This is a genomic window from uncultured Cellulomonas sp., assembly GCF_963527515.1.
GTDB lineage: Bacteria > Actinomycetota > Actinomycetes > Actinomycetales > Cellulomonadaceae > Cellulomonas.
This window is the reverse complement of sequence record NZ_CAURTV010000018.1, coordinates 1-50,043: the sequence shown is the minus strand read 5'-3', so window position 1 is coordinate 50,043 and position 50,043 is coordinate 1. Positions and strand designations below refer to the sequence as shown.

51 protein-coding genes are annotated in these 50,043 nt (G+C 72.0%); 20 read left to right on the top strand and 31 right to left on the bottom strand.

Annotation, left to right across the window (positions count from 1 at the left end; all coding sequences use genetic code 11):
• From rsgA to RYN42_RS07340, 4 genes are all read left to right on the top strand, one after another.
• The coding region (gene rsgA, locus RYN42_RS07355; RefSeq protein WP_315095033.1) for a GTPase RsgA at positions 1-445 on the top strand (445 nt) is incomplete at its 5' end.
• 31 nt (positions 446-476) lie between these two features.
• The gene (gene hisN, locus RYN42_RS07350; protein WP_315095031.1) at positions 477-1,280 is read left to right on the top strand and encodes a histidinol-phosphatase; all 804 of its coding nucleotides are present in this window, start codon (positions 477-479) and stop codon (positions 1,278-1,280) included.
• 28 nt (positions 1,281-1,308) lie between these two features.
• Complete coding sequence (locus RYN42_RS07345; protein WP_315095030.1) at positions 1,309-2,049, top strand: class I SAM-dependent methyltransferase; 741 nt, start codon at positions 1,309-1,311, stop codon at positions 2,047-2,049.
• Between the two features lie 14 nt (positions 2,050-2,063).
• The gene (locus tag RYN42_RS07340) at positions 2,064-2,537 is read left to right on the top strand and encodes a hypothetical protein (RefSeq protein WP_315095029.1); all 474 of its coding nucleotides are present in this window, start codon (positions 2,064-2,066) and stop codon (positions 2,535-2,537) included.
• Here RYN42_RS07340 and RYN42_RS07335 read toward each other — a convergent pair.
• From RYN42_RS07335 to RYN42_RS07320, 4 genes are read right to left on the bottom strand one after another with little or no spacing between them, the layout of a single operon-like run.
• A complete protein-coding gene (locus RYN42_RS07335) occupies positions 2,534-3,271 on the bottom strand; it encodes an HAD family hydrolase (protein WP_315095028.1) in 738 nt (245 codons plus the stop codon). The two genes, RYN42_RS07340 and RYN42_RS07335, sit on opposite strands and share 4 nt — an antisense overlap.
• Positions 3,271-4,767 carry a glutamate--tRNA ligase gene (gene gltX, locus RYN42_RS07330; protein ID WP_315095026.1) on the bottom strand — a complete coding sequence of 499 codons (1,497 nt, stop codon included), beginning with the start codon at positions 4,765-4,767 and terminating at the stop codon, positions 3,271-3,273. The genes RYN42_RS07335 and gltX overlap by 1 nt, the downstream gene beginning before the upstream one ends.
• Positions 4,768-4,777: 10 nt before the next feature.
• A complete protein-coding gene (locus tag RYN42_RS07325; RefSeq protein WP_315095024.1) occupies positions 4,778-5,563 on the bottom strand; it encodes a fumarylacetoacetate hydrolase family protein in 786 nt (261 codons plus the stop codon).
• 14 nt (positions 5,564-5,577) lie between these two features.
• The gene (locus RYN42_RS07320; protein ID WP_315095022.1) at positions 5,578-6,399 is read right to left on the bottom strand and encodes a methyltransferase domain-containing protein; all 822 of its coding nucleotides are present in this window, start codon (positions 6,397-6,399) and stop codon (positions 5,578-5,580) included.
• A 101-nt stretch (positions 6,400-6,500) separates the two neighbouring features.
• Between RYN42_RS07320 and RYN42_RS07315 the strand changes: the two genes are divergently transcribed.
• A complete protein-coding gene (locus RYN42_RS07315; RefSeq protein ID WP_315095021.1) occupies positions 6,501-7,532 on the top strand; it encodes a heparan-alpha-glucosaminide N-acetyltransferase domain-containing protein in 1,032 nt (343 codons plus the stop codon).
• On the opposite strand, the gene RYN42_RS07310 is transcribed toward RYN42_RS07315, so the two are convergent.
• From RYN42_RS07310 to RYN42_RS07300, 3 genes are all read right to left on the bottom strand, one after another.
• Entirely contained in the window at positions 7,533-8,930 is a 1,398-nt protein-coding gene (locus RYN42_RS07310; RefSeq protein ID WP_315095019.1) for a hypothetical protein, read from the bottom strand.
• The gene (locus RYN42_RS07305; protein WP_315095018.1) at positions 8,920-9,474 is read right to left on the bottom strand and encodes a sigma-70 family RNA polymerase sigma factor; all 555 of its coding nucleotides are present in this window, start codon (positions 9,472-9,474) and stop codon (positions 8,920-8,922) included. Before RYN42_RS07305 ends, RYN42_RS07310 begins: the two co-directional genes overlap by 11 nt.
• Positions 9,475-9,538: 64 nt before the next feature.
• The gene (locus RYN42_RS07300) at positions 9,539-9,925 is read right to left on the bottom strand and encodes a DUF1304 domain-containing protein (protein ID WP_315095015.1); all 387 of its coding nucleotides are present in this window, start codon (positions 9,923-9,925) and stop codon (positions 9,539-9,541) included.
• Positions 9,926-9,960: 35 nt separating this feature from the next.
• Between RYN42_RS07300 and RYN42_RS07295 the strand changes: the two genes are divergently transcribed.
• The 3 genes from RYN42_RS07295 to RYN42_RS07285 all read left to right on the top strand — a co-directional run bounded on the left by RYN42_RS07295 (position 9,961) and on the right by RYN42_RS07285 (position 12,205).
• Positions 9,961-10,830, top strand: a complete 870-nt coding sequence (locus tag RYN42_RS07295) for a 3-methyladenine DNA glycosylase (RefSeq protein ID WP_315095013.1) — start codon at positions 9,961-9,963, stop codon at positions 10,828-10,830.
• Positions 10,831-11,499: 669 nt separating this feature from the next.
• Positions 11,500-11,724 (top strand): hypothetical protein, encoded by a 225-nt coding sequence (locus RYN42_RS07290; protein WP_315095011.1) that lies wholly within the window; start codon positions 11,500-11,502, stop codon positions 11,722-11,724.
• Between the two features lie 22 nt (positions 11,725-11,746).
• Positions 11,747-12,205 (top strand): hypothetical protein, encoded by a 459-nt coding sequence (locus tag RYN42_RS07285; protein WP_315095008.1) that lies wholly within the window; start codon positions 11,747-11,749, stop codon positions 12,203-12,205.
• A gap of 122 nt (positions 12,206-12,327) precedes the next feature.
• On the opposite strand, the gene RYN42_RS07280 is transcribed toward RYN42_RS07285, so the two are convergent.
• The 7 genes from RYN42_RS07280 to RYN42_RS07250 form a co-directional block, all read right to left on the bottom strand.
• Entirely contained in the window at positions 12,328-12,963 is a 636-nt protein-coding gene (locus RYN42_RS07280) for a hypothetical protein (protein ID WP_315095007.1), read from the bottom strand.
• A 91-nt stretch (positions 12,964-13,054) separates the two neighbouring features.
• Positions 13,055-13,774, bottom strand: coding sequence for an FAD:protein FMN transferase (locus tag RYN42_RS07275; protein ID WP_315095006.1), 720 nt, complete (start codon positions 13,772-13,774; stop codon positions 13,055-13,057).
• A gap of 4 nt (positions 13,775-13,778) precedes the next feature.
• On the bottom strand, positions 13,779-14,249 hold the full coding sequence (locus RYN42_RS07270; RefSeq protein WP_315095004.1) for an FMN-binding protein: 471 nt from the start codon (positions 14,247-14,249) through the stop codon (positions 13,779-13,781).
• Positions 14,246-15,607, bottom strand: coding sequence for a ferredoxin reductase family protein (locus RYN42_RS07265; RefSeq protein ID WP_315095003.1), 1,362 nt, complete (start codon positions 15,605-15,607; stop codon positions 14,246-14,248). Before RYN42_RS07265 ends, RYN42_RS07270 begins: the two co-directional genes overlap by 4 nt.
• A 105-nt stretch (positions 15,608-15,712) precedes the next feature.
• A complete protein-coding gene (locus RYN42_RS07260; RefSeq protein ID WP_315095002.1) occupies positions 15,713-17,131 on the bottom strand; it encodes an RICIN domain-containing protein in 1,419 nt (472 codons plus the stop codon).
• 206 nt (positions 17,132-17,337) lie between these two features.
• On the bottom strand, positions 17,338-18,072 hold the full coding sequence (locus RYN42_RS07255) for a glutamine amidotransferase (RefSeq protein WP_315095000.1): 735 nt from the start codon (positions 18,070-18,072) through the stop codon (positions 17,338-17,340).
• Positions 18,069-18,941 carry an oxygenase MpaB family protein gene (locus RYN42_RS07250; RefSeq protein WP_315094998.1) on the bottom strand — a complete coding sequence of 291 codons (873 nt, stop codon included), beginning with the start codon at positions 18,939-18,941 and terminating at the stop codon, positions 18,069-18,071. The genes RYN42_RS07255 and RYN42_RS07250 overlap by 4 nt, the downstream gene beginning before the upstream one ends.
• Before the next feature lie 154 nt (positions 18,942-19,095).
• Here RYN42_RS07250 and RYN42_RS07245 point away from each other — a divergent pair, with 154 nt between their 5' ends.
• Entirely contained in the window at positions 19,096-19,653 is a 558-nt protein-coding gene (locus RYN42_RS07245) for a hypothetical protein (RefSeq protein WP_315094996.1), read from the top strand.
• 2 nt (positions 19,654-19,655) lie between these two features.
• On the opposite strand, the gene rnhA is transcribed toward RYN42_RS07245, so the two are convergent.
• Positions 19,656-20,144 carry a ribonuclease HI gene (rnhA, locus tag RYN42_RS07240; protein ID WP_399552422.1) on the bottom strand — a complete coding sequence of 163 codons (489 nt, stop codon included), beginning with the start codon at positions 20,142-20,144 and terminating at the stop codon, positions 19,656-19,658.
• A gap of 9 nt (positions 20,145-20,153) precedes the next feature.
• On the opposite strand from rnhA, the gene RYN42_RS07235 reads away from it, so the two are divergent.
• Together RYN42_RS07235 and RYN42_RS07230 are read left to right on the top strand one after the other, a co-directional pair.
• A complete protein-coding gene (locus RYN42_RS07235; protein WP_315094993.1) occupies positions 20,154-22,721 on the top strand; it encodes a DUF3516 domain-containing protein in 2,568 nt (855 codons plus the stop codon).
• A gap of 105 nt (positions 22,722-22,826) precedes the next feature.
• The gene (locus RYN42_RS07230) at positions 22,827-23,087 is read left to right on the top strand and encodes a hypothetical protein (protein ID WP_315094991.1); all 261 of its coding nucleotides are present in this window, start codon (positions 22,827-22,829) and stop codon (positions 23,085-23,087) included.
• Here RYN42_RS07230 and RYN42_RS07225 read toward each other — a convergent pair whose 3' ends face one another.
• Positions 23,088-23,486 carry a YccF domain-containing protein gene (locus tag RYN42_RS07225; protein ID WP_315094989.1) on the bottom strand — a complete coding sequence of 133 codons (399 nt, stop codon included), beginning with the start codon at positions 23,484-23,486 and terminating at the stop codon, positions 23,088-23,090. It lies immediately after the preceding gene.
• Between the two features lie 126 nt (positions 23,487-23,612).
• Between RYN42_RS07225 and ybaK the strand changes: the two genes are divergently transcribed.
• The 4 genes from ybaK to RYN42_RS07205 all read left to right on the top strand — a co-directional run bounded on the left by ybaK (position 23,613) and on the right by RYN42_RS07205 (position 25,642).
• The gene (ybaK, locus tag RYN42_RS07220; protein WP_399552421.1) at positions 23,613-24,074 is read left to right on the top strand and encodes a Cys-tRNA(Pro) deacylase; all 462 of its coding nucleotides are present in this window, start codon (positions 23,613-23,615) and stop codon (positions 24,072-24,074) included.
• Positions 24,071-24,775, top strand: a complete 705-nt coding sequence (locus RYN42_RS07215) for a YggS family pyridoxal phosphate-dependent enzyme (RefSeq protein ID WP_315094984.1) — start codon at positions 24,071-24,073, stop codon at positions 24,773-24,775. Before ybaK ends, RYN42_RS07215 begins: the two co-directional genes overlap by 4 nt.
• 196 nt (positions 24,776-24,971) lie before the next feature.
• On the top strand, positions 24,972-25,337 hold the full coding sequence (locus tag RYN42_RS07210) for a DUF202 domain-containing protein (protein ID WP_315094982.1): 366 nt from the start codon (positions 24,972-24,974) through the stop codon (positions 25,335-25,337).
• Positions 25,334-25,642: a DUF202 domain-containing protein gene (locus RYN42_RS07205; RefSeq protein WP_315094980.1), complete on the top strand. Its 309-nt coding sequence runs from the start codon at positions 25,334-25,336 to the stop codon at positions 25,640-25,642. The genes RYN42_RS07210 and RYN42_RS07205 overlap by 4 nt, the downstream gene beginning before the upstream one ends.
• Here RYN42_RS07205 and RYN42_RS07200 read toward each other — a convergent pair whose 3' ends face one another.
• The 13 genes from RYN42_RS07200 to RYN42_RS07140 form a co-directional block, all read right to left on the bottom strand.
• Positions 25,643-26,701: a biotin/lipoate A/B protein ligase family protein gene (locus RYN42_RS07200; protein WP_315094978.1), complete on the bottom strand. Its 1,059-nt coding sequence runs from the start codon at positions 26,699-26,701 to the stop codon at positions 25,643-25,645.
• 21 nt (positions 26,702-26,722) lie between these two features.
• Positions 26,723-27,589 carry a hypothetical protein gene (locus RYN42_RS07195; protein ID WP_315094976.1) on the bottom strand — a complete coding sequence of 289 codons (867 nt, stop codon included), beginning with the start codon at positions 27,587-27,589 and terminating at the stop codon, positions 26,723-26,725.
• A gap of 88 nt (positions 27,590-27,677) precedes the next feature.
• A complete protein-coding gene (cimA, locus tag RYN42_RS07190; protein WP_315094974.1) occupies positions 27,678-29,300 on the bottom strand; it encodes a citramalate synthase in 1,623 nt (540 codons plus the stop codon).
• Positions 29,301-29,564: 264 nt separating this feature from the next.
• Positions 29,565-30,584: a serine hydrolase domain-containing protein gene (locus RYN42_RS07185; RefSeq protein WP_315094973.1), complete on the bottom strand. Its 1,020-nt coding sequence runs from the start codon at positions 30,582-30,584 to the stop codon at positions 29,565-29,567.
• Positions 30,584-31,693: a branched-chain amino acid aminotransferase gene (locus tag RYN42_RS07180; RefSeq protein ID WP_315094972.1), complete on the bottom strand. Its 1,110-nt coding sequence runs from the start codon at positions 31,691-31,693 to the stop codon at positions 30,584-30,586. Before RYN42_RS07180 ends, RYN42_RS07185 begins: the two co-directional genes overlap by 1 nt.
• Before the next feature lie 70 nt (positions 31,694-31,763).
• On the bottom strand, positions 31,764-32,828 hold the full coding sequence (locus RYN42_RS07175; RefSeq protein ID WP_315094971.1) for a 3-isopropylmalate dehydrogenase: 1,065 nt from the start codon (positions 32,826-32,828) through the stop codon (positions 31,764-31,766).
• A gap of 63 nt (positions 32,829-32,891) precedes the next feature.
• Positions 32,892-33,446 carry an ASCH domain-containing protein gene (locus RYN42_RS07170; protein WP_315094969.1) on the bottom strand — a complete coding sequence of 185 codons (555 nt, stop codon included), beginning with the start codon at positions 33,444-33,446 and terminating at the stop codon, positions 32,892-32,894.
• Between the two features lie 230 nt (positions 33,447-33,676).
• Positions 33,677-34,705, bottom strand: coding sequence for a ketol-acid reductoisomerase (gene ilvC, locus RYN42_RS07165; protein WP_315094967.1), 1,029 nt, complete (start codon positions 34,703-34,705; stop codon positions 33,677-33,679).
• Between the two features lie 43 nt (positions 34,706-34,748).
• On the bottom strand, positions 34,749-35,273 hold the full coding sequence (gene ilvN / locus RYN42_RS07160; RefSeq protein WP_315094965.1) for an acetolactate synthase small subunit: 525 nt from the start codon (positions 35,271-35,273) through the stop codon (positions 34,749-34,751).
• A gap of 3 nt (positions 35,274-35,276) precedes the next feature.
• On the bottom strand, positions 35,277-37,112 hold the full coding sequence (locus RYN42_RS07155) for an acetolactate synthase large subunit (RefSeq protein ID WP_315094963.1): 1,836 nt from the start codon (positions 37,110-37,112) through the stop codon (positions 35,277-35,279).
• Between the two features lie 244 nt (positions 37,113-37,356).
• A complete protein-coding gene (locus RYN42_RS07150; protein ID WP_315094961.1) occupies positions 37,357-37,935 on the bottom strand; it encodes a pyridoxamine 5'-phosphate oxidase family protein in 579 nt (192 codons plus the stop codon).
• Positions 37,936-37,956: 21 nt separating this feature from the next.
• Positions 37,957-39,693: an alpha-glucosidase gene (locus RYN42_RS07145; RefSeq protein WP_315094960.1), complete on the bottom strand. Its 1,737-nt coding sequence runs from the start codon at positions 39,691-39,693 to the stop codon at positions 37,957-37,959.
• Positions 39,690-40,859, bottom strand: coding sequence for an ROK family transcriptional regulator (locus RYN42_RS07140; RefSeq protein ID WP_315094959.1), 1,170 nt, complete (start codon positions 40,857-40,859; stop codon positions 39,690-39,692). The genes RYN42_RS07145 and RYN42_RS07140 overlap by 4 nt, the downstream gene beginning before the upstream one ends.
• Before the next feature lie 112 nt (positions 40,860-40,971).
• On the opposite strand from RYN42_RS07140, the gene RYN42_RS07135 reads away from it, so the two are divergent.
• The 4 genes from RYN42_RS07135 to RYN42_RS07120 are packed head-to-tail and all read left to right on the top strand — an operon-like array spanning position 40,972 to position 46,292.
• Complete coding sequence (locus tag RYN42_RS07135) at positions 40,972-43,116, top strand: alpha-galactosidase (protein WP_315094958.1); 2,145 nt, start codon at positions 40,972-40,974, stop codon at positions 43,114-43,116.
• 31 nt (positions 43,117-43,147) lie between these two features.
• Positions 43,148-44,437, top strand: a complete 1,290-nt coding sequence (locus RYN42_RS07130) for an extracellular solute-binding protein (RefSeq protein WP_315094957.1) — start codon at positions 43,148-43,150, stop codon at positions 44,435-44,437.
• A 2-nt stretch (positions 44,438-44,439) separates the two neighbouring features.
• Positions 44,440-45,384, top strand: a complete 945-nt coding sequence (locus RYN42_RS07125; protein WP_315094955.1) for a sugar ABC transporter permease — start codon at positions 44,440-44,442, stop codon at positions 45,382-45,384.
• On the top strand, positions 45,384-46,292 hold the full coding sequence (locus RYN42_RS07120; protein WP_315094953.1) for a carbohydrate ABC transporter permease: 909 nt from the start codon (positions 45,384-45,386) through the stop codon (positions 46,290-46,292). The genes RYN42_RS07125 and RYN42_RS07120 overlap by 1 nt, the downstream gene beginning before the upstream one ends.
• Before the next feature lie 59 nt (positions 46,293-46,351).
• Here the strand turns inward: RYN42_RS07120 and ilvD are convergent, their stop codons facing one another.
• Positions 46,352-48,082 (bottom strand): dihydroxy-acid dehydratase, encoded by a 1,731-nt coding sequence (gene ilvD, locus RYN42_RS07115; RefSeq protein WP_315094951.1) that lies wholly within the window; start codon positions 48,080-48,082, stop codon positions 46,352-46,354.
• Between the two features lie 193 nt (positions 48,083-48,275).
• Here ilvD and RYN42_RS07110 point away from each other — a divergent pair, with 193 nt between their 5' ends.
• Positions 48,276-48,488, top strand: a complete 213-nt coding sequence (locus RYN42_RS07110; RefSeq protein ID WP_315094950.1) for a hypothetical protein — start codon at positions 48,276-48,278, stop codon at positions 48,486-48,488.
• Between the two features lie 37 nt (positions 48,489-48,525).
• Here the strand turns inward: RYN42_RS07110 and RYN42_RS07105 are convergent, their stop codons facing one another.
• The gene (locus RYN42_RS07105; protein ID WP_315094949.1) at positions 48,526-49,872 is read right to left on the bottom strand and encodes an extracellular solute-binding protein; all 1,347 of its coding nucleotides are present in this window, start codon (positions 49,870-49,872) and stop codon (positions 48,526-48,528) included.
• Between the last annotated feature and the right edge of the window lie 171 nt (positions 49,873-50,043).

Below are 50,043 nucleotides of genomic sequence, written 5' to 3'. Positions count from 1 at the left end.
GCTGGTCGGACACTCCGGCGTGGGCAAGTCGACGCTGGTGAACGCGCTGGTGCCGGGCACGTACCGCGCGGTGGGCGTGGTCAACGACGTCACCGGCCGCGGCCGGCACACGTCGAGCTCCGCCGTGGCGCTCCGCGTGCCGGGGACCAGCCGGCCGACGTGGGTCATCGACACGCCCGGCGTCCGGTCGTTCGGCCTCGCGCACGTGGACCCCCAGCACCTGCTCGGCGCGTTCGCAGACCTGGCGGCCGTCGCCGAGGAGTGCCCGCGCGGCTGCACCCACGCGGACGACGCCCCCGACTGCGCGCTCGACGACTGGGTGGCCGCGTCTCCGGACGAGCCGACCCGGGACGCCCGCGCCGCCCGGGTGGAGTCCTTCCGCCGGCTCCTGGCCAGCCGGCTGGGCAGCGGCGAACCGGACAACCGGGAGCCCGCACGTCCCTGACGTGCGAACTCGACCCACTACCGTGTCGGGCATGAGTCTGCGCCCCGGGTACGACGACGACCTGCGCCTCGCCCACGTGATCGCGGACCAGGTCGACTCGATCACCATGGGGCGGTTCAAGTCGCAGGACCTGCGGGTGGAGACCAAGCCGGACCTGACGCCGGTCACCGACGCCGACAAGTCCGCCGAGGAGATCGTGCGCGGCCAGCTGTCCCGGGCGCGGCCGCGGGACGCGGTGCACGGCGAGGAGATGGGCGACACGGGCCACGGACCGCGGCGCTGGGTCATCGACCCGATCGACGGGACCAAGAACTTCGTGCGCGGGGTGCCCGTGTGGGCCACGCTCATCGGGCTGCTGGACGGGGACCAGGTCGTGCTGGGCGTCGTCAGCGCGCCGGCGCTGGGCCGGCGCTGGTGGGCCGCCCAGGGGTCCGGCGCCTGGACCGGCAAGTCGCTGGCCGCGGCCAGCCAGCTGCACGTGTCCGAGGTCGACCGGCTGGAGGACGCCTCGCTGTCCTACTCGTCGCTGAGCGGGTGGGAGGAGCGCGGGCAGCTGGACGCGTTCCTCGACCTGACCCGGCGCACCTGGCGCACCCGCGCGTACGGCGACTTCTGGTCGCACGTGCTCGTCGCGGAGGGCGCGGTGGACCTGTCCGCCGAGCCGGAGCTGTCCCTGCACGACATGGCGGCGCTCGTGCCCATCGTCACCGAGGCCGGCGGGATGTTCACCTCGATCCGCGGGGTGCCCGGACCGTTCGGCGGGTCCGCGCTGGTGTCCAACGGGCGGCTGCACCAGGCCGCGCTGGAGTACCTGGACCCGCTGCCGGAGGCGTGACCCGGCGGCTCGCGGCACGATCGGAGCCATGAGCACCGACGACCGCGACGACCGGGCCGCCTCGTTCGACCGGGCGGCGGCCGTCTACCAGGCCACCCGCCCCGGCTACCCCGACGACGCCGTCCGGTGGGCGGTGCCGGCGGGCGCCCGGGACGTCCTCGACCTGGCCGCCGGCACGGGCAAGCTCACCGAGCGGCTGGTGGCGCTCGGCTGGCACGTGGTCGCCGTCGAGCCGTCGGACGCGATGCGCGCGGAGCTGACGGCTGCGCTCCCCGACGTCGAGGCGTTGCCCGGGACCGCCGAGCGCCTCGGCCTGCCGGACGCGTCCGTGGACGCGGTGACCATCGCGCAGGCGTGGCACTGGGTGGATCCCCCGGCGGCCGCCGCGGAGATCGCCCGCGTGCTGCGCCCCGGCGGCCAGGTGGCGCCGATCTGGAACGTGCGGGACGAGGCCACCGACTGGGTGGCGCGCTGGACGGAGATCGTGCACCGCGGCGACACGCTGCAGACCAGCTACCGGAACCCCGAGCTGGGCGCCGCGTTCACCGAGCCGGAGCACGCGACGTTCTCCTGGACGCAGCGCCTGCGTGCGGCCGACCTGCGCACGCTGGCCGCCAGCCGCAGCCACCTGATCCTGCTGCCGGCCGACCAGCGGGACGCGCTCCTCGACGAGGTCGACCGGCTCGTCGCCACGCATCCCGACCTGAGCGGACGCGAGTGGATCGAGGTGCCGTACCGCACGGAGTGCTACCGGGCGCGGTTGCGGTAGGCCATGATCTGCGCGTGCCCCTCTTCGAACGCCGCCCCGGCATCGAGCTCCCCGACGACCAGGTGACCGCACTGGTCGGCGCCCTGTGCACCGACCTGGCGTCGCGGCTCTCGGGCGTCGCCGAGGTCGAGCTCATCCTGGACGAGGCCCCCAAGCCGCCGAGCGGAGCGTGGATCACGCCCCACGCGGTCGGCGCGGTCGCCGTGACCTGGGAGCAGTTCGACGACTGCCTCGTCGCCGGCATCGACGGGTGCGAGCAGTGGGAGCTTCCCCGGACGGCGGCGGGCGTCGCGACGGTGAAAGCAGTGGTCGAGGCTGCGGTCACCGGTGCCGTCGAGGTGGGTACCGGCCGCGGCCAGACCCACTACCGCGTGCGCCTGCCCGATGGTTCGGTGCTCGAGGCCGCACTCTCGAGCTTCAAGGGATGGCTCCTGACCATGCCGGGAAAGCCGCGCCTGGCGTGGAGCACGACCGCGCCCTACTCCTAGATCCCGAGCACACGCGGGAGCTCGGCGAGCGACGCGATGACCCGCACGCCGGCCTGTCGCGCGACCGCGAGATCCTCCGGCGAGACCGGGAGCCGCCTCTCGCCCGGACGGTCCAGCCAGACGCCCACCAGACCGGCCGCGACCGCCGCCCGGGCGTCAACGTCGAGCTCGTCACCGACGTACACCGTCCGCTCCGGGGCGGTGCCCAGCAGGCGGCACGCCTCGAGGAACACCCGCGGGTCGGGCTTGCCGACGCCGAGCGTGTCGACGCCGACGAGCATCGGCACGCGGTCGAGCAGGGACACCCGCTCGAGCTTGGCGCTCTGCAGCTCCACCGACGCGTTGGACAGCGCGCCCACCGCGATACCGGCCCCGAGGAGCTTGTCGACCACCACCTCGACGTCGGGGTGCGCGGTCCAGGCATCCTCGAACGCGGCGAGGAACAGCTCGTCCCAGGCCGCGAAGCCCTCGTCGTCCAGCACGGGGCCGCCGAAGCTCGCGTGCAGCTCGTCGGTCCGCGCCCTGCGCTGCTCCACGTAGCCCACCTCGCCCCGCGTGTACGCCGCGTAGTGACCGCCGGCGTCCGCCCGCCAGACGGACACCAGCTCGGGGTAGCGCCCCGTCGGCAGGTCAGGGAGGTAGCGCCGCGCGACGGCGGCCAGGGAGTGACCGAACGCGCCCCGGGTGTCGACGAGCGTGTCGTCGATGTCGAACAGGACCCCGTCGACGCGCATCAGAGCGTCGCGCGCAGGGCGGCGATCCGCGCCAGGGTGGACTCCTTGCCCAGGATCTCCATGGACTCGAACAGCGGAGGCGACACCCGACGCCCGCTCAGGGCGACGCGCAGCGGGGTGAACGCGAACCGAGGCTTGATGCCGAGGCCGTCGACCAGAGCGGCCTGCAGCGCCTCCTGGGTGGTCGCGGTGGTGAACTCGGCCAGCCCGACGAGCGCGGCCGCGGCGGCGTCGAGCACGGCTGGCGACTCCTCGCGCAGGGCGCCGCGGGCGTCGTCGGCGATCTGCAGGGCGCCGTCCTCGGCGAACAGGAACCCGAGCATGCCCTCCGCCTCGCCCAGCAGCGTGATCCGCTCCTGGATCAGGGGCGCGCCCGCGTCGAGCAGCGCGCGGTGGGCAGGCTCCAGGTCCGCGTACGAGTCGGTGGGCACCAGGCCCGCGCGATGCAGGTACGGCACCAGCCGGTCGCGGAAGTCGTCGGGTGCCAGCATCCGCACGTGCGCGGAGTTGATCGCCTCGGCCTTCTTGACGTCGAAGCGTGCCGGGTTGGGGTTGACGTCCGCGGCGTCGAACGCGGCGGTCATCTCCTCCATCGTGAAGATGTCGCGGTCCGGGCCGATCGACCAGCCGAGGAGCGCGAGGTAGTTGAGCAGCCCCTCGGGCGTGAAGCCACGGTCCCGGTGCAGGAACAGGTTGGACTCGGGGTCGCGCTTGGAGAGCTTCTTGTTGCCCTCGCCCAGCACCGACGGCAGGTGCCCGAACACCGGCTCGCCCGTGCCGACGCCGATGGCCTCCAGGGCCCGGTAGAGCGCGATCTGCCGGGGCGTGGAGGACAGCAGGTCCTCGCCGCGCAGCACGTGGGTGATGCCCATGAGGGCGTCGTCCACCGGGTTCACCAGCGTGTACAGCGGCTGGCCGTTGGCGCGAACGATGACGAAGTCCGGCACCGAGCCGGCCTTGAAGGTCACCTCGCCGCGCACCAGGTCCGCGAACGTGAGGTCCTCGTCGGGCATCCGCAGGCGCAGCACCGGCTCGCGGCCGTCCGCGCGGAACGCCGCCACCTGCTCGTCGGTCAGGTCCCGGTCCGAGCCGTCGTAGCCGAGCTTGGGGTCGCGACCAGCGGCCTTGTGACGCCCCTCGATCTCCTCCGGCGTGGAGAACGACTCGTACGCGTGACCGGCCCCGACCAGGCGCCTGGCCACGTCGGCGTACAGGTCCATCCGCTGCGACTGACGGTACGGCTCGTGCGGGCCGCCCACCTCGACGCCCTCGTCCCAGTCCAGGCCCAGCCAGCGCAGCGCGTCCAGGAGCTGCAGGTATGACTCCTGCGAGTCGCGCGCCGCGTCGGTGTCCTCGATCCGGAACACGAACGTGCCGCCCGTGTGGCGCGCGTACGCCCAGTTGAACAGCGCGGTGCGGATGAGGCCGACGTGCGGCGTCCCGGTGGGCGAGGGGCAGAAGCGGACGCGCACAGCAGAGCCGGTGGGAGAAGTCACGGCCTCAAGGTTAGTGGCGGCGCAGCACGGGGTTGCGCAACGTACCGATGTCCTCGACCTCGACCTCGACGATGTCCCGGTCCACGATCGGGCTCACTCCCGCCGGCGTCCCGGTGAGGATGAGGTCGCCGGGAAGGAGCGTGAACACCTCGGACACGTAGGAGACGAGGTAGGCCGCGTCGAAGATCATCTGCGACGTGCGGCCGTCCTGCTTGGTCTCGCCGTTGACGCGCGCGCGGACGTAGAGGTCGTCGACGTCGAGGCCGGCCACGATCCACGGGCCGATCGGGCAGGAGCCGTCGAACCCCTTGGCGCGGGCCCACTGGGAGTCGGCCTTCTGGACGTCGCGCGCGGTGACGTCGTTGGCCACCGTGTAGCCGAAGACGTGCTCCAGAGCGCGGTCCGGCGGCACGTCCTTGGTGACCTTGCCGATGACGATCGCCAGCTCGGCCTCATGCTCGACGTGCTCGGTCCAGTCCGGCAGGACGATCGGGTCGTCGGGGCCGATGATCGACGTGTTCGGCTTGAGGAACAGCAGCGGCGCGGGCGGGAGCTCGTTGCCCATCTCGGCGGCGTGCTCGGCGTAGTTGCGGCCGACGCCGACGATCTTGGACCGCGGGATGACCGGCGCCAGCAGGCGGACGCTGTCGTCGTCGAGCCGGATCTGCTCGCCGGTGGGCTGCACCGGCGTGTACAGCGGGTCGCCCGTGATGACCACGAGCTCCTCGGAGCCAGGGGCTCCGTCGATCAGGGCGTAGCGGGGGTCTCCCCCGGTGGTGAACCTCGCGATGCGCACGTCGTCACCCTAGTTCAGGCGCGCGCGAGCACCTCTCCGTGCAGCACGGCGAACCAGCCGTCGGGCTGGCTGCCCCACTCGCGCCAGGCGTCGGCCAGCAGCTCGAGCCCGACCTCGTCCGCCAGCCCGTGGGCGACGGCCTGCGCGGCGAAGTTGGACGCGACCGACCGGTCGGCCCACAGCCCCGCCCACCACGCGCGGTCCTCGGGGGTGGCGTAGCACCAGACGCCCGCGCCGGGCACGATGCCGTCCGGGTCGAACCCGGCCTCCCGGACCCAGGCGAGGAGCTTGCGTCCGGCGTCCGCGTCGGCGCTGTTGGCCTGCGTGACCTCGTGGTAGAGCGCGAGCCAGTCGTCGAGGCCGTCGGACTGGGGGAACCACGTCATGCCGGAGTAGTCGGCGTCGCGCACCGCCACGATGCCGCCGGGCCTGGTGACGCGGCGCATCTCCCGCAGCGCGGCGATGGGGTCGGTGAGGTGCTGGAGCACCTGGTGGGCGTGCACGACGTCGAATGCGTCGTCGGCGAACGGCAGCACGTAGGCGTCGGCCACCTGGAACGTCACGTTGTCCGCGCCGGCCTCGGCGGCGGCCTTCTGCGCGATCTCGACGACGACCGCGGAGGAGTCGACGCCCACCACCTCGCCGGGCTCGATCCGGGCTGCCAGGTCGATGGTGACCGAGCCCGGTCCGCAGCCCACGTCGAGCAGCCGGGTCCCGGGCACGAGGGCCGGCAGCAGGTAGGCCGCGGAGTTCTCGGCGGTGCGCCACCGGTGCGAACGCAGCACGGACTCGTGGTGTCCGTGGGTGTACACGTCGGGGTGCGTCGGGGAGTTCACATCGAACTGTAATCATCCGCACGGGTGTCAGTTCAACTAACGGGACGAACCGTTTCGACATGCGAGATTGCGCGCTCAGCCGGCGTCGCTAGCATCCGTGCATGCGCCGCATCGTGGGGATCGACGTCGCCCGGGGCCTCGCCGTCCTCGGGATGATGACCGCGCACGTGGGTCCCGACGACGACGGCCCGATCCCCCCGGGCGGCTTCGCACAGCTGGCGGACGGACGGCCGGCGGCTCTGTTCGTCGTCCTGGCCGGGCTGTCGCTGGCCCTGCTCTCCGGCAGCGCCGTGCCCGTGACGGGCACGCGGCTGGTCCAGGCGCGGCTGCGCATCCTCGTCCGCGCGGTCCTGCTGTTCGCCCTCGGGGCGCTGCTCGTCATGCTCGGGACGCCCGTCGTGGTGATCCTGCCGACCTACGGCCTGCTGTTCGCCCTCGGGTGCGTGGCGCTGCGCTGGTCACGGGCCGCGCTGCTCACCACCGCAGGCGTCGTCGCGGTCGTCGGCCCGCCGGTCGGCCAGGGTCTCGCCGCAGCGCTCGAGGACGTGCGGCCGACGATCCTCACCGAGATCACCGTCGGGCACTACTACCCCGCGATCGTGTGGATGGCGTACCTGCTGGTCGGGCTCGCGATCGGACGCACCGACCTGCGTTCCCCGCGATGGCGGGCCGTCGGCGCGCTGGCGGGCGTCGGGCTGGTCGTCCTGGGCCACGGCGGCTCGTGGGTGGCGCTGCACGTGCTGGGCTGGCCTGAGGCGCTGGCCACCGCCGAGCCGCACTCGTCGACCACCTTCGAGGTGGTGGGCAACGTCGGCGTGGCGCTCCTGGTCATCGCCGTGTGCCTCGCGGTGGCGGACCGATGGCCGCGGGTGCTCGCCCCGCTGGCCGCCGTCGGGGCGCTGGCCCTGTCCGCGTACTCCGTGCACATCGTCGTCATCGCCCTCCTGGGCAGGACCGTCGTCTACGACGCCACCGTCGGGGTCTGGCTCGCGTTCGTGCTCACCACGACCGTCCTGTGCTGGCTGTGGGCCGTGGCGGCGGGCCGAGGGCCGCTCGAGTGGGTGCTGCACCGCGTGTCCACCCGGGCGGCCGACACGTCACCGGACGAGCTGCCCGTGCCGACCTCCCCCTGACTACGCGCACTCGTAGACGACGTTGATCGCGTCGGACCGCATCCCGAGCAGCCACTCACCCGTCGGCCCCTGCAGGGCGAACAGGGCGATCGCCTCGAGGAACGCGGCGTCGGTCGTGAAGGGGTAGCCGGCTGCGGCGCCGTGCACCGCACCGAACTCGTCACCCTGCACTCCCTCGGGCGCGATCGTGTACGAGTTCTCCTCGTGCCACGCCCGCACCGCTCGGGACAGCGGGGTGCCGCCCGCGGCCGGCACGTACACCCGGTGACCTCCCGGCGTGGTCCCGGCCGGGCGCCACTCGCCGGGCACGTGGGCGTCCTGGACCGAGTACGTCGTCGCGACGCAGTTCTCACCGCCCGGGGCCACGCTCACAGCGGGTTCGGCGTACTCGTCGGCCGGGTCCGGCGCCCCGCGTGCGACGCCGTCGTCCCAGCGGATCAAGGTGAAGTCGCCGGCGGGGACGTCGCCCGGATCGAGCCGCACGAACGTGCCCATCGGGGTGGTGATCCCGTAGGTGAGGTTGGTCAGCCCCGGCAGCGACGACTCCCGCTCCTGCGCGACGAGGGCAGCCGGCCCGAGGTCCAGCAGGACCCGCTGCGCGAAGGAGTCGTCCATGAGCGGTCCTGCCTCGCCGTAGAGCGTGTACCAGTACGACGGCGACCCTCTGGTGCTCGTGGTGGTCACCGTGAAGCCGTTGCCCAGCTCGATCGACGCCGGCAGAGTGAGGGTGTCGTAGAAGGTCTCCACGTCGCGCGCCACACCCGCGGGCGTCGGGTTGTTCGGCTCGTCGGCGCACGGGTCGGACGCCCGTGCGCTCGGGCACGCGATCAGGCGCGCGCCCTGCGCGTCCACCTCGAACAGCCCGCTGACCACCCACGAGCCCAGCAGCTCGTACGTCGTGAGGTAGATCGAGGCCCCACCTCGCTTGCCGACGAGGAACACCGTCTCGGTCGAGTCGTCGCCCAGCAGGACCGGGCGGATCTCCGGCGCCCGGACGGGGGTCTGCCAGCTCTCCCCCGTCCGTGGGGCGCTGAGCCGCGCGATGACTGTGGCGTCGTCGATCTCCTCGGCGCGGGTCGGCGGCCCGGTGGGGGTCTGCGTGGGCGTCGGGGTCGGCGACGGGGTCGGGGTCGGGGTGACGCTCGGGGTCGGGCTCACGGTCGGGGTCTCGATCGGCACCACGGGCTCCGGAGGCTGCTGGCCGAGCCCCAACCACAGGCCCGCACCCACCACCCCGACCGCACCGACGCCCGCGAACGACTCAGCCGTCCGCCGCACGATCCGGCGGCGACGCGCGGCCGCGTGGACCAGGCCAAGGCGACCGCCGTCCAGCGCCGGTGCCGCACCCTCGATCTCGGTCGACGCCCGCGCGAGCAGGGCGTGCAGGTCATCGCTCATGGCGCACCTCCGTGGGGTTCAGCGCTCGTACCGCGATCCGCTCGGTGGCGTCCGCCGTGCTGCCCAGCTGCGCGTTCAGTCGTGCCAGGCCGTCGGACGTGTACCGCTTGACCGCCCCCTCGGACAGCCCGAGCACCGACGCCGTCTCGACGACGGACAGGTCCTCCATCTGGCGCAGGACGACGCAGGCGCGCTCCCGCGGGCTCAGGGCACCCAGCGCACGGACGACGTCCGCGCCGGGCAGCCGGTCCTCGGTGGGCACGACCGCGGGAGCCTGCGCCGCGGCCCGCGCCAGCAGCCGTGCCTCGCGCGTCCTGCGCCGGCCGGCGTCGACCGCCCGGGACGCGATGGCCCGGCGGACGTAGGCCTCCGCCTGCTCGACCGACCCGAACCTGGCGCGGCCGGAGAACGCCGCGATCAGCGACTCCTGCACGAGGTCCTGGGCGTCCGAGGCAGACGCGGACACCAGCGTGGCGTGCGCGACCAGGCGCTGATAGCGCTCACGCGCGACCTGCTCCAGCAGGTCCTCCCACCGTCTGCTCACACCACGCACCTCTCGCGACGACGTCCTGCACCCATAACGTCCGTCGCGCGCTCCCGCGTTGGGGTCAGTCGAGAAGTGCGGCCACGGCGAGGACGACGGCCAGCAGCGGGAAGAGTCCCTGGGTCGCGGCGGCGCGGACCATGCGCCGGTCGGTGACGACGAGCACGATCGCGGCCGCGAGCATCGACCCGCAGCCGAACAGGACGAGCGCGAGACCGACCGTCTCCTGGCCCGCGAGCGCGAGGCCGGCGCCGACGAGCGTGCCGACGGCGAGGAACAGGTTGTAGAAGCCCTGGTTGTACGCCCACGGCTGCACCGCGGGCACGTCCTCGGTGCGCGTCCTGAACCGTGCGTGCACCTCCGGGCGTTCGAAGAGCACCGACTCGTAGGCGAAGAACAGGACGTGCAGCAGGGCTGCGAGGACGGCGAGGACCGACGCGAGGATGACCACGGGGTCAGTCTGGCAGCCTCGCCTACCCTGAGGGCGTGACCGTGACCGCTCCCCCTGTGCTCGACTCCGCGACCTGGCAGTCGCTGGCGACCGCGCACGAGGAGCGGGCCGACGCGTTCACCGCCGGTCGTCGCGAGCGTCGGTCCCGGCAGCAGAAGCACGCGATCGAGGACTTCCTGTTCGAGTACTACCCCGTCACGCCCGCCGCCCTGCGCCGCTGGCACCCCGGCGTGGGCGTCGGGCTGGACCCCCCGGCCCCGCACGAGGGGTGGCGGTGGTACCGCACGGCGGGCGGGGTGGTCACGCTGGACGTCGACGCCTTCGTCGCCGACCGCGGCGAGGCGATCCGGTTCATCCACGGCCTCCTGACCGCGACCCTGGGCCGTCCTGCCAGCACCGGCTGCTTCGGCCTGCACGAGTGGGCGATGGTCTACCGGGAGGGCGACGAGCACCGCCACCCACTCCCGCTGCGCCTCGGTTCGGCCGGCACCGACGCGGTGGTCGAGACGCACAAGATCCGCTGCACGCACTTCGACGCCTACCGCTTCTTCACCCCCGGCGCCGTGGACCGCAACACGCTCCGGCCGACGCGGGCGTCGATGACCGCGATGGAGCAGCCCGGCTGCCTGCACGCTGCGATGGACTGCTACAAATGGGCAGCGAAACTTGGGCCTGCGGTGCCCGGTGACCTGCTGCTGGACTGCTTCGAGCTCGCACGCGAGATCCGCTGCACCGACATGCGGGCGTCGCCCTACGACGTGTCGTCCTACGGGCTGCCCGCCATCGCGATCGAGACAACCGACGGGAAGGCCGAGTACATCCGGCTTCAGCGGGACTACGCGGTGCGGTCAAACGGGCTCCGACAGCGACTGATCGGGGTCTGCGAGAAGCTGGCCGTCAGCTAGGCGCGGACGCTAGACACCGGAGCACCGGGCTCCACGCACGACGCGCGACTCGCACGCCGCGACCAGGCGGTCCGTAGGACGATCGGCCCGGCATGCGAGGCCGTGATGGTCGTGGTCAGTACGGCGGCCCGATGCTGCAGTGCACCGCGAAGTTGCTGGCCGACTCCGTGTCGCTCTTCGGCGCGAAGTGCAAGGAGAAGCTCGATGGTTCGGGCGAACCCGGGGCCGCCAGCCGCAGCCCTTGACGGGAGCTTGTCTGCTCCCCGCTGGACAACCCGAGTGATCAGCGCGCTCGTGCGGGTGATGTCCACGGCCGACACCACGCGAGTTTGCCCTGACGCTGCTGAGCCGCCCGGGCATGGCGGCACGAGTCGCGGCGGCCAGAAGCGCAGCGGTCGACGACCTATGGCTGGCCACTGAGCACCGCCCCGCTGCGTCTCTTGCTGACTTGGCGGGCCGGCTGGTATCTGATCGCCGCGGAATCGCCACCGAGTTCCGGCTCGCCGGCCTCCAAGACTCGTCGGCGGTGGTCCGTGCCTCCGCTCTGGACCTGCCCGGCCCGCGTCGTCCGCGGGACTAGGTAGACGCTCGAGAGGTGTCCGACCAGGTCCACCCCGCTCCCGGTTTCCCGCTTGACATCCGCTCCACGCCCGCAACGCGTCGGTCGACGTGGCGAGCACGGTCGTCCAGCTTCAGATCTACCAGAACGGTGCGTGGCGAGACTTCGGAGCGTCCGTCGCATCCGCGTCGACGCAGCCCAACCTCAACATCAGCGATTCCGCCGGCAAGGCCGAAGGGTGCTGGGAGTACCGCGGGAAGATCGCGCGCTCCGCCTTCCACGTCAACTGGGATGACACCACAAAGACCGGCAGCTCGATCACGCTGTGCCGGTGAACCTCGTGGGAGAGACTGAAGCATGGACACGATCAGTCCCGACTGGAACCTCATCGACCTCCGGTCAGCACCTGCACGTGCACGTGCCGACGGGGATCAGGATCTTCACCTGGCAGCGCGCCACGAGTCCAAAGGTTGCAAGGTCGCGCTGGTAGCAGACGAACCGACTGGATGGCTGGTCGTCGTCATTACGAACACGGGCACAGGCGAGTCATTCATCCCCAGCGTTGTCGCCCCCGAAGGCGACGAGCGGATGCGCGGTTCGGTTGCGCCCGCACACGGGCAAGGTCCCCGAATTCACTATGCGATCGCTCGGGGTGCGCCGATTCTTGGTGTTCGCGTTCGTGGCGCTGCCGAACAATGGACGAGTGTCGCCGTCGAACCGAACGGCTGGGCCGTCATATCCTGGTCATCCGACGACTTCTTTGAAGTGCCACTTATCGAAGTATTGGAAGCGGACGCCTGGGTGGAACTCGTCTAGCGGATCTTCCACGCGACGCTCCACTAAACGCCCGTAGAACGCTCAGAACCTGTTCGGGCGTGCAGTTGCTCGTAGAACGCGGTTGGTCGAGGTCTGCGAGGCGCTGGTCGCCTGACCGGGGGTCAGTCGTGCCGGACGTCGACCACCACGCGCGTCGGGTCCGTGAGCGTGAAGACCCGGAACGGGCGGTCCGCGGAGTCGATGCCGACGTACGCGAGCTCCTGGCCCTCGAACTGTCCGCGCACGTTCACCTCGCGCAGGACCGGGTAGTCGGGCGTGAGGACGGGGTTGGTGCCGCTCCACTCGGGGATGCCGGTGGTGCCGGGGATCTGGACGCCGAGCAGGATCACCGCCAGCGTGCCGTCGCCGGCGACGTCGAGCACGGTGTCCGCCGGGTCGTCGGTGGCGACGTCCACGTAGCGCACGATCCACCCCGGCGTGCCGGTGCCGCCGAGGTCGAAGACGACCCGGTCGTAGCCCTCGTGCCGGCCCGTGGTCACGTCGGTGATGGTGAGCGCGGCGTCGGTCGAGGCCTCCTGCTCGTCCGGCAGCAGGTCGGCCGGGAAGGGGACGGGCGCGTCGGGCTCGGTGGTGGTGGCCGTCGGCGTGGGGGGTGCCGTGGTCTCCGCGGGGGAGGTCGACGTCGCGGACGTCTCCGACGGCGTCGTCGGCTCGCGGTCGGCGCAGGCCGCGGCGGATGCCAGCACGAGGCCCGCCCCCGCGAGCAGGCCCACGAGGCGGTGGGCCCGTGCGGTCATGGCGTCTCCTCGAGTCGTCGGCCGCCCCGCTCGGCGACACGCCCACCGTACGACCCGGCCCGCGCCGAGCGGGCACGACACGAGGGTCGGATCAGGCGTGCACCGTCGTGCTCAGCTCTCCGTCGGCGTCCACGGCCAGCACCGCGGCGGCTCCGTGCCGGGACGCCCACTCGGCCCCACCGGGACCGAGGGCCAGGACGCAGGTGGCCAGGACGTCGGCCGTGGTGAGGTCGGCGGCGACGACGGTGGCGGAACGCAGACCGGTCGCCGTGCTCCCGTCGCGACCGTCCCAGACGTGCTCGCCGCGCTCGTACGTGCCGGAGGTCGCCACCGCCCCGTCGCGCAGCTCGAGCACGGTGAGGAACGACTGCGGGTCGTCCGGGTCCCGCACCCCGACGTTCCAGCCCCGGCCCGCCTCCGGCCCGCCACGGACCACGACGTCGCCTCCGGCGTTCAGGCAGAACCTGGTCAGCCCCGCCGCGAGCAAGGAGTCCGCCGCACGCTGTGCCGCCCAGCCCTTCACCACCCCGTCGGTGTCCAGGCTGCCGTCCGGCCGGCGGACGGAGAACGCACCGCCCGAGAGGCGACCGAAGTGCGCCGCGATGCCGAGGACCTCACGCAGGTCGCCGCTCGTCGCGCCGCCGTCGTACCGGCTCACCTCGCTGTCCGGCCGGTGGCGGCTGAACCGGCGGTCGGCGTCGTGCATCCCGTCGAACGCGTCGCGGACCGCGGCCCGCTCGACGTGCTCGTCGACCGCGTCGCGGATGTCCACGGACATCGGGATGCCCATCACCAGCTCCAGGTGGCGCACGGCGTCAGCCCCGCTGGTCGATGGCGGACTGCACGGACTCGGCGTACGCCTCGGAGGTGTAGGTGGCGCCGGAGACCGTGTCGACCTGCGCGGACTGGGCGTCGACCACCTCCTGCGCGAGGATCGGCGTCGCCCGGGCGTTGATCTGCACGCTCTCGTGGTGGCCGCCGGGCACCTGCAGCACCTGGACGTCGGTGATCTGCCCCGCGGAGAACGTGACCGACACCTGCACGGGGCCGTACCGGGTGGACACCGAGGAGCCCACGACGGTCACGGTGTCGGTGGTCGTGGTCTCGGTGTCGGTGCTGGTCGCGGGGTCGGTCGTCGCCGCCTGGGCGGTGCTCGCGCCGTCCGTGCTCGACTCCGCCACGGTGGCCTCGGGCGCGAGGACGGCGAACTTGGTGAACCCGGCCGCACCCATGGCGGCCAGCGATCCCACGTAGATCAGGGTGCCGCGCCAGCGTGGCGTCGTCATGAGTCGATCTCCTCTCGGTGGATGGCGGACCGGGGTACGCCGAGGGCACGCGCGGAGCGGGCGACGGCGTCGGCCATCGCGGGCGGGCCGCAGACGAACACGTCGCGCGTCGCGAGGTCCGGGACGAGCCGCCCGAGGTGCTCCGGATCGAGCGGGTCGTAGCCCAGCTGCGCTCGCCGCCCGGGGAGCGGCACGTACGCCAGGCCGGCCGACGGGGTGAACTCCTCCGCCAGGGCGAGACCGGAGGCGTCGCGCGCGCGGTGCACGACGACGAGCCGGCGACCCTGAGCCAGCAGCTCCTCGGCGAGTGCGCGGACGGGTCCGATACCGGCGCCGCCTGCGACGAGTAGCACCCGGTCGGAGGTCGCCCGGTCCGCGGTGAAGCGCCCGAACGGCCCCTCGACCAGCACGCGGGTGCCCGGGCGCAGGTCCGTCACCGCGGTCGAGTGGTCACCGAGGGCGCCGACGGTGAACCGCAGGTGGTCGGCGGTGGGGGCCATCGAGAGGGAGTACGGGTGCGCCGTCGCGCGGTGGCCCGGCGTGAGGAAGCGGACCAGGAAGAACTGGCCGCCACGGGCCTCCAGGCGGTCGAGGCCGCGTCCCTGCACCCAGACGCTGGCAAGACCGTGCGCCTCGGGCACGACGGCCGAGACGCGCAGGGCGTACCGGCGGTGCGACAGCAGCGGCACGGCGACGCGCCAGGTCAGCAGCGCGGCGGCCGTGCCGGCGTACAGCAGGATCCAGGCGCCGCGTGCGACCGGCGAGGCGACGAAGTGCGTGCCACCGGCCACCTGGTGCGCGAACGTCAGGAAGATGCCCAGATAGATCGAGAGGTGGACGGCGAACCAGAGCTCGTAGGAGAGGCGCCGCCGGGCCAGCCGGGCGCTGGACACCCCGACGGCGAGGAACAGGACCGTGCCGATCAGGGCGGGCCACAGGTACGGCTGCGTCGCCAGCAACGCGGGCACCTCGGCCCACACGGTCAGACCGTCCAGCAGCGACCCGCCGACGATCATCAGCGCCACGTGCGTGAGCACGAGCAGCACCACCGACGTGCCGAGCGACCGGTGCCACGCGACCAGCCGGTCGAACCCGATGCCCCGCTCGAACCACGGCACGCGCCCGACCAGCAGCAGCTGCGCGCACACCAGGTAGGAGGCCAGCAGACCCGCCAGCTCGCCGAGCGACAGGAGCACGCCGCCAGGCGTGCTCCCGGCGGCGGACGAGCCCGTCCACCAGAGCGCCAGCACCGCGACGACGCCGAGCCACAGCGCGGGCAGGACTCCGCTCGCTCTGCGCACCGGCCGCGGGGAGGCGATCGGCTGCGCGGGTGCCTCCCAGGTCGTCGTCGTCATCATGCGCCGAGTCTGGGTACGGGTCCTCCGAGGAGCCTCGGAGGTTCCTGTCCGCAGCCTGTGCGACGGCCCGCGGCGGAGGAAGGATCCGCCGCGGGCCGTCGTCGGTCAGCGGGCCCCTGCCCCCGCGCTCACGATCGACTTCACCGACGAGGCGGTGTCGAGCGTGTAGGAGTAGGTGACGGCCTTCACCGATCCCCCGGTCTGCCCCGCCGGGGAGTTGACGAAGTGGTTGTTGCGGGCGACGAGCGTGCCCGCGGGCGACGAACCCTCACCGAGGTGGTACGTGTCCTCGGTGTTCTCGAAGTAGTTGCCCTCGACCAGCACGCCACCCTCCATGGTGGACGCCACCCCGTAGGAGCCGACGCCGGAGTACAGGTTGTTGAAGACGTGCACCGGGTTGCCGAAGCGGACCCGCGGGTTGCGCTGGTTGGTGCCGTCGAACCAGTTGTGGTGGTAGGACACCCGCAGCTTGCCTCGGTCCTGCGACCCGTTGTCGTCCGAGTGGCCGACCAGGGAGTTCTTGTCCTGGCCGTCGAAGTGGTTCCACGAGATGGTCACGTAGTCCGAGCCGCGCTTCGTGTCGACCGAGCCGTCGTACCCCGTCAGGAACGTGTTGCGGTCGATCCACACGTTGGTGGACGTCTCGATGTTGATGGCGTCGTCGTTCCAGTCGTCGAACGTCAGGTTGCGGACGATGACGTTCTTCGCGCTCTTGATGTTCAGGCCGCAGCCGACGAGCTTGGCACCGCTGGCGCCGAGCACCGTCTTGTTGGAGGCCACGGTCAGCATGCCGGAGCAGGAGATGGTGCCCTGCACGCGGACGACGGGTGCCGATCCGGACAGCGCGCTGGACAGGGCCGACGAGCTGGTCACCGTGGTCGTCGCCCCGGAGCCACCGCCGGTGGTGCCGCCGTTCTGCGACGCCCAGCCGACGAGGCCGGTGGCCGGCGGGTTGGTGGGCGGCGTCGTCGGCGTGGTGCCGCTGCCGACCTTCACCAGCTCCCACTGCTGGTTGTACTGGTTCTTCTCGGTGAGCTGCGTGATGGTGGCGCCGTCGGCGGTGGACCGGTCGGTGACCGTGACGGCCTTGCCGCTGTGCTCGTTCACCAGCCGCACGCGGCCGCCCTCGGAGTCGACCAGCTTGAACTTCTGGTTGGCCCCGTTGGCGTCGGTGTACTGCCGGATCTCGCCGCCGTCCGCGGTGCTCCAGCCCCACACGTCGAGCACCTTGCCCGAGTGCCGGTTCTGCAGCCGGTACCAGCCCGAGCCCGAGTCGAGGAACTTGAACTGCTGCCAGTTCCCGTCGTTGCGCGTCCACTGCTGGATGACCCCGCCGTCGGCCGTGGAGAAGTCGCGCACCTCGAGCGCCTTGGCGCTCTGGCGGTTGACCAGCACGTACCAGCCGGTGGTGTCGACGGTCGCGGCCTGGGCGGGCAGGGCAGCCAGCCCGACGCCCGCCAGCGCGAGCGTGATGCCGGCCGCCAACGCGGCGACCAGCCGTCCGGTCTTCTTCTGGATCCTCATCGATCCCCCTGGGGATGCTCGAGTGGAGATGAGCCGGCGACGCCCGGGAGGGCGTCGGGGTCGTGGGCGGACCGGCCGATCCGGCCCACGAGGCGAAGCGCTTTCCGCTCGACGGTCACGCTAGGGAGCGCAGTGCCGGTTGAACAGGGGAACCGGTTTCCCGAACCGATTCACCGCGCCGTTTCTCATCTGTTCAGCGAGCGTCGTCAGCGCTGGCGGTAGCGGGTGACGAACGCCTCGAGGAGGCGCGCGGGCGCCCACACGTCGGCGCGGCGGACGCGGGCGATCACGTCGTCGTACTCCCCGGGCCGGTAGTAGCCGTAGTCGCGGTAGACGCCGATCCGGGTGCTGATGCCGTCCAGGTCGAGCTCGGGGTGGAACTGGGTGGCGTAGAGGTTCTGGCGCACCCGGAACATCTGCACGGGGCAGGTGGGTGACGACGCCAGCAGGACCGCGTCGGGCGGCAGCACCCGGCACGCCTCCTTGTGGCCGACGAACGCCTCGAACGCGTCGGGCAGGTCGGCCAGCAGCGGGTCCGTGCGTCCGGCCTCGGTGAGCGTGATCGTGACGGCCCCGATCGGCTCGGCGTACGTCCGGTCGATGACCGCACCCTGGTGCACGCCCAGTGTGCCGACGCCGTAGCACGCCCCGAAGAACGGGAGGTCACGGTCCACGATCTCGTCGAGCAGCGTGGACACCTCCGCCTCGACGCGTCGCTGCACGGGCGACTTGCGGTCCTCCGGCGTGCTGGCGTCGAACGGGCTGCCCCCCACGAAGACGCCGGCGTACCGGTCGAGGTCCACGGGCAGGAACGGGGCCGCCTCCATCCGCACGTGCTCGAGCTCCTCCGGACGCAGTCCCCCGAACCGCAGGAACGCGGCGTACTCGCCGTCGGTGGCGACGTCCTCGGCCCGGGAGCTGAGCAGCAGGAACGGCTTCATCCGGCCACGCGGCTGGCGTCGTCGGGCCCGAGCATCCACCGGATCGAGCGCGTCGCCACCTGACCGGCCGCGTGCGCGGCCGCACCTCCGACGCGCCCCGGGCGGTCCAGGTCGAGGAGGTCGAACGTCCACGCCGGCATCGAGGCCACCGCCGCCCGCGCGAGGAGGGTGTAGCCGGGCCGCAGCGAGCGTGGCACCGGCGGCTCGTGCAGCAAGAAGTCGGCCGCGTCCCGGGCCGCCGTCGACGGGCCGAGCGCGGGCCGGAACTCGTCGAGGGCCTTGGCAAGCTCCGCCACCGACTCCGGGACCCGCTCCGCGCCGAGCGCGACGGCCACCCGCGACGCCTGCAGCACGTACTCGTCGGCACCGGCCGCGTCGAGCGGGCGCTGGCCGTACACGCGGTGCGCCCGCAGGAAGCTGTCCACCTCGGCCACGTGCACCCAGCGCAGCAGCGTCGGGTCCCCCGCGAAGTACGCGAGCCCCTCGGGCGTGACACCGCGGATCCGCTCGTGCACCCAGCGGACGCGGTCGATCGCCGCGGTGGCGTCGTCGATCGTGCCGAAGGTGGTGACCGCCAGGAACGTGCTGGTCCGCGCCAGCCGGCCCCACGGGTCGCCGCGGTAGCCGGAGTGCGCCGCGACCGCGGCCATCGCCGCGGGGTGCAGCGACTGCAGGAGCAGCGCGCGCATGCCGCCGACGAACATCGACGCGTCGCCGTGCACGGTGCGGATGGCGGCGCCGGGCTCGAACCACCGGGGTCCTGGCGTGCCGTGGATCCGCTCGCGGCTGGCGATCCCGTCCGGTCCGGCGACGCGCAGGAACAGCGCCGTCCCCGCCCGGTCCCGCACGTCGGCGAGGCTCTGCACCATGGGCCCTTCCGATCGGCGGATCCCCTGCACGATGATGCTAGGCGGCTCGTCGGCGACGCGCCCGTTCCCCCGCGTCCCGGCGGGGATGGGCCGACCGGGTGAGTGTCCACCGGACCTTCCGCGCGCGGGGCCCGCCTGTCGCCACGATGGGCACGTGCACCGCCGCCACATCGTCGCCCTCGTCGGTGCGCTCGTGCTGGTGGGCGCCGTCGCCACGGCCTGGGCGAACCGCCCGCCCCCGCCCCTCCCGCCCCTCGCGGTGGAGACGCTGGCCCCGCCGACCGGCATCGACCTGCCCGCGCACGTCGTGGCCGGCGGGGACGACGGGACGGCCTTCTCGCTCGACGCGCCGGTCGAGGGCCAGCCCGACGAGTCGATCTACACGATCCCGCTCGAGGGCCCGCCCGCGATCTCGTCGTTCGGTGTGTTCTGGACTCCGCTCCGAGGCCCCTTCCGGTCGCTCGACGCCTACACCGACCGGCAGCGACGGGACCCCGAGAGCTCCCAGCTCGTCGGCGAGCCCGTGGTCGAGCACAGCGCGCTCGGGGCGGCCGTCCGCAAGGAGCTGGTGATGACCACCGGCGTCACGATCACCCAGTGGGCCGTGGAGCACGACGACCACCTGTACCTGGTCGAGTGGTATCACAGGCCCGACGACGACACCTGGCGCCCGACGGTCGAGGCGATGATCGCGTCCTGGCACTGGGGCTGAGCTCAGGCTCTCGCCCGCACCAGCTCCACGCCCCGGTTGGCCAGCCGGTCCGCGCGCTCGTTGCCCGGGTCGCCCGCGTGCCCCTTGACCCACACCCAGCTGATCGTGTGCCGGGCGGCCTCGGCGTCGAGCGCCTGCCACAGCTCCTGGTTCTTCACCGGCTTCTTGTCCCCGGTCCGCCACCCGTTGCGCTTCCACCCGGCCATCCAGGTGGTCACGCCGTTCATCACGTACTGCGAGTCGACGTGCAGGACCACGGCGCACGGCTTGGTCAGCGCGCGCAGCCCCTCGATCACGGCGGTGAGCTCCATGCGGTTGTTGGTGGTCAGCGGCTCGCCGCCGAACAGCTCCCGCTCGTGGTCGCCGTAGCGCATCCAGGCGCCCCAGCCGCCGACGCCCGGGTTGCCTTTGCAGGCGCCGTCGGTCCACATCTCCACCGTCGGCCGCTCGCTCACGGCCCACACCCTAGACGTCGGGACGCGTGGGACCATCGACGCACGATGAGCACCCCCACCCTGGCCGACCGCATCCCCGCCGACCCCTCCGACCCCGACGCGCTGTACGAGGCCTTCACCGGCTGGGCCACCGACCAGGGCCTCACGCTCTACCCGCACCAGGACGAAGCCCTGCTGGAGCTCGTCACGGGCGCGCACGTGATCCTGTCGACGCCGACGGGCTCCGGGAAGTCGCTGGTCGCGGTCGCCGCGCACTTCGTGGCACTGGCTCAGGGCCGGCGGACCTACTACACCGCTCCGCTCAAGGCGCTGGTCAGCGAGAAGTTCTTCGCCCTCGTCGAGGCGTTCGGGTCCGCCAACGTCGGCATGATGACCGGCGACTCGGCGGTCAACCCGGGCGCCCCGATCATCTGCTGCACCGCGGAGATCCTGGCCAACGTGGCCCTGCGCGACGGCGACGACGCGGACGTCGGCCAGGTGGTCATGGACGAGTTCCACTTCTACGCGGACCCGCAGCGCGGCTGGGCGTGGCAGGTGCCGCTGCTGGAGCTCACCCAGGTCCAGTTCGTGCTCATGTCGGCCACGCTCGGCGACGTCGGCTTCTTCGCCGAGGACATCACGCGCCGCACGCACCAGCCCGTCGCCGTGATCGCCAACGCCGAGCGCCCGGTGCCGCTGACGTTCAGCTACGCGGTCGAGCCGCTGCACGAGCTGCTCGACGAGCTGGTGAAGACGCGACGCGCCCCGGTCTACGTCGTGCACTTCACGCAGAAGGAGGCCGTCGAGCGGGCGCAGTCGCTCATGTCGACGCCCCTGGCCAGCCGGGAGCAGCGGGACCGGATCGCCGACGAGATCGCGGGGTTCCGCTTCGGCCCCGGCTTCGGCCGCACCCTCAACCGGCTGCTGCGGCACGGGGTCGGCGTGCACCACGCGGGGATGCTGCCCAAGTACCGCCGGGTGGTCGAGCGGCTGACCCAGCGGGGCCTGCTGCCGGTGGTCTGCGGCACGGACACGCTCGGCGTCGGGATCAACGTGCCCATCCGCACGGTCCTGCTGACCAGCCTGGTCAAGTACGACGGCGTCCGGATGCGGCACCTGTCCGCGCGCGAGTTCCACCAGATCTCCGGGCGTGCGGGCCGTGCGGGCTTCGACACCGTGGGCGAGGTCATCGTGCTGGCGCCCGAGCACGTGATCGAGAACCGCAAGCTGCTGCAGAAGGCCGGCGACGACCCCCGCAAGCTCAAGAAGATCATCCGCAAGAAGGCCCCCGAAGGCCAGGTCAACTGGACCGACAGCACGTTCGAGCGCCTGCGGGACGCCCCGCCCGAGCCGCTGACGTCGAGCTTCGCGGTCTCGCACGCGATGGTTCTGCACGTCCTGGCGCGCGAGGGCGACCCGGTCGCGGCCATGACGAAGCTCCTCACCGACAACCACGAGCCCGAGGGCGCCCAGGGTCGGCACGTGCGCCAGGCGATCGCCGTGTACCGCTCGCTGCGCGCCGCGGGCGTCATCGAGCGCCCGTGGGTGGAGGACCCGAGCGCACCGCACGGCCGCCGCCGCGCGGTGCAGCTGACCGCGGAGCTGGCCCCGAACTTCGCGCTCAACCAGGCCCTGTCGCCGTTCGCGTACGCCGCGCTCGACCTGCTGGACCGTGAGGACCCCGCCTACGCGCACGACGTGGTGTCCGTCATCGAGTCCACCCTGGACGACCCCCGCCAGGTGCTCTCCGCCCAGGAGAACCGCGCCCGCGGAGAGGCCGTCGCCGCCATGAAGGCCGAGGGTCTCGAGTACGACCAGCGGATGGCCCTGCTCGAGGACGTGGGCTACCCGAAGCCGCTCGCGGAGCTGCTCGAGGCCATGTTCGTCACCTACCGGCAGACCAACCCGTGGGTGGCCGACCTGGCCCTGTCCCCCAAGTCGGTCGTCCGGGACATGCACGAGCGCGCCATGGGGTTCGCCGAGTACGTCGCCTACTACCAGCTGGACCGCACCGAGGGCGTGCTCCTGCGCTACCTCGCCGACGCCTACCGCGCCCTGCGCCAGACCGTGCCCGAGGAGGCCCGGACCGAGGAGCTGTGGGAGATCATCGAGTGGCTCGGTGACCTGGTCCGGCGCACCGACTCCAGCCTCCTCGACGAGTGGGAGCGCCTGAGCAACCCGCTCGACGAGCGCGGCGCCGACGCGGTCGGCGGGATCGACGAGGACGTCCCCGAGCCGATCACGGCCAACCCCCGGGTGTTCCGCGCGCTGGTCCGCGGTGCCCTGTTCCGCCGGGTCGAGCTGGCGGCGCGGGAGTTCTACGGGGGGCTCGCCCAGCTGGGTGACCTCGACCCGGACGACGCGCCGTGGGACGCCGACCGCTGGCGGACCGCGCTGGACCCGTTCTACGACGACCACGACGAGATCCTCACGGGGGCGCCCGCCCGCGGTCCGGCCCTGTTCCAGGTGACCCCGGGGCGCGGGACGTGGACCGTGCGGCAGCTGCTGGACGACCCCGAGGGCGATCACGACTGGCGCATCGACGCGGTCGTCGACCTGGCAGGCTCGGACGAGACCAGCGAGGTCCAGCTGCGGATCGTGGCGGTCGGACCCCTGGGCGACCTGACGGCCTGAGGCCTACGTGGCTCACCCAGGCGCCGAAGCGCGTGGCACAGGCGTGGCTGGCGAGCCACCCGGACGGTCCCGACTGAGTCGGCCCGCCCCGGGTACCCTGCGCGCATGAGCACCCAGTCCACCGAGCCGCCCGTGCGCGCCACCAGGTCGCCACGGTTCGTGTTCCTCGTCTGCCTGGTCGCTGCGCTGCTGTCGGCGGTCCTCGTGCTCGGGATCCTCACGATCATCGCCGCGGTGGTCCTCGTGATCATCGCCATGGTGCTCCAGGCGCGCGGCAGGAACCCCGCGACGTGGTTCGCGGCCGGCACCGGCGTCGCCGCCGGCACGCTGCTCTACCTGCTGGTCGTCCTGGTGCAGGGTCAGTAGTCAGGTGCCGTAGGCCGCCATGAGGCGGTCGGACGGGACGATCTGCTTGCCCAGCGGGAACAGGGAGATCGGGACCATCTTCCAGTTGGCCAGCGCCAGCGGGATGCCGACGATGGTGAGCGCCTCCGCGATGCCGGTGAGGATGTGCGTGAGCGCCAGCCACCAGCCTGCGACGACCAGCCAGATCACGTTGCCGATCACGGACCACGCGCCCGACGTCGGCTTGTCCACGACCGTGCGCCCGAACGGCCACAGGGCGTAGCTGGCCATCCGGAACGACGCGATGCCGAAGGGGATCGTGACGATCAGGACGCAGCAGATGATCCCGGCGAGCACGTACCCGAGGGCCAGCCAGAACCCGGCGAGCACCAGCCAGATGAGGTTGAGCAGGGTCTTCACGTGCCCAGCCTGCACCCTCCGGGTCCGCGGACGGTATCCGGGAGGACCCTGATCCGCCCCTATCGTGGCTGCGTGGCGAAACACGGGCGCGCATCCGGTTCCAGCAGCTCAGGTACGCCGGCTCTGGTGGCACTGACGGCGGCGGGCGTCCCGCACACCGCGCACGCGTACTCGCACGACCCGGCGTCGACCCTCGGCTACGGGCTCGAGGCGGCGGCTGCCCTCGGCGTGCCGCCCGAGCAGGTGTTCAAGACCCTGATGACGGTCGTGGACGGCACGCTCACCGTAGCGGTGGTCCCGGTGACCGGGCAGCTGGACCTCAAGGCGCTCGCGCACGCCGTGGGGGGCAAGAAGGCGTCGATGGCACCCAGGCCCGACGCCGAGCGCGCCACCGGCTACGTCGTCGGCGGGATCTCGCCGCTCGGGCAGCGCACCGCACACCCGACCGTGCTCGACGAGACCGCCTGGCTGTTCGACACCGTTCTGGTCTCGGGCGGCCGACGCGGCCTGGACGTCGAGCTCTCCCCCGACGACCTGGTCCGGCTCACGTCGGCCACGGTCGCCGACATCGCCCGGTCCGACGCGTGATCGCCGAGCGCCTGGCTCAGGTCCGCCTGCGCGTGGCGCGAGCCGCCGCGGAGGCCGGCCGAGACCCGGCGTCCGTGCGGCTGCTGCTGGCCACCAAGACCCAGCCGGTCGCACTCGTGCGCGAGGCGCTGGAGGCCGACGCCCGTGCGCGGGCGCAGGACCCGACCCTCGGCGCCGTGCTCGTCGGCGAGAACCGCGTCCAGGAGCTCGTCGCCAAGGGACCGGAGCTGGTCGGCCTGGCCGCGCTGCACCTCATCGGACCGCTGCAGTCCAACAAGGTGAACGCGGCCCTGCGCTGGGCGTCCTGCATCGAGTCGGTCGCGTCCGTGGACCTCGCCGAGCGGCTGTCGGCGCGGGCGTCGGACCCGCTGGACGTCTACCTCCAGGTGAACGTGTCCGGCGAGCCGACGAAGCACGGGGTCGTGCCGCAGGAGGCGGTCGCGCTCGCTGTCGCGGTCGCCGCCCTGCCGCGGCTGCGCGTGGCGGGTCTCATGACCGTGGGCGCCCGCTCCGAGGACACCGGCGTCGTGCGAGCCGGCTACGCGCTCCTGCGGACGCTGCGCGACGAGATCGTCGCCTCCGGGGTCCACACCGCGGCGGAGCTCTCCATGGGCATGAGCGGTGACCTGGAGCCGGCGGTGGCCGAGGGCGCGACCCTGGTGCGGGTGGGCAGCGCGGTCTTCGGCGCCCGCCCGACGTGACCGCCGCGCAGGAGCACCTCCTGCGCGGTGCGGGTGGCAGCGCCCGGCGCGCGACGACGCACGGCGGCGAGCTCGTGGGTGCGCAGCACGGTGAGCCGGCGCAGCTGGCGGTCCAGGTCCAGGTCCATGCAGGTCAGGAGCGGCGACGCTGCGCGCTGATACCGGATCTGCCCGGCCGCACGGGAGGATGGGACGCATGAGCGACGAGCGCCGGTTCCCCCGGTGGGTCTACGGGACCGGGTCCGAGCCGGACGCGCGGTTCTCGCTGGCCAACGAGCGGACCTTCCTGGCGTGGATCCGCACGTCGCTGGCCCTGCTGGCCGGCGGCGTGGCGCTCGAGGCGCTGGAGCTGCCCGTGCAGCCGGACCTCCGGTTCGCCGCCGCGCTGGTGCTCGTCTCCGTGGGCCTCCTGGCGCCCGTGCTGGCCTGGGTCGGCTGGGCCCGCGCCGAGCGCGCCGTCCGGCTCAGGTCCTCGCTGCCGGCGCCGTCCGCGTTCGGCCTGCTGGTGCTCGGCGTGTGCCTGGCGGGTGGGCTCGTGCTGGTGGGGCTGGTGGTCGGGTGAGCGCCGCGCAGGATGCCCCGACGCTCGCCGCCGAGCGCACCCACCTGGCGTGGCGGCGGACGGCGCTCGGTATCCTGGGCGGTGGGCTCGCGGCCGCGCACCTGCTCCAGGAGTTCGTCGGGGCCGCGGCCTGGAGCATCGCCGCCACCGCGCTGGTCGTGTCCGTGGCACTGACCGTCGTCTCGCACCGCCGCCACGCGGACGACGGTGTTCCCCCGGGCGGGCGGCTGGTCGCGGCGAGCGCGCTGGGGATGGTGGTCGTCGGCGCCGCGGCGCTCGCGCTCGTCGTGCTGCACGGCCGCTGATCAGGGGACGCGCGCGGTCCAGGCCGGGTCGGTGAACTTGGTGCGCATCAGCTCCGTCGCCCGCGCCAGCTCGTCGGCCCGCAGCTCGCCGTCCACCGTCGGGTACAGGCCCCGGAAGTGCGCGATGAAGGCGGCGATGACGGCCTCCCGCGGCAGCTGCGTCTGCGAGCGCACGGGGTCGACGCGCTTGTTCGCGCTGGTCGTCCCCTTGTCGGACAGCTTCTCGCGTCCGATCCGCAGCACCTCGAGCATCTTGTCCGCGTCGATGTCGTAGGACATGGTCACGTGGTGCAGGACCGCGCCGCCCACCATGCGCTTCTGCGCCGAGCCGGCCAGCTTGCCGGCCGGGGACGCGATGTCGTTGAGGCCGCTGGTGAACGCGTGCACGCCGACGTCGGCGAGGGCGCCCAGCACCCACTGGTTGAGGAACGCGTACGAGTCCTCGAAGGTCATCCCGTCCACCAGCGATGCGGGGACCACCAGCGAGAACGTGATGCAGTTCCCGGCCTCCATGAACATCGCCCCGCCGCCGGAGATCCGGCGCACCACGGTGATGCCGTGCCGCTGCGCCGCCTCGAGGTCCACCTCGTTGCGCAGCGACTGGAACGACCCGATGACCACCGCGGGCTCCACCCACTCCCAGAACCGCAGCGTCGGGCCGCGCCGGCCCTCCGCCAGCTCCTCGGTGAGCACCTGGTCGAGGGCGGTGTGCAGGGCGGGGGGCAGCGGCCCGGGGTGGATGAGCTCGAACGTGTGGTCGCCCCAGCCGGTGGACAGACCGAGCGCCCGGCGCACGGCGACCGCCACGGCGCGGGCGTCGAAGCCCACCATCGTCACGGGCTGCTCCTCGTGCGCGAGCGCGGCGGTCACCGCGTCGGCCAGCCTGCTCACGGGAGAGTCGCGGGGCAGCCCCTCGAGCGCGGAGGACAGCACCGCGAGGGCGTCGTCGGGCTCGAGGAAGAAGTCGCCGCTCACGCTGACGTCGCGCAGCAGCCCGTCCACCACCTCGACGTCGACCGCGACGAGCTTCCCGCCGGGGACCTTGTACTCACCATGCACCGGGTCAGCCTAGGTGCGCGATCAGCCGAGGGCCTTGACCGCGGCCTGGGCGCGCTCCTGCACCATGGCCGAGAGACCGGTGGGGTCGCCCAGGGTCGCCAGCGCCGCCTGCCGGTCACCCACGGTCAACGCCTCCGCCGTCCACGTGACGATCGCGTTCCCGACCAGCGTGTGACCCCGGTAGCCCGGCACGTCGTAGCCCTCGGCGGAGTGGGTCATCTCCTGCACGATCGACGGGAAGACGCCCTGGCCCTCGATCGCCGGCTCAGCGATCCACGTGGCGCCGTCCATGCCGGGGTTCTGCTGGCTGTACTGCGGGCACGCGTCGACGGCCGTGACCAGCTGGCGGAACGCGTCGCGCGCCGCGGTCGGGTCGGCCAGCAGCAGGACCTCCTGCTCGAACGAGAGCGTCTCGTTGCCCCAGAGCAGGGCGTCGTACCACGGCGGCGCAGCGGGCACGACGGTCAGGGCGACGGTGCACGCGGGTGGGTCGACGGTCGAGCCGACGGGCAGGCCCCAGGGCATCTGGCCGGACGTGATCCGCTGCTCCACCACGGGCTCGGCAGCCGGGACGTCGGCCAGCAGGTCGTCCGAGGACACGAACAGCGCCGGGGCCGTCGTCGCGTCGAAGACGGCGTCCGCGCCGGGGACCGCCGGCGAGGACGACGAGGGTGCGGACGGCGTGGTCGGCGCGGCGGTGGGGACGTCGGTCAGGGTGGCCGTCGGGGGCGGTTCCGTCTCCACGGGCTCCCACGGCCGGACGGCGAGCGCGGTGACGCCGGCGACCACCAGGATGGCGACCAGGAGCCACCACCAGACCCGACGCGATCGTCCTGACCTGGACGCTCGCCCCGGGACCGGGTCGAGCGGCGGCGCAGAGCCGGACACGACCGCTCCCTCCACGCGTCGGCGGCCGCGCTGCAGCGGCCGTTCCCCCGAGGCTAAGCCGCGGCGAGCCCGTGCGCAGGGATGAAGTTCAGCGGGGCGGCACGCCCTGGTGGCGCAACCCCCAGATGGTGGAGTCGGTGAGCGCCTCCCACGACGCCTCGAGCAGGTTGGGCCCGACGCCGACCGTGCTCCACGAGCGCTGGCCGTCCGTCATCTCGATGAGGACGCGCGTGATCGCGTCGGTGCCGTGCATCGAGTCGAGGATGCGCACCTTGAAGTCGATCAGCTCGAAGGGCTCGAGCTCGGGGTAGACGCCCAGGAGCGCCTGCCGGAGGGCGTGGTCCAGGGCGTTGACGGGACCGTTGCCCTCGCCGGTGCTCACCACGCGCTCGCCGCCGGCGTGCAGCTTGACCGTGGCCTCGGCCGTGGCCGGCGTCCCCCGACCGCCGGAGCGCTCGACGATGGCGCGCCACGACTCGACGCGGAAGTACTGGGGGCGCTCGCCGTCGATCTCCTCCAGCAGGAGCAGCTCGAACGACGCGTCCGCCGCCTCGTAGGTGTACCCGTTGGCCTCGGCGTCCTTGACGCGGTCCGTGACCCGGCCCAGCAGCTCGGCGCGCCCGGACAGGTCGAAGCCCAGCTCACGGCCCTTCATCTCGATCGAGGCACGCCCCGCCATGTCCGAGATGAGCATGCGCATGTCGTTGCCGACGTTCGCCGGGTCGGTGTGCTGGTACAGGTCCGGGTCCACCCGGATGGCGGAGGCGTGCAGGCCGGCCTTGTGCGCGAACGCGCTCGCCCCGACGTACGGCGAGCGGGCGAACGGGGAGATGTTGGTGATCTCGCTGATGGCGTGCGCGATCCGCGTGAGCTCCGTGAGGCCCCCCGGCAGCCCGTCCGCGACCTTGAGCACGGGCAGGCCGTACTTGAGCTCGAGGTTGGCGACGACCGACAGCAGGTCCGCGTTCCCGGTCCGCTCGCCGTACCCGTTCACGGTGCCCTGCACGTGGGTGCAGCCCGCCTCCACCGCGGCGAGCGTGTTGGCGACGGCGCAGCCCGAGTCGTTGTGCGCGTGGATCCCGAGCACCGCGTCGGGTCCGACCAGGTCGCGGACCTCGTGCACGATCTGCGACACCCACGCCGGCACCATGCCGCCGTTGGTGTCGCACAGGGCGACCACCTCGGCACCCGCCTCGAAGCCCGCCAGCACGGCGGCCCGGGAGTACGCGGGGTCGAACCGGTAGCCGTCGAAGAAGTGCTCGGCGTCGACGACCACGCGGCGCCCCTCACGCACCAGGAACGCGACCGTGTCCGCGATCATCGCGATGTTCTCGTCCCCGGTGGTCCGCAGGGCCCGCTCCGCGTGGCGCAGGTCGTGCTTGGCGACGAGGGCGACGACCGGCGCCTCGGAGTCGACGAGCGCGCGCACCTGCGGGTCGTCGACGGCGCGCGTGCCGGCCTTGCGGGTGCTGCCGAACGCGGCCAGCTCGGCGTTGCGGAAGTCGAGCTCCTTGGCGGCACGCTTGAAGAACTCGGTGTCCTTGGGCACCGCGCCCGGCCAGCCGCCCTCGATGAACCCGACGCCCAGCTCGTCGAGCAGCGGGGCGATGGCCAGCTTGTCGGAGACGGACAGGTTCATCCCCTCCTGCTGGGCGCCGTCGCGCAGGGTCGTGTCGTACACCTGGAACGGCGTGGTGGCGGAGACGGGCACGATGGGCTCTCTTCGGTGCTGGGACGGACGTCGTCGTTGCTGCTCTTCTCGCGGTCTGCCGGCGGGGGTGTGCCGGTGCAGTCGACGGTAACCGGGGCGGTGGTGGTGCCCCGACCAACAAAAAGACCCCCCGGGGTACGGGAGGTCTGCGCGTCAGCTGGTGGGCCGACGCGCTACTCGATAATGAGGGAGGAGCGGGTCACCCGAGCATCGTGGCACACGTCACGTCTCCCGGTCACGCGTTCCACCCCTTGGACACACTGCTCAGCCCTCGGTCGGTCCATCGATCAGCCTCGCCTGGAGCTCCTTCGCCAGCGGCCAGGCGGCCTCGGCGGTCGTGCCGACGACGGTCACGGTGAGCCTCTCGGCCGGGTCGTGGTTGCTCAGGAAGGACACCCCGGCGTCGTAGCCCTCGAGCTGGACGACGTCCCGGGTGGGGTGCACCCAGAACCCGAGCCCGTACCGGCGGTCGTCGTAGGGCGCCGTGCTGCGCGGCCGGACCATCTGGGCCACCGTCTCCAAACGGACGACGGCGCCGGCGAACAGGGCGGTCCAGAACCGGTGCACGTCGGCGCCCGTGGTGTAGATGCCGCCGTCGCCGGTGCCCAGGACGGGCAGGTGGAAGACGTTGGTCCGCCACTCGCCGTCCATCTCGACGTACCCGAGGGCCGCGCGGCCGGGCAGGGCGTCGGAGCGCAGGAAGTCGGTGTCGACCAGCCCGGCGGGCGCGCAGACCCGCTGGCGCACGAGGTCGTGGAACGGCACCCCCGACGCGCGCTCCGCCAGCAGGGCGAGCACCACGTACCCACCGTTGCAGTAGAAGAACTTCTCCCCCGCCGGGAACGCGGTCGGGAACCCGTCGAGGACCGCCACGAACTGCTCCGTGGTGGCCAGGTGCTGCACCGGGACCGGCATCGCGTAGGCGCTGATCGGGGTGTCGTCGTCCTCGTCGAGGTAGTCACCGATGCCCGAGGTGTGCCCGAGCAGGTGCTCCACGGTGACGTCGTCCGCGACGAGCGGGAGGTCGGTGCCCAGCAGCGAGCGCGCGGTCGTGCCCAGGGAGAGCGTGCCGTCCTCCACCAGACTCATCACAGCCAGCGCGGTCATGCCCTTGGACGCGCTGGCCGTGGCCACGACCGTGTCCGGCGTCATGGCGATCCCGTGCCGCCGGTCGGCCAGCCCGTACGCGGCCGAGAGCTCCGTGGTCCCCGCGCGGTCCACCCGCACGACCCCCGCGAAGTCGCTCTCCGCCGCGATGCGGTCGACGTCCTCCGCCAGGGACATCAGACCAGCCGGTGCAGCCAGCCGTGCCGGTCGGTGGCGCGGCCGTACTGGATGTCCGTGAGCTCGGCGCGGATCCGCGTGGTGACCGGGCCGGCCTCGCCGTCACCGACCGTGAGGTCGAAGTCGTCGCTGGCCAGCCGGCCGATCGGTGTCATGACGGCGGCGGTGCCGCACGCGAACACCTCGCGCACGGAGCCGTCCGTGAGGCCCTGGCGCAGCTCCGTCAGCGGGATCTGGCGCTCGGACACCTCGTGCCCGGCGTCGGTGAGCAGCCGCAGGATCGACGAGCGCGTGACGCCCTCGAGGATCGAGCCGGAGATCGGGGGCGTCGCCACGCTGCCGTCGGCGTGCACGACGAACACGTTCATGCCGCCGAGCTCCTCGAGCTGGGTGTTGGTCGACGCGTCGAGGAAGCAGACCTGCTCGAAGCCCTTGGCGTAGGCCTCCTGCTGCGGGAGCAGGCTCGCGGCGTAGTTGCCGCCGCACTTGGCGTCCCCGGTCCCGCCCGCGCCGGCGCGGTGGTACTTCTGGTCCACCCAGATGGCCACCGGTCGCACGCCGCCGGCGAAGTACGGGCCGACGGGCGACGCGATGACGAGGAACTCCGCCTCGAGCGAGGGCCGCACCCCGAGGAACGTCTCCGAGGCGTACATGAACGGGCGCAGGTACAGGCTCGTCTCCTCGCCGGACGGCACCCAGACCACGTCGGTGGCCACGAGCGCCTCGATGGCGCCGAGGAAGTCCGCCTCGGACAGCTCGGGCAGTGCGAGGCGTCGGGCCGAGCGCGCGAACCGGGCGGCGTTGTCGCGCGGCCGGAACGTCCACACCGACCCGTCGGCGTGCCGGTACGCCTTCATGCCCTCGAAGATCTCCTGCCCGTAGTGCAGGACTGCCGTCGCCGGGTCCAGCAGCAGGGGGCCGTACTTCTCGACGCGACGACGGGTCCAGCCGTCCTCGTTCGAGTACGAGATGCGGGCCATGTGGTCCGTGAACACCGTGCCGAACCTCGGCGACGCGAGCGCTGCCTCGCGCTGCTCGTCGGGGACGGGGGTGTCGGTCCGCGTGATCTCGAAGGCGTCGACAGATGTGGGGTGCGTCGTGGTGCTCATGAGGGGGCCTTTCACCAGAGTCGGGTTCGACGGTACCGGTGAGGACGGCCGGGTGACAGACGCAGGACGCTCAGCCGGCGATGCGCGCCGCGAGGTCCTTGCCCACCTCGGCCGTCGACCGTACTCGCTCGGTGGTGCGGCGGTCGGAGATGTCGTCGGCCACCGCCTTCTCGACCCGGGCGGCTGCGTCCGGCAGGCCCAGGTGCTCGAGCAGCAGCGCGACCGACAGCACGGTGGCGGTCGGGTCCGCCTTGCCCTGGCCCGCGATGTCCGGCGCAGAGCCGTGCACGGGCTCGAACATGCTCGGCGTGGTGCGGTCGGGGTTGATGTTGGCGGACGCCGCCAGCCCGATGCCGCCGGTGATCGCGGCCGCCAGGTCAGTGAGGATGTCCCCGAACAGGTTGTCGGTGACGATCACGTCGAACCGTGCCGGGTTGGTGACAAGGAAGATGGTCGCCGCGTCCACGTGCAGGTAGTCGACGGTCACGTCGGGGAACTCGGCGTTCACGGCCTCGACCGTGCGGCGCCACAGGTGGCCGGCGTGCACGAGGACGTTGTGCTTGTGCACGAGGGTGAGCTTCTTGCGGGGGCGGGCCGCGGCACGGGCGAACGCGTCGCGGACCACGCGCTCGACGCCGAACGCGGTGTTCACGCTGACCTCGTTGGCAACCTCGTGCGGGGTGCCCACCCGGATCGCGCCACCGTTGCCGACGTACGGGCCCTCGGTGCCCTCGCGCACGACGACGAAGTCGATCTCGCCGGGGTTCGCCAGCGGCGAGGCCACGCCCGGGTACAGCCGGCTGGGGCGCAGGTTGACGTAGTGGTCCAGCGCGAAGCGCAGCCTGAGCAGCAGCCCCCGCTCGAGGACGCCGGACGGCACGCTCGGGTCACCGATGGCGCCCAGCAGGATCGCGTCGTGCGCGCGGATGGCCTCGAGGTCGGTGTCCGTGAGGGTCTCGCCCGTGGCGTGGAAGCGGCGGGCGCCCAGGTCGAAGTCGGTGGTGCTCACGGTGACCGGCGTGCCGTGCAGCGCGGTGTCCAGAGCCAGCAGACCCTGCTCCACGACCTCCGTGCCGATGCCGTCACCAGCGACGACGGCGAGGCGGATGTCCCGGGCAGCGGCGGTGTCGACCATGCGACGAGCGTAGACCCCGTCCCACCGCTCGGGACGGGTGTCTCACCTTGCGGGACGAGCCGCTCAGTCGACGGCGGGCGTCGGGCCGTCGGTCGGGTAGACCAGCTCGAAGCGTTCGAGCATGACGTCCAGGCTGGGCGAGAACGCCTCCCCCAGGACTCGGCGCCAGGACTCCTCGTGACGGGCGCGCCAGGTCTCCAGCGACCCGTCGTCCTCCGCCTCCGCCGCCGCGTGCTCGGCGGGCACCTGGTCGAACGGGACCACCTGGACCTCCGTGGTGCGCAGGAGCGCCCGCGGCGTGCCCTCGCCGTCCACGACGATCGACAGGTCACCCACGCGCGGGACCTCGAGGCCGACCTGCTCGAGCTCTGCCACCGCGAGCCCGTTGGCCGTCTTGCGCCCGTCGAGCACCCGTGCGAGCAGCTCCGCCGCCTCCGCGTCGTCCCCGTAGGACCAGGACGGCGGCGACACGACGTCCTCGGGCGACTCGCCGACGATGACGTCCAGCTTCCCGAACCCGACGTGCCCCCGAGCCGCCTGCCAGAACGCCGCGATCCGCACGTCCTCGACCGGACCCTCGGTCCCGTGCTCGGCCGGCTCCACCTGTCGGTCGCTCATCGTCGTCCCCTCGTCGTCGTCGGCCCATCCTTGCCTACCGGCTGGTCACCGGCACGTTCGGCGCCGGACGCGACCAAGCCATGAGTGCTGCCCCCGGTCCGGGTGCGTCACTCATGGCTTGGTCACGGGGGACGTGCGTCAGCGCGCCGCCGAACCCCCGGTGCTCATGGTCGGGTTCGGCTCTGCGCTGCCTCCGGCACAGGCCACCCTCCGGGCGGCCCGTACCTACGTCAGCGCGCCGCCGAACCCTCGACGTAGTCGGACTCCGTGGGCTTGACCCAGGCGAACAGCTTGCGCAGCTCGCGGCCGACGGGCTCGATCGGGTGGTTCTGGCCCTTCTCGCGCAGCTCCTTGAACTCCGGCGCGCCGGCGTCCTGGTCGTTGATGAACCGCTCGGCGAAGGCGCCGTTCTGGATGTCCGCCAGCACGGCCTTCATGTTCTCCTTCACGTCGGGCGTGATGACCCGCGGGCCGGAGACGTAGTCGCCGTACTCGGCCGTGTCGGAGACGGACCAGCGCTGCTTGGTGATGCCGCCCTCGAAGATGAGGTCGACGATCAGCTTGAGCTCGTGCAGCACCTCGAAGTACGCGACCTCGGGCTGGTAGCCGGCCTCGGTCAGGGTCTCGAAGCCGTACTGGATGAGCTGCGAGACGCCACCGCACAGAACGGCCTGCTCACCGAACAGGTCGGTCTCGGTCTCCTCGGTGAAGCTGGTCTTGATGCCGGCGGCGCGCAGGCCACCGATCGCCTTGGCGTAGGACAGGGCGAGGTCCCAGGCGGAGCCCGAGGCGTCCTGCTCGACGGCGACGATGACCGGCACGCCGCGGCCGTCGACGTACTCACGACGGACCAGGTGACCCGGGCCCTTCGGCGCGACCATGAGGACGTCGTGCTGCGCGGCCGGCTTGATGTAGCCGAAGCGGATGTTGAAGCCGTGGCCGAAGACCAGCGCGGCGCCGTCCTTGAGGTTGGGCTCGATCTCGTCGCGGTAGACGATCCGCTGCACCTGGTCGGGGGCCAGGATCACGACGACGTCGGCCTCCCGTACCGCGTCGGCCACCGAGGCGACCGTCAGGCCCTGGTTCTCGGCCTTCGCCCGGGACGCCGAGCCCTCGCGCAGGCCGACGGTCACGTCGACGCCGGAGTCGCGCAGGTTGAGGCTGTGCGCGTGCCCCTGGCTGCCGTAGCCGATGACGGCGACCTTCTTGGACTGGATGATCGACAGGTCGGCGTCGTCGTCGTAGAACAGCTCGGCCACGATGGGTTCTCCTCGGTGTGTGTCTGGTGCGGAACAGGGAAGGTCAGGCGCTGCGGTTGACGCGCTCGAGGGCGCGGTCGGTGATCGAGCGGGACCCGCGGCCGATGGCCACGGTGCCCGACTGCACGATCTCCCGGATGCCGAACGGCTCCAGGGCGGCGAGCAGGGCGTCGAGCTTGCCCGGTCCGCCGGTGGCCTCGATGACGACCGTGTCCGGGACGACGTCCACGACGTGGGCCCGGAACAGCTGGACCACCTCGAGAACCCCGGTGCGCTGGCTGGCGTCGGCCTTGACCTTCACCAGCAACAGCTCGCGCTGGACGGACGCGGCGTCCTCCAGCTCGACGATCTTGATGACGTTGATCAGCTTGTTCAGCTGCTTGGTCACCTGCTCCAGCGGCAGGGCGTCGACGTCGACGACGACCGTGATGCGGGAGATCTCGTCGTGCTCGGTGGGACCGACCGCGAGCGAGTGGATGTTGAACGACCGCCGCGCGAACAGGCCGGCGACGCGCGTGAGCACGCCGGGCTTGTTCTCCACGAGGACCGACAGGGTGTGACGGGACATGGCTCAGTCCTCCCGGTCCCACGCCGGGGAGATGCCCCGCGCGTACTGGATGTCGTCGTTGGAGACGCCGGCGGCGACCATCGGCCACACCATCGCGTCGCGCGACACGGTGAAGTCGATGACGACCGGCTGGTCGTTGATCTCGAGGGCCCGCTTGATGGTCGCGTCGACGTCGGCGACGGTCTCGCAGCGCAGCCCCGCGCACCCGTACGCGTCCGCCATCTTCACGAAGTCGGGGATGCGCACGGTGCCGTGACCGGTGTTCAGGTCGGTGTTGGAGTAGCGCGACTCGTAGAACAGGGTCTGCCACTGGCGCACCATGCCGAGCGAGGAGTTGTTGATGATCGCGACCTTGATCGGGATCTCGTTGATGGTGCAGGTGGCCAGCTCCTGGTTGGTCATCTGGAAGCAGCCGTCGCCGTCGATCGCCCACACGGTCCGCGACGGGTCACCGACCTTGGCGCCCATCGCCGCAGGCACCGCGTAGCCCATGGTGCCCAGGCCACCGGAGTTCAGCCACGAGTTGGGCCGCTGGTACTTGATGAACTGCGCGGCCCACATCTGGTGCTGGCCGACGCCCGCGGCGAAGATCGACTCCGGCCCGGACAGCTCGCCGATCCGCTGGATGACGTACTGCGGGGCGAGGTGGCCGTCCGCGGGCTCGTCGAACCCGAGCGGGAACGTCTCCCGCCAGTCGTCCAGCTGCCGCCACCAGCCCTCGAGGTCAGGCTTGCCGTGCTGCGTGTGCTCGCGGGCCAGCTCGGGCAGCAGGTCGGCCATGACCTCCTTGAGGTCGCCGACGATCGGCACGTCGACCGTGCGGTTCTTGCCGATCTCGGCCGGGTCGATGTCCGCGTGCACGATCGTGGCGCCGGGCGCGAAGCTGGACAGCAGGCCCGTGACGCGGTCGTCGAAGCGGGCGCCGAGGGCCACGACCAGGTCGGCCTTCTGCAGGGCGGCGACCGCGGCGACCGTCCCGTGCATGCCGGGCATGCCCAGGTTCTGCGGGTGCGAGTCGGGCAGCGCGCCGCGGGCCATGAGCGTGGTCACGACCGGTGCGCCGGCCGCCTCGGTCAGCGCCTTCAGCTCGGCGGACGCACGCGCGCGGATCACGCCGCCGCCCACGTAGAACACCGGGCGGCGCGAGGTGGCGATCAGCCGGGCGGCCTCGCGGATCTGCTTGGCGTGCGGCTTGGTCACCGGGTGGTAGCCGGGCAGGTCCAGCAGCTGCGGCCAGGAGAACGTGGTGCGGGCGACCATCGCGGACTTGGCGATGTCCACCAGCACGGGCCCCGGGCGGCCGGTGGAGGCGATGTGGAAGGCCTCCGCGATGACCCGGGGGATGTCGTCCGGGTCGGTCACCAGGTAGTTGTGCTTGGTCACCGGCAGGGTGATGCCGACGATGTCGGCCTCCTGGAACGCGTCCGTGCCGATCATCGACGCGGACACCTGCCCGGTGATCGCGACCAGCGGCACGGAGTCCATGTGGGCGTCGGCGATGGGCGTGACCAGGTTCGTCGCGCCGGGGCCGGAGGTGGCCATGCAGACGCCGACCCGGCCGGTCGCCGCGGCGTAGCCGGCGGCCGCGTGCCCGCCGCCCTGCTCGTGGCGGACCAGGATGTGCCGGACCTTGGTGGAGTCCATCAGCGGGTCGTACGTCGGCAGGATGGCGCCGCCGGGGATGCCGAAGACGACCTCGACGCCGGCCTCCTCGAGCGAGCGGACGATCGACTGCGCGCCGGTGACCTGCTCGACCGTCGTCGCGGCAGGGACTCGCGACGCGGAGGGTGCGCCGGGTGCGGATGTTCGCGGCGGTGCCGGGTGAGGGCCCTGGACCATCGGTGTCTCCCTGGGTGGTGCTGCGTGGGTGCTGCGTGGGTGCTGCGTGGGTACTGCCTGAGCACGAAAAAGCCCCTCGAGCCGCGTAACGGCTGGACGAGGGGCGAGCGCGCTGACGGGGCCTGTGCGGGAGGCCTCTAGCCGGCGCGCTCAGGAAGTACTACGAGAAGGGTCGTCTGCACGCGTTGGACACTACGCCGGTGTTTCCGTCGTGTCACGCCGTCTCACATCGTGGTTCACGGGATCACCCATTGGACGGGTCGGTGGGGGTCGGGTCCATGTCGAACGCGGGCAGGCCGTCGATGCTGGCCCGGTTCTTCAGCCGGCGGTAGGACGCCTGGCCGTCGACGCCCTTGCGCTCCATGTGCTGCGGCAGCAGGTCCCGCTCCCCCTCGACCGCCATCCGCGGGATCCCGTAGCCACAGGAGTCCGAGACCCGCTCGACGTCGACGACGATGACCGCGCGGGCGCCGGCGACCGGCGCGAACAGCGCGGCCAGCTCGTCGTAGCCGTCGTCGTAGAGCGTGACCACCCGGCCGCGCCCGTACAGCCGCACGATGTTCGGCGGCCCCTGGAAGGCGCAGAACATGACGGTGATCCGGCCGTTCTGGCGCAGGTGGGCGATCGTCTCCGCGCCGCTCGCGGTGATGTCGAGGTACGCGACCGTGTGCTCGTCGATCACGGCGAACGTGCCGGCGATGCCCTTCGGGGAGACGTTCACGTGCCCGTCGGGGCCGCTGGGGGCGGTCGCGACGAAGAACATCGGCTGCGCCTCGACGAACGCGCGCAGCCGGCCGTCGATGCTCTCGTGCACCTTGCCCATGAGCGAGGAGCCTACCGAGGGTCAGAACAGGTCCCAGCGGTAGACGCGGGCCTCCCACGGCCGCAGCCGCAGCCGCCCGTCGACCGACGACTCGTCCGCGACGTCGTAGTTGGCGAGCACGAGCGCGTCGGCCGGCTCCCCGCCGAGCGGCCACGCCCTGCCGAGCGCCACGTCCTGCCCGTCCCCGGAGAAGTTGCCGAGCACCAGCAGCTCGGTCCCGTCGAGCCGGCGGGCGAACGCGTACACGTGCTCGTGGTCGGGCAGCAGCATGGTGAAGTCGCCGAGTGCGACGACCGGGTCCTCGTGCCGCAAGGCGATGAGCGCACGGTAGTAGTGGAAGACGGAGCCCGGATCCGCCCGTTGCACCGACGCGTTGATCTGCGGGTAGTTCTCGTTGACGGAGATCCACGGGGTGCCCGTCGTGAAGCCCGCGTGCGCAGAGCCGTCCCACTGCATCGGGGTGCGGGCGTTGTCGCGGCCCATCGCGGCGATGCCGGCCAGCAGGTCCTGGTCGGACCCGGTGCCGACCGACTGCGCGACCGCCACGTGGTTGAGCGTCTCGATGTCCCGGTACTGGTCGAACCGCGTGAAGTGCGCGTTCGTCATCCCGAGCTCCTCGCCCTGGTACACGTACGGCGTCCCGCGGTGCAGGTGCAGGACGGTGGCGAGCATCGTGGCCGACTCGCGCCGGAAGGCACCGTCGTCGCCGAACCGCGACACGATCCGGGGCTGGTCGTGGTTGTTCCAGTACAGGGAGTTCCAGCCGATGTCGGCCAGCCCCGCCTGCCAGCGGCCGAACGACGCCTTCAGGTCGAGCAGCCGCAGGGGGCGGACGTCGAACTTTCCGCCGGGGCCGTGGTCGAGCCCGACGTGCTCGAACTGGAACACCATGTCCACCTCCGCCCGCGCGGGGTCGGTGAAGTCGCGCGCCTGCTCGACCGTGACGCCCGGCATCTCCCCCACGGTCAGCAGCCGCTCGGGCCGGCCCGCGAAGACCTCTTGGTGCATCTCGGCCAGGAACTCGTGGATGCGCGGGCCGCAGACGTACGACGCCGAGCCGTCCGCGAGCAGTCCGTCGGTGACCACGCCGTCGGGCAGCGTCGTGTCCTTGGAGATGAGGTTGATGACGTCCATGCGGAAGCCGTCCACGCCACGGTCCAGCCACCAGCGCATCATCGAGTACACCGCGCCGCGGACCGCCGGGTTCTCCCAGTTGAGGTCCGGCTGCTTGCGGCTGAACAGGTGCAGGAAGTACTCACCCGAGCGCTCGTCGAGCTCCCACGTGGGCCCCTCGAAGAACGAGCGCCAGTTGGTGGGCTCGGCCCCGGGTGCACCGGGCGCCATCCCTGCGCGCGGCGGCCGCCACCAGTACCAGTCGCGCTTGGGCGAGGCCGGGTCCCGGGACTCGACGAACCACGGGTGCTCGTCGGAGGTGTGGTTGACGACGAGGTCCATGACCAGCTTCATGCCGCGGGCGTGCAGGGCCGCCACCAGCTCGTCCAGGTCCTCGAGGGTGCCGAAGACGGGGTCGACCGACTGGTAGTCGCTGATGTCGTACCCGTTGTCGTCCTGCGGCGAGGCGTAGATCGGCGACAGCCAGACCACGTCGACGCCCAGCGCGGCGAGGTGGTCGAGGCGACCGAGGATGCCCCGCAGGTCACCGATGCCGTCGCCGTCCGAGTCGGCGAACGAGCGCGGGTACACCTGATACACGACGGCCCGGGTCCACCAGGGCGCGTCGTGCGTGGTCCACGTCATGGGAGGGCTCCTCTCGTCGGGACCGGGGCAGGCAGCAGCTCCTGGTCCTGTCGGTGCAGGTCGATCCGGTCGACGGCGTCCTGGATGGCGATGGTCGCGGCCCCCCGGGCCCAGGCGGAGAAGCCGGACTCGTCGACGAAGAGCTGGACGGGCTCGGCGCGCGGGTCCCGGTCGGCCGCGATCGCCGCACGCACCCGGTCCTCCGCGAGCGAGAACAACCCGATGCCCTCCCCGGCGAGCACGGCCGCGGGCTGCAGGGTCAGGTTGGCGGCCATCGCGACGAGTCGTCCGAGCGCGGCCGCGGCCTCGTCGACGACCGTCGTCGCTGCCGGGTCGCCCTGCGCCGCGAGGCGCAGCACCTCGTCGTAGTCCACCGGGCGCTGCAGGGCGGCCGACACCTGGGAGGCGATCGATCCGGACGTCAGCATGGCCTCGGCGCACCCCCGGTGACCCGCGTGGCAGACCGGGCCGGTGGTGCCCAGCGGGATGTGCCCGCCGAGCCCGACGCCGGCCTCACGCGAGTGCACGGCCTGGCCGTTGACCACGAGCGCGTAGCCGATGCCCGCGCCGATGGTGATGACGACGAACCCGGGGATGCCGCGGCCCATGCCGAACCAGCGCTCGGCCTCGGCGAGGGCGACGAGGTCGTTCTCGATCGAGGCGGGGACCTCGAGCTCGGCCTCGACCAGCTCCGCGAAGGGCACGTCCGTCCAGTCGAGGAACGGCGCGAACTCGACGCGGCCGTCCCGGACGGCACCGCCGATCGACACCCCGACGCCCGCGAGGCGGTCGACGCCAAGGCCACGGACCGCACGGGCGATCTCGGCGGCGACGCCGGCCGGGTCCCGGCGCTCCAGGCGGTGCTCGACGTAGGCGAGGAGCCCGGCGCGCACGTCCGTCGCGACGACGTGGAGGGCGTCTCCCGTGATCTTGACGCCCGCGAAGTGGGCCAGACCCGGCCGCACGTCGAGCGGGCGGACGGGCCGGCCGATCGAGCCGTCGGTCCGGTCGTCGAGCTCGACCAGCAGGCCACGGTCGAGGAACGGCTTGGCCAACCGCGTGAGGCTCGGCGGCGAGAGGCCGAGGCGGCTGGTCAGCTCGCTGCGCGAGATCGGCCCGTGGATGAGCACGGCGCGCGCGAGCGCCCGCTCGCTCTCGCTCAGCACGCCCGCGATCCGCTCATTGGTTCCATCATGACATGAAGGGCGCCAATCGAGGAGGCGATTCCCCACTCGGTGCCGCTTGTGCGGTCTCTTTCTTCCATGTTAGAACTAACTCATGCCCCACGACGACGTGTTCCCTGCGCTCGCCCGCGTGCTCCACCTGCGGCGCGGCGGCACCAGCGTCGTGATCGACCTCGAGGTGGCCCCGAACCCGGCGATCGTGCACTGGGGCGAGGAGCTGACCGGGTCGACCGAGCAGACGCTGCGCAGCCTGGCCGTCGCGGCGCGTCCGCAGCGCGTCTCGGGCGGGCTGGACGAGCCCGCCCGCGCCACGCTCGTCGCCACACCTGCCGGCGGCTGGCTCGGCACCCCCGGGCTCGAGGGCCACCGCGACGGGGCGTCGTTCAGCGTCCGCCTGGAGCTCGTGGGCGTCCAGGTCGACGACCACCATGCACGCCTGTCGCTCGTCGACCGGGAAGCGATGCTCGGCGCGGAGCTGGAGCTCACCGTCGGCACGGCGGGCCTGCTCCACCAGCGGATCACCCTGCGCAACGACGGAGACTCCCCCTACACCGTCCAGCACCTGCACCTCGCGTTCCCCGTCCCCTGGGACGCCACCGAGATCCTCGACACGACGGGTCGCCACCTGCGGGAACGCTCACCGCAGCGGCACCCCTTCGGCTACGGGACGTACCTGCGGGAGAGCCGCCGCGGGAGGCCGGGCGCCGACGCGACGCTCCTGCTGGCCGCCGGCCGGCCCGGGTTCGGCTTCGAGCGCGGGCGGGTCCACGCGGTCCACGTCGCGTGGAGCGGAAACCACCGGCTCGTCGCGGAGCGGTCCGTGTCGGGCGAGTCGTTCCTCGCGGGCGGAGAGCTGTTCGCCCCCGGGGAGGTCGTCCTCGCGCCGGGCGCGTCCCTGACGTCGCCGGAGGTCGTCGGGTCGTGGGGCGACGGGCTCAGCGAGCTGGCCCACCGGTTCCACGACGAGTGGCGCGAGCGCCCGGCCCATCCTCGCCGCCCGCGTCCCATCACCCTCAACACGTGGGAGGCCGTCTACTTCGACCACTCGCTCGACCGGCTGACCGCGCTCGCCGACGCCGCCGCGACCGTCGGGGTCGAGCGGTTCGTGCTCGACGACGGCTGGTTCGTCGGCCGTCGCGACGACACGGCGGGCCTGGGCGACTGGTACGTCGACGCAGGGGTCTGGCCCGACGGCCTGCACCCGCTGGTCGACCACGTCACGGCCCGTGGCATGGAGTTCGGGCTCTGGGTGGAGCCCGAGATGGTCAACCCCGACAGCGACCTCGCCCGGCAGCACCCGGACTGGGTGCTGCGGGCGCGAACGACGCTGCCGCCGGTCGCCCGTCAGCAGCAGGTGCTCGACCTCGCGCACCCTGACGCGTACGCCTACCTCGCCGAGCGGCTGCACGCGCTGCTGGAGGAGTACCCGATCGCGTACCTCAAGTGGGACCACAACCGCGACCTGCTCGACGCCGGCAGCGGCCCGGAGGGCTCGGCGCGCGTCCGCGAGCACACCCTTGCCCTCTACCGCCTGCTCGACGAGCTCAAGGCGGCCCACCCCGGTCTCGAGATCGAGAGCTGCGCCTCCGGGGGCGCCCGCGTCGACCTCGGCATCCTGGCCCGCACGGATCGCATCTGGACCAGCGACACGCTCGACCCGCTGGAGCGCCTGACCAACCAGCGGTACACGGCGCTGGTGGTCCCGCCCGAGCTGATGGGCATGCACCTGACCAGCCCGGTCGTGCACTCCACAGGCCGGACCGTCGACCTCGACTTCAGCGCCGCGGTCGCCCTGTTCGGCCACGTCGGGATCGAGTGGGACCTCACCGCCACGGACGACGACACCCGTGGCCGCATCGCGGCGTGGGTGGAGTACGCCAAGCGCATCCGCCCGCTCGTGGCGACAGGCCGCACCGTCGACGTCGACGGCACCGAGCCGGGCATCGACGTCCGCGGTGTCGTCGCCCCCGACGGCACGTCGGCCGTCTTCACCCTCACCCAGACCGACACCACCGTCGCCTACCCCCCGGGGCGGGTCAGGATCCCCGGTCTCGACCCCGACCGGCGCTACGAGGTCCGGGTCGTCGGCGGCTCGACGAGCGCCGCCGCGCAGTCAGATCTCCAATGGGAGGTGTACGACACGGCGCTCACAGGGCGCGAGCTCGAGGCCGTCGGCCTGCGACCCCCCGTCCAGTACCCGCAGAGATCCACCGTGATCGAACTGGTCGCCCAGGACTGAGCAGCCAGGACCCGGCGCAAGGAGGCGCACGATGAGACACCGAGTGACGCGACGAGGTCGCACCGCAGCCGCGGTCTGCACGGTCGCCCTGCTGGCCGCCGTCGGCGGCTGTGCGAACGACCCGTCCGACGGCGTGACCACCCTGAACTTCTTCCAGTTCAAGGGTGAGGCGCTCGAGGACTTCACGCAGATCATCGCCGACTTCGAGGCCGAGAACCCCGACATCCGGGTGGTGCAGAACCAGGTCGCCGACGCCGACACGGCGATCCGGACGCTCCTGGTGAAGGACAAGGCTCCGGACGTCATCACGCTCAACGCGAGCGGGAACTTCGGCCGGCTCGCGCAGGCGGGGGTGTTCTACGACTTCTCGGACGAGCCGGTGCTGGACACCATCAACCCGGCCGTGCAGGAGATCATGGCGGACCTGGGCACGTTCGGCGACGAGGTGAACGGCCTCGGCTACGTCAACAACGCCAACGGGATCATCTACAACCAGGACCTCTTCGAACAGCAAGGCCTCGAGGTCCCCGAGACCTGGGACGACCTGATCACCGTGTGCGACGCGCTCGAGGCGGCCGGCATCACGCCGTTCTACGGGACCCTGGCCGACTCGTGGACGGGGATGCCCTCCTTCAACGGGCTCGGGGCCTACCCCGCCGGCGACGACTTCTTCGACGCGATGCGCGAGCAGGGCGAGGACACCGGCAGGGACTCGGAGGTGTCGTTCCGGAAGGACTTCGCCGAGGCGCTGGACCGGCAGGCACAGCTCTTCGGCTACATGCAGGAGGGCTACCGCGGCGCGACCTACGACGACGGCAACGCCGCGTTCGCCAACGGCGAGGCCGCCATGCTCCTGCAGGGCATCTGGGCGTTGAGCCCCATCAAGGGCATCAACCCGGACATCCGGGCGGGGATCTTCCCGTACCCGGCTGCCGACGACCCCGCCGACCGGGTGCTGGTCTCGGGCGTCGACGTCGCCGTGACGATGGCCAAGGACTCCCCGCGGCAGGCGGAGGCGCTCCGCTTCATCGAGTACCTGTTCCAGAAGGACGTGATCGAGGAGTTCGCGGCCTCGCAGAACATGATCCCCTCCGTCGAGGGGGCCGAGCTCAGCGACGAGCCGGCGATCCAGTCGGTCGCGCCCTACTTCGACGAGGGCCGCATCGCCGGCTTCATCGACCACCAGATCCCGCCCAGCATCCCGCTCGCGGCGATCGACCAGCAGTTCCTGTTCAACGGCGACGCCGAGGCCGCGCTCGCCACTCTCGACCGCGAGTGGAGCAAGGTCGCCGCTCGCACCATCCCCGTGACGGGAGAATGACGATGACGTCCTCCACGCAAGCCCTGCCCGCAGCACGGGGGGCAGGCCGCTCGGGCGGCGCCGGCACGACCGCGGCGACGCGCCCCACGAAGGACCGCGCACAGTCCACCTTCTACTGGATGGTCTGGCCCGCGGTCATCGCGTTCTTCCTGTTCCACACGGTCCCGGTGCTGGTCGGCATCTTCTTCAGCCTGACCAACTACGCCGGCTACGGCGCGTGGAACTTCGTCGGCCTGTCCAACTACGCCAACCTGTTCAAGGACGACCGCGTCCTGCAGGCCTACGGGTTCTCGTTCCTCTTCGCCATCGCGGCGACCGTGCTCACCAACCTGATCTCGCTGTCCATCGCGATGGGCCTCAACACCAAGATCCTGGCCCGCAACTTCTGGCGCGGCGTGTACTTCGTGCCCTACGTGCTGGCGATCCTGGTCATCGGCTACGTCTTCCAGTTCTTCTTCTCCAGCTCGCTGCCCAAGATCCTGTCGGGCATCCCGCTGTTCGCCGACAACATCCTCACCAACGAGACCTGGGCGTGGACCGCGATCGTCGCCCTGGCCGTCTGGCAGTCCTGCGCCTTCGCGATCATCATCTACCTGTCCGGGCTGCAGACGATCCCGCGCGAGCTGTATGAGGCGGCGTCGCTGGACGGCGCGAAGGCGTGGCGCCAGTTCCGGTCGATCACGTTCCCGCTGATCAGCGCGTTCTTCACGATCAACGTCGTCCTGAGCCTCAAGGGCTTCCTCCAGGTCTTCGACCCGATCGTCGCCCTGACCAACGGCGGGCCCGGCACCGCGACGGAGTCCGTCACGCTGCTCATCTTCCGCGGCGGGTTCTCCGGCGGAGAGTTCGCCTACCAGACCGCGAACGCGGTGATCTTCTTCATCGTCATCACCATCGTCTCGCTCTTCCAGTTCCGGGTCCTCCAGCGCAGAGAGGCGGACTTCTGATGACCACCTCGACCACCGTCCTCAACCAGGCCGAGCCCGTCGTCCCCGAGCGCCGGCGCCGACGCACCCGCGCCGTGGCCGATGACGACACCCGCAGGATCAACTGGTGGGTGACCGCGCTGATCGCCGTGTGCTCCCTGACGGTCCTCGTGCCGCTCTACCTGGCCGTGGTCGTCGCGCTCAAGACCCCCGACCAGCTCGCCGCCGGCACCGGCTTCGAGTGGCCGAACCCCGTGCGCTGGGGCAACTTCGCGGAGGCGTGGGAGCGGACCAGCTTCCCGCAGGCGCTCATGAACACCGCGATCATCACGGTCGGGTCGGTCGTCTTCACGCTGCTGACCAGCTCGGTGGTGGCGTACGGCATCGCGCGGAACATCCACCGGCCGTTCTTCAAGGGCGTGTTCTTCTACCTGCTGGCGGCCCTGTTCATCCCGTTCCCGATCATCATGCTGCCGCTGGTGAAGCAGACCTCGCTCCTGGGCCTGGACAACCAGGCGGGGATGATCGTGCTCTACACGATCTACGGGTTGTCGCTGAACATCTTCATCTACACCGCCTACATCCGCTCGATCCCGATCGAGCTCGAGGAGGCGGCGCGGGTGGACGGGGCTTCGACGTGGCGGGTGTTCCGGCAGATCATCTTCCCGCTGCTGACCCCGATGAACGCGACGGTCGGCATCCTCACCTGCGTGTGGGCGTGGAACGACTTCATCATGCCGCTCGTGGTCCTCACCGACCCCGGGGCACGAACCCTGTCGCTCGCGCAGTACGTGTTCCAGGGGCAGTTCAACACCGACTACACGGTGGCGTTCGCGTCCTACCTCATGGCGATGGCGCCGCTGCTGGTGGTGTACGTGTTCTCCCAGCGCTGGGTCATCTCCGGGGTCACCCGGGGGTCGATCAAGTAGCCCGGACCGCGACGGGCCCGCCCCCTGTGCAGGGAGCGGGCCCGTCGGTCGTGTGCAGGTCAGATCAGCACGGCGCCCTTCGACGCCGACTGCACCAGCTTCGCGTACTTGGCCAGCACCCCCCGCGTGTAGGTGGGGGGCAGCGGCGCCCAGCCGGCCTTGCGTCCCTCGAGCTCCTCGGCGCTGACGAGCACGTCGAGCGTCTCGTTGGCCACGTCGAGCCGGATCCGGTCGCCGTCCCGGACGAACGCGATCGGTCCGCCGTCGACGGCCTCGGGCGCCACGTGACCGACGCACAGACCGGTCGTCCCGCCGGAGAAGCGGCCGTCGGTGAGCAGCAGGACGTCCTTGCCCAGGCCGGCACCCTTGATCGCACCGGTGATGGCGAGCATCTCCCGCATGCCCGGACCGCCCTTGGGGCCCTCGTAGCGGATGACGACGACGTCACCGGCCACGATCGTCCCGTCCTCCAGCGCGTCCATGGCCGCGCGCTCGCGCTCGAACACGCGCGCGGTGCCCTCGAACACGTCGGAGTCGAAGCCGGCCGACTTCACCACGGCGCCGTCGGGCGCGAGCGAGCCGTGCAGGATCGTGATGCCGCCGGTCTTGTGGATGGGGTTGTCCATGGCCCGCAGGATCTTGCCGTCCGGGTCCGGCGGGTTCACGTCGGCCAGGTTCTCCGCGACCGTCTTGCCGGTGACCGTGAGGCAGTCGCCGTGCAGCAGGCCCGCGTCCAGCAGCGCCTTCATGACCACCGGGACGCCGCCGATGCGGTCGATGTCGTTCATGACGTAGCGGCCGAACGGCTTGAGGTCGCCCAGGTGCGGCACCTTCGCGGCGACGCGGGAGAAGTCGGCGAGCGTCAGGTCGACCTCGGCCTCGTGCGCGATGGCCAGCAGGTGCAGCACTGCGTTGGTGGAGCCGCCGAAGGCCATGACCACGGCGATCGCGTTCTCGAACGCCTCCTTGGTCATGATCTGGCGGGCGGTGATGCCCTTGCGCAGCAGCTCGACCACGGCCTCGCCCGACTTGTGCGCGAACGCGTCGCGGCGGCGGTCGGCCGAGGGCGGGGCGGCGGAGCCGGGGATCGACATGCCGATCGCCTCGGCCACCGACGCCATCGTGTTGGCCGTGTACATCCCGCCGCAGGCGCCCTCGCCGGGACAGATCGCGCGCTCGATGCGGTCGACGTCCTCACGGCTCATCAGCCCGCGGGCGCACGCGCCGACAGCCTCGAACGCGTCGATGATCGTGACGTCCTTCTCCGTGCCGTCCTCGAGCTTGACCCAGCCCGGCGCGATCGACCCGGCGTACAGGAACACGCTGGCCAGGTCGAGGCGGGCCGCTGCCATGAGCATGCCGGGCAGGGACTTGTCGCAGCCGGCCAGCAGCACGGAGCCGTCCAGGCGCTCGGCCTGCATGACGGTCTCCACCGAGTCGGCGATGATGTCGCGGCTCACCAGCGAGAAGTGCATGCCCTCGTGGCCCATGGAGATGCCGTCGGAAACCGAGATGGTGCCGAACTCGAGCGGGTAGCCGCCGGCCGCGTGCACCCCCGACTTGGCCGCCTGCGCCAGCCGCTGGAGCGACAGGTTGCAGGGCGTGATCTCGTTCCAGGAGCTGGCGACGCCGATCTGCGGCTTGGCGAAGTCGTCGTCCCCGAGGCCGACCGCGCGGAGCATCCCCCGCGAGGCCGTCGCCTCGAGCCCGTCGGTGACGGTGCGCGAGCGGGGCTTGATGTCGACTGCGGGAGCGGTGGAGCTGGGGGCGTTGTCCGACGTCACGGTCATGCTCGCGAGTGTAGGACGGCGCTCGCCGCGTGCCGGGGGAGGGCCACCCTGCGGACGACCGTTGTCGCCCGCCCGCCCACGCACTGCTCGTCGAGGAACACCTCGACCGCGCCGGATGGCGCGTCACAGCGCGGGCGCCGACGATGGGACCGAGCAGGTCGGCGACGGTCCGGGCACGGCAGGAAGGGTGACCATGAGCGACTCACCGCAGGACCCGGGCGCCGCGGCGCAGGAGGGCGGCTACGGGTACCCGACCCTCGAGCAAGAGGTCACCCCGGAGGTGCTGGAGGCGGGCGCCGGCTCCGACGGCTCAGCCACCGGGTCGGCCGAGGACGGCGGTAGCGACGACGCGCCGACGCCCGGCGAGCTCGAGGCTGATCCGTCGCCGGTCGAGCCGACCGACTGACCGCATTCGGACGCCGGTTCCTTCGCCGGCTGCCGGCTCAGGTCCCGGCCGCTGCCCGCATGGCTGCGACGACGCCCTCCGCCGTGCCCGTACCGGCGAACTGCTGGGCGATCGCGTCGTTGAGCGCGCCGCCGACCGTGCTCCCGTACGCCACGTCGAGCCACAGCTGGACGTAGCTGGCGTCGTTGCGGAACTCGAGCAGCGCGGCCATGTTCGGGTCGCTCACCCCGGCCTCGGAACCCATCGTCACCGGCAGCCCGGCCCCGGTCTCGGCGTAGGCCGTCTGCACGTCCACGCTGAGGAGGTAGCGCAGGAAGTCGACGCACACGGGCGGCGCGTCCACGGAGCACGAGAACCCGTCGCCGCCACCGAGCGCGGAGTTCGCGTTCCCCTGTCCGCCCTCGGTCATCGGGAACGGGAACCAGCCCAGGTCGGTCCCCAGTCCGTCGCCGCTCTCCACCAGCCCGGACATCACGCCGGGGTGCCAGTGCCCCATGAGCTCCATCGCGGCGCCGCCGTTGGCCAGCAGGCCCGCGGAGCTGGTGGCGCCCTGCTGCGCCGGCGTGGTCAGGAAGTCGGGCTGGAACGGGGACGTCGCCAGGAACGCGGCGAGGTCCTCCCCCGCCTTGACGAAGCACGGGTCCGAGAAGTCCTGGGTCTCACCCGCGGCGACCATGGTGTCCGGCGTGCAGGCACGCAGCGCGTAGTTGTACCAGTAGTGCGCCGACGGCCACCCGTCGCCGGCACCCACCGCGATGGGCACGATCCCGGCGTCCTTGAGCTGCTGGACCACTGCGTCGAGCTGCTCCTGCAGCATGGGGGTCTCGGTGATGCCGGCCTGGGCGAACAGGGCGCGGTTGTACCAGAACCCCTCCACGCCCATGCTGAACGGCAGCCCGTACGTCCTGCCCTCCAGCTGCCAACCGGCAGCCGACCCGCCGATGAGCTCGAGCTGGTCGCGCACCTGGTCGGTGAGGTCGAGGAGCTCTCCGGCGACCACCTGCTCGCCCATCTGCCCGCCGCCCCACTGCTGGAAGACGTCCGGGAAGTCGCCGGTCTCCAGGGCTTGCGCCAGCCTGGCCTTGAGCTCCTCGTTCTGCACCGGCACGTTCTCGATGGTGACGCCCGGGTACTCCGCCTCGAAGCCCTCCACCACCGCCGCGAAGTAGGTGTTCAGCGGCTCGTCGACACCGTTGTGCCACCACGTGAGAGTGGCCGGATCGCCGTCGTACCCCTCGGTGTCCGCACCCCCGATGCTGCCGCAGGCGGCCAGGAGGGCGGTGGCCGCAGCGAGCGCCACGACTGCTCTGCCGGTGTGCGCGATACCCATGTCGTCGTCCTCCAGGATGTCCGGGCGGTGCGGGACAGCGCTGACGATCGACACCAGCGCGACGTTGCGACGGCTAGATATCGCTATCGATATCGTTATCGACGTACGGCACGACGGTGGAGCGGGCAGAGCCGCGGGGGGGGGGGCCCGGGCCGCCCACCAGAAATCAGCGCGGTACCCACTAGGTGGGCAACCCCGAGCGCCCGATCCCCAACCCTCTAACCG

Excerpts from the sequence above, each read along its gene's own strand:
- RYN42_RS07315 (WP_315095021.1), top strand. The coding sequence starts at position 6,501 with ATGCGCCGCATCGTGGGGATCGACGTCGCCCGGGGCCTCGCCGTCCTC.
- ilvD (WP_315094951.1), bottom strand. The coding sequence starts at position 48,082 with ATGACCGTGACGTCGGACAACGCCCCCAGCTCCACCGCTCCCGCAGTC.
- RYN42_RS07110 (WP_315094950.1), top strand. The coding sequence starts at position 48,276 with ATGAGCGACTCACCGCAGGACCCGGGCGCCGCGGCGCAGGAGGGCGGC.
- RYN42_RS07270 (WP_315095004.1), bottom strand. The coding sequence starts at position 14,249 with ATGACGACGCCACGCTGGCGCGGCACCCTGATCTACGTGGGATCGCTG.
- RYN42_RS07335 (WP_315095028.1), bottom strand. The coding sequence starts at position 3,271 with ATGCGCGTCGACGGGGTCCTGTTCGACATCGACGACACGCTCGTCGAC.
- RYN42_RS07230 (WP_315094991.1), top strand. The coding sequence starts at position 22,827 with ATGAGCACCCAGTCCACCGAGCCGCCCGTGCGCGCCACCAGGTCGCCA.
- RYN42_RS07150 (WP_315094961.1), bottom strand. The coding sequence starts at position 37,935 with ATGGGCAAGGTGCACGAGAGCATCGACGGCCGGCTGCGCGCGTTCGTC.
- RYN42_RS07345 (WP_315095030.1), top strand. The coding sequence starts at position 1,309 with ATGAGCACCGACGACCGCGACGACCGGGCCGCCTCGTTCGACCGGGCG.
- RYN42_RS07255 (WP_315095000.1), bottom strand. The coding sequence starts at position 18,072 with ATGAAGCCGTTCCTGCTGCTCAGCTCCCGGGCCGAGGACGTCGCCACC.
- RYN42_RS07280 (WP_315095007.1), bottom strand. The coding sequence starts at position 12,963 with ATGACCGCACGGGCCCACCGCCTCGTGGGCCTGCTCGCGGGGGCGGGC.
- RYN42_RS07125 (WP_315094955.1), top strand. The coding sequence starts at position 44,440 with ATGACGTCCTCCACGCAAGCCCTGCCCGCAGCACGGGGGGCAGGCCGC.
- RYN42_RS07120 (WP_315094953.1), top strand. The coding sequence starts at position 45,384 with ATGACCACCTCGACCACCGTCCTCAACCAGGCCGAGCCCGTCGTCCCC.
- RYN42_RS07170 (WP_315094969.1), bottom strand. The coding sequence starts at position 33,446 with ATGAGCGACCGACAGGTGGAGCCGGCCGAGCACGGGACCGAGGGTCCG.
- RYN42_RS07265 (WP_315095003.1), bottom strand. The coding sequence starts at position 15,607 with ATGATGACGACGACGACCTGGGAGGCACCCGCGCAGCCGATCGCCTCC.
- rnhA (WP_399552422.1), bottom strand. The coding sequence starts at position 20,144 with ATGGTCCCACGCGTCCCGACGTCTAGGGTGTGGGCCGTGAGCGAGCGG.
- RYN42_RS07250 (WP_315094998.1), bottom strand. The coding sequence starts at position 18,941 with ATGGTGCAGAGCCTCGCCGACGTGCGGGACCGGGCGGGGACGGCGCTG.
- RYN42_RS07135 (WP_315094958.1), top strand. The coding sequence starts at position 40,972 with ATGCCCCACGACGACGTGTTCCCTGCGCTCGCCCGCGTGCTCCACCTG.
- RYN42_RS07155 (WP_315094963.1), bottom strand. The coding sequence starts at position 37,112 with ATGGTCCAGGGCCCTCACCCGGCACCGCCGCGAACATCCGCACCCGGC.
- RYN42_RS07260 (WP_315095002.1), bottom strand. The coding sequence starts at position 17,131 with ATGAGGATCCAGAAGAAGACCGGACGGCTGGTCGCCGCGTTGGCGGCC.
- RYN42_RS07235 (WP_315094993.1), top strand. The coding sequence starts at position 20,154 with ATGAGCACCCCCACCCTGGCCGACCGCATCCCCGCCGACCCCTCCGAC.
- RYN42_RS07180 (WP_315094972.1), bottom strand. The coding sequence starts at position 31,693 with ATGAGCACCACGACGCACCCCACATCTGTCGACGCCTTCGAGATCACG.
- RYN42_RS07145 (WP_315094960.1), bottom strand. The coding sequence starts at position 39,693 with ATGACGTGGACCACGCACGACGCGCCCTGGTGGACCCGGGCCGTCGTG.
- RYN42_RS07310 (WP_315095019.1), bottom strand. The coding sequence starts at position 8,930 with ATGAGCGATGACCTGCACGCCCTGCTCGCGCGGGCGTCGACCGAGATC.
- RYN42_RS07210 (WP_315094982.1), top strand. The coding sequence starts at position 24,972 with ATGAGCGACGAGCGCCGGTTCCCCCGGTGGGTCTACGGGACCGGGTCC.
- hisN (WP_315095031.1), top strand. The coding sequence starts at position 477 with ATGAGTCTGCGCCCCGGGTACGACGACGACCTGCGCCTCGCCCACGTG.
- RYN42_RS07185 (WP_315094973.1), bottom strand. The coding sequence starts at position 30,584 with ATGTCCCTGGCGGAGGACGTCGACCGCATCGCGGCGGAGAGCGACTTC.
- ilvN (WP_315094965.1), bottom strand. The coding sequence starts at position 35,273 with ATGTCCCGTCACACCCTGTCGGTCCTCGTGGAGAACAAGCCCGGCGTG.
- RYN42_RS07175 (WP_315094971.1), bottom strand. The coding sequence starts at position 32,828 with ATGGTCGACACCGCCGCTGCCCGGGACATCCGCCTCGCCGTCGTCGCT.
- RYN42_RS07285 (WP_315095008.1), top strand. The coding sequence starts at position 11,747 with ATGGACACGATCAGTCCCGACTGGAACCTCATCGACCTCCGGTCAGCA.
- RYN42_RS07130 (WP_315094957.1), top strand. The coding sequence starts at position 43,148 with ATGAGACACCGAGTGACGCGACGAGGTCGCACCGCAGCCGCGGTCTGC.